Origin of the sequence: Streptomyces kronopolitis, assembly GCF_014646275.1 — a bacterium.
Lineage (GTDB): Bacteria > Actinomycetota > Actinomycetes > Streptomycetales > Streptomycetaceae > Streptomyces > Streptomyces kronopolitis.
This window is the reverse complement of sequence record NZ_BMND01000006.1, coordinates 1-56434: the sequence shown is the minus strand read 5'-3', so window position 1 is coordinate 56434 and position 56434 is coordinate 1. Positions and strand designations below refer to the sequence as shown.

The following is a 56434-nucleotide window of genomic DNA, read 5'->3' as shown; positions in this document are numbered from 1 at the left end:
CGCGCCGAGAACCAGCGCGGACGGTGCCACGTAAAGCAGCCAGGCGGAGTGCGGGTCCCAGAGCCGCAAAGGGCGCGGCTCGCTATTGCCCCCGACGGTCTTTTCGACCGCGATCCCCTCTCCGGCCAGCATCTGCGCATCGTCGGCCTTGAGCATTCCGTGCATCACCCAGCCGTCGTCGGACACCAGCGCCGCCGGGGTGGCACCCGCGGAGAACCGCCCGCCACCGGCGCCGCGCCGGGCGTCCCAGCACAGCCACAGGTGCTGCCCTGTCAGAGAATCGGGGACGTGCTCTTCTGTGACATCGGCCAGGAAATGCGCCGTGCGGGATGACGCGGTGACGATTTTCAGGCACTGCTCTTCAGCGGAGTCCCGCCGCCAGAGATCGGGTCCCAGGCACTTCCCGCGTACGGCCCTGTCGGCAGGCCCCAGCCGGGAGAAGGAACGGAATCCACGGCGCACGGACAGCACGACCACGGAGAGGACGATTCCCGCGGCCCAGGCGACGCCGATGATCCAGACGCGGCCGGTCCCCATCGTGGCTCCGTCCAGCGCGTCACCGAGGCTGCGCTCGTCCCCCGCGACGGCGCCCAGCCCGGGACGCGTCGGGGCGTAGAGGACCGAGGCCTTTCCCCCCGCGTGCGGACGGTCGGGCGTGACCAGTTGGACCGTTGCCGCCACCGGTCGGCCGCCCGCCTTCGGGGCAAGCCGGACGACGGCCGTCGAGGTGTAGTAGTCGTGGCCCTTGCTCGGATCATGCAGCCGGACATCACCGGCCTTCTCGATCGGTACGACCGCGAACTCCGCCCCGGCATCGACGATCCGCTGCATGCGTTCCGGCCGCTGGGGCGCCCCTGTCACCAGGGCGAAAAGGGTCACCAGCACCGTGCAGACCCCTAGGTACCACGCGAGGGAGCGCGCCTGCATGCCCCGACGCGAGGGCAGCACCCGGGGCGGCCCGTCCGGTTCCACGGCGTCAGGTCCGCCCGCCGCCGTTCCCCCCGAGAACTCGGCGACGGAGATCGCGGCGTACGGCCGCCGGCCACCTGCCGCGCGCCGGCACACGGCGATGCCGCCGACGCAGGCCAGTGCGCACCCCAGCGCGACAAGGATCGCCGTCCGGCGCGGCTGGGGATCCGGCCAGAAAAGCCAGAGCGGCAGGACGGAGAGGGCGGCTGCCAGCCCCCATGCGCCGAGCCATGTCCCGGCTCGGCGCGGGCCCGCGCTCACCCGTCGAAGGGCGGGCGCGGCCCTGGTTGCGGTGTGATCAGCCGAAGACATCGCGTACCTCATCGGTTGTGGTCTCGTTCCGGCCCTTGGTGCCCTGCTTGGCCGCCGTCCGGCCTTCCTTGGTGCTCTCGTCCACGTCGCCGAAACCGTCCTTGCCCTCATTGCCCGCGACGCCTCCTGCAACGGGGACGACGGTGCCCCATGCGGTGTCCATGTTCGCCTCATGGTTCGCGGGAGTGGGCCTCTCCATCGCCTCGACGAGGGCCGGGGCCATCACCTGGGGGCCACGTTCGCGCCCTGCATGGCCTCTTGGGTGAGCAGAGGCCATGGATCAGCAGCCCTGGGCAACCCTGCGGATGGAAGGTCGCGGCGAACGTCCGGCGGGCTGGTGGCGGATGCGCAGAGGAGTGTGCGGAGTGAGGGGCGAGTCCTCGGCTCGGTGGCCGAAGAGCTGGATTTGGTGTGTATTTCGCCCTGTTGGTACTGGACGCCAGGCGACGTCCCGCGCTTAGCCCGCCTGCGAGCCGGTGCGGCTCTTCGGTCGCCTTCTTCCGGACCGTGACATGTGTCGGCCTGCACCGGCCCGCGGGGCGTTCAGCGCCCTCGTGCGTCAGGAAGCCAAGTGGCCCGGCCCGAATGCATCCGGCAGCAGCTCAGACAGCGGTCGGATGCCCGCCGCCGTGTCGCAGAGGAGGTCCGGGCCGCCGTGTTCCCAGAGGAGTTGGCGGCAGCGGCCGCAGGGGACTAGGAGGGTGCCGGTGCCGTCGACGCAGGTGAAGGCGGTGAGGCGGCCGCCGCCGGTGGCGAACAGGGCGGAGATCAGGCCGCATTCGGCGCAGAGGGAGAGGCCGTAGGAGGCGTTTTCGACGTTGCAGCCGGTGATGGTGCGGCCGTCGTCGACGAGGGCGGCGGCGCCGACGGGGAAGCCTGAATAAGGGGCGTAGGCCCGGGACATCGCGTCCCGGGCCTGCGCGCGCAGTGCGGTCCAGTCGACCGGCACCGTGGGTGTCATGTGCCTTGTCCTCGGCGGTAGGGCCTGCCGTTCGCCTTCGGGGGCCGCAGTCGCTGGGCGGAGAGGGCGAGGACGAGCAGGGTGGCGATGTACGGGCTCGCCTCGACCAGTTCCAGCGGAACGGTGTCGGCCAGGAAGTACCAGCCTATGAGGACGGCGGCGGCCAGCGCCGACAGCGCGGCCTGGGTGCGCTTGGCGGCGCGCAGCTTCAGCAGCGCGATCACCGCGAGCAGGGCGGCCAGGCCCAGCAGCAGGGCGTGGACGGTCGGGCCGCCGCTGCGCAGCTGCATGGCGTCCATGAAGCCGAACAGGCCCGCGCCCATCGCGACGCCGCCCGGCCGCCAGTTGCCGAAGATCATCGTGGCGAGGCCGATGTAGCCGCGGCCGCCGGTCTGGCCGTCCTGGTAGAAGTGCACCCCGATGGAGAGGAAGGCACCGCCGAGGCCGGCCAGCGCGCCGGAGACCAGGACCGCCGCGTACTTGTACGAGTAGACGTTGACGCCCAGCGACTCGGCCGAGACCGGGGCCTCGCCGCAGGAGCGCAGCCGCAGGCCGAACGAGGAGCGCCACAGCACGTAGAAGGTGCCGACGAACAGGCCGATGGTCAGCAGCGTCAGCCAGGAGACGTTGGTGACGGCCGCGCCGAGGATGCCGGCCAGGTCCGAGACGAGGAACCAGTGGTGGCCCTCGACGGAGTTCAGCCAGTCCGACAGGCCGGGGACGGTGAAGCTCGGCATGTCGGGCATCGGCGGGGACTGCTTGTCGTTGCCGCCGGCCAGCATGGCCGCGCTGCCCTCCTGGCCGAACCACAGGGTGGCCAGGTACTGGGTGGCGCCGAGCGCCAGGATGTTGACCGCGACGCCGGAGACGATGTGGTCGACGCCGAAGGTGACGGTGGCGATCGCGTGGATGAGGCCGCCGAGCGCGCCGCCGATGACGCCGGCCAGCGCCGCGGCCCAGGGGCCGTGCTGCCAGCCGATCCAGCCGGCCGCGAACGAGCCGAGCATCATCATGCCTTCGAGGCCGATGTTGACCACGCCGGCCCGCTCGGACCACAGTCCGCCCAGGCCCGCCAGGCCGATCGGCACGGCGGCGCTGAGTGCGGCGCCGAACTGGCCGGTGGAGGTGAGGTCCGCGGTGCCGGTGACGGCCCGCAGGACGGAGACCGCGACCAGCGCGCCGGCGATGATCAGCAGGATCCAGGGGTAGGTCAGCTTGCGCCGCCCGCTCTTCCCGGGGACCGCGAGCTTCGTCGCGGTCTTGAGGTCCGTACTCACGCCGACACCTCCGGCTTGTTGTCCGACTTGTCGGCGGTGGACAGCGCGGCCAGCTCCTCGCCGACCTTGCGCTGCTGCAGGCGCAGCCCGTAGCGGCGCACGATCTCGTAGGCGATGACGACGCAGAGCACGATGACGCCCTGGATGACGCCGACGATCTCCTGCGCGTAGCCCTCGAACTCCAGGCGGGAGCCGGTGCGGTCGAGGAACGCCCACAGCAGGGCGCCGAAGGCCATCCCGACCGGGTGGTTGCGGCCGAGCAGGGCGATGGCGATGCCGGTGAAGCCGATGCCGGCCGGGAAGTCCGTGCCGTACTGGAAGGACTCGCCGAGCAGGGTGGGCATGCCGACCAGGCCGGCCGCGGCACCCGACAGCAGCATGCTGCTGACGACCATGCGCTTGACGCTGACGCCGCTGGCCTCGGCGGCCGACTCGGAGGCGCCGACGGCGCGCAGGTCGAAGCCGAAGCGGGTGCGGTTGATGCCGAACCAGTACAGCGCGCCGGCCAGCACCGCGATCACCACGAAGCCGTAGACCGGCTTGGGGTGGGTGGGGAAGGAGAAGAAGTGGCTGGATTCCGGGAGGAACTTGGTGTGCAGGAGGTTGCCGTCCTTGATGGCGAGGCGGCCGTCCTGCAGGAAGTAGCCGATGATCGAGGCGGCGATGGCGTTCAGCATGATCGTGGTGATCACTTCGCTGACGCCGCGGGTGGTCTTCAGCAGACCCGCGATGCCCGACCAGAGGGCGCCCACCAGCATCGCGATGACGATGAGCAGGATGATCTGGATCGCGCCGGGGAGGGCGATGGCCCCGCCCACGGCCGCGGCCGCGAAGGCCGCCAGGCGGTACTGGCCGTCGACGCCGATGTTGAAGAGGTTCATGCGGAAGCCGATGGCGACCGCCAGCGCCGAAAGGTAGTACGGCACCGCCTTGTTGATGATCCAGACCTGGCTGTCGCTGTAGTGGCCGTAGTCGGCCATGATCCCGTAGGCCCGGAAGGGGTTCTCGCCGGACGCGAGGAACACCAGCGAGGAGATCACTATCGCGGCGACGATGGCCAGGACGGGCGCGGCGATCGCGAGGATCACCTTGTCGCGGGTGGCGCTCCTGGCGATGGCGTCCACGGCGGGGTTCTTGGCCGGGGTCGTGGTGGAGGTGCTCACTTCTGCTCACCGCCCTGCTCGCCGGCGCCGTCCGACGCACCGTCCTGGGACGTGCGGCCTTCCGCAGCGCCGTCTTCCGTCGCGCCGTCCTCCGGCGCGGTGAGGTGGCCGCTGGCGGCACCGGTCATGGCGGAGCCCAACTCCTCCGGGGTGATGACGGCGGGATCCGCGTCCGCGACCAGCCGGCCCCGGTACATCACCCGCAGGGTGTCGGACAGCCCGATCAGCTCGTCCAGGTCGGCAGAGATCAGCAGCACCGCCAGGCCCTCGCGCCGCGCCTCGCGGATCTGCTCCCAGATCTGCGCCTGCGCGCCGACGTCGACCCCGCGGGTGGGGTGGGCGGCGATCAGCAGCTTGGGCCGGTGGCTCATCTCGCGGCCGACGATCAGCTTCTGCTGGTTGCCGCCGGAGAGCGAGGACGCGGTGACCTCGATGCCGGGCGTGCGCACGTCGTACTCGGCGACGATGCGCGCGGTGTCCTTGCGGGCGCCGGCCAGGTCGAGCAGCTTGCCCTTGCTGTTGGGCCGCTCGGTGACGTGGCCCAGGATGCGGTTCTCCCACAGCGGGGCTTCCAGCAGCAGGCCGTGGCGGTGGCGGTCCTCGGGGATGTAGCCGACGCCGCCCTCGCGCCGGGCGCGGGTGGAGGCGCCGGACAGGTCCGTGCCGTCCAGGACGACGGTGCCGTGGTCGGGGGTGCGGGTGCCCATGACGGCCTCGACCAGCTCGGCCTGGCCGTTGCCCTCGACACCGGCGACGCCCAGCACCTCGCCCTTGTGGATGGTGAAGGAGATGCCGTCCAGGACGGTGCGGACGACGCCGTCGGAGTCGGTCGCGGACAGGTGGAGATCGCGTACCCGCAGCATCTCCTGGTCCGTGACGGTCGACTCGCGGGTCTCCGGCGAGGGGAGTTCGCTGCCGACCATCAGCTCGGCGAGCTGCTTGGGGGTGGTCTCGGACGGCTCGACCGAGGCCACGGTCGTGCCGCGCCGGATGACGGTGATGTCATCGGCGACCGAGAGCACCTCGCCCAGCTTGTGCGAGATGAAGATGACGGTCAGGCCCTCGGACTTGAGCTCGCGCAGGTTGTCGAAGAGCGCGTCGACCTCCTGCGGGACCAGGACCGCGGTCGGCTCGTCGAGGATGAGGGTGCGGGCGCCGCGGTAGAGGACCTTGAGGATCTCCACCCGCTGGCGGTCGGCCACACCGAGGTCCTCGACCAGCACGTCCGGGCGGATGTGCAGCCCGTAGGCGTCGGAGAGCTCCTTTATCCGGGCGCGGGCGCCGGCACCGATGCCGTGCAGCTTCTCCGCGCCGAGGACGGTGTTCTCCAGGACGGTGAGGTTGTCGGCCAGCATGAAGTGCTGGTGGACCATGCCGATGCCGCGGGCGATGGCGTCGCCCGGGGTCTGCAGGGTGACCTGCTCGCCGTCCAGCGCGATGCTGCCCTCGTCCGGCTTCTGCATGCCGTAGAGGATCTTCATCAGGGTGGACTTGCCGGCACCGTTCTCGCCGCAGAGGGCGTGGACGGTACCGCGGCGCACGGTGAGATGGATGTCGTGGTTGGCCACGACGCCGGGGAACCTTTTGGTGATTCCGCGGAGTTCTACAGCGGGGGCGTCCGGGCCGGCCGGGCCACTGCTCGTGGATGCTGCGTTGATGGCGCACTCCCCTCGGGGATGACGGTGCGGAAAGGACGAAGAGCGGGAAAGCGGGACCGGAAGGTCGCAGCGGACGCGGGGGCCTTCCCCCGGGGGCGTCCCGGGGTGGACCGTCGTCCCTGGCTGCGGCGTCTGACTACGGCGTCTCCTTGACCTTCACCTTGCCCTCGATGATCTTCTTCCGGGCCGCGTCGATCTGCGGCTCGATGTCCTTGATGAAGCCGCCCGAGGTGGCGAGCGAGACGCCCTGGTGCTTGAGGTCGTAGGCGTGGATGCCGGTCAGCGGCTTGTGCGCCTCGTAGCTCTTGATCAGGTCGAACACGGCCACATCGACGTTCTTCACGACCGAGGTCAGGATGTGGTCCTTGTACTGGGCCAGACCGGGCTGGCGGTACTGGTCGGAGTCCACGCCGATCGCCCAGACGCCCTTGTGCTTGCTGATCTCCTCGATGGAGCCGGCGCCCGACTGTCCGGCCGCCGTGTAGATCACGTCGATGCCGCTGTCGATCATGCCCGCGGCCTTCGCCTTGGCGGCAGCCGGGTCGTTGAAGCCCTTGTCGTTGTTCGGGTAGAGGTACTGCGAGACGACCTTGGTCTTCGGGTCGGTGTCGCGTACGCCCTGCTCGAAGCCGGCCTGGAACTTCTGGATCAGCGCGTTGTTCACGCCGCCGATGAAGCCCACATTGTGGGTCTTGCTCTTCAGCGCCGCGGCGACGCCGGCCAGGTAGGAGCCCTCGTGCTCGGCGAAGACCATGGCGTCGACGTTCTTGCCCTGGGGCACGGCGTCCACGACACCGAAGGTGGTGGCGGGGAAGTCCTTGGCGACGTTCTGCACGGACTGGCTGTAGGCGAAGCCGACGCCGATGACCGGGTTGTAGCCGGCCTCGGCGAAGGACGACAGCCGCTGCTCGCGGTCCGCCTCGGTCTCGCCGTTCTTGGCGGTGAGCATCTTGACCTTGACGCCCAGCTTCTTCTGGGCGTCCTCGGTACCGCGGGCGGCCGCCTCGTTGAACGAGTGGTCGTCCCGGCCGCCGATGTCGAAGGCCAGTCCGACACCCGCGTGCTTGGCGCGATTGGCCTCGGCGAAGCTCTGTCCGCACGCGGTGGCGGTGAACGCGAGACACGTGGTGGCGGTAGCCGCGGCGGCAATCCTGATGACCCGACGCACGGGGCCTTCCCTTCGCTCTAAGCGCCCCCTTTGGCGCTGGCTTGTGGGAGATTAACGCGCGTAGACCTGGCGCAAAACCCTCCACTGCGCGGACGTTATCGATTCGAGGCGTAGGGGCCCTCGCGCCGCCGGCCGCGGAAGCGGCGCACACCGCCGTCCACGGAAAGCCGGACTTTCACCGGCACGACATATTTGTCCCTACTTGTGCATTTGAAATGCAAGAAGCGGTACCAGATCCCTTGCACGGGACAGCCCCGGCTTGTTTGATCTTCTCTGTTGGGCGTCGTGCCGTTTGCCGACGCCCCGGGCCGGTGAGATCCACCGGCCCTCACGGGGATCCGGCCCCTGGCCTCACCAGGGACCGCGTCAGCAGGGGGAATCATGACCATGGCCACTGAGCCGTGCCGCCGTACGGGCATAGGCGCGGACCGCATCCGCCACGTCCACACACTCGGCCCGCACGGGACGAATCTGGAGACCGCCGCCCACGAGTGGCTGCACCGCCGGGGCATCGACGGGACGGTCGAACTCCACCCGTCGCTGGAGGCCGCCCTGGACGCGGTGCCCGACGACGGGGAGCACGCGCTGGCGGCCTGCGCGGTCTACCCGGCGCTGCACACCCTGACGTTCTCGAACCTGCACCGGCTGCACATGGTCGACAGCTTCCTCATGCCGACCCACAACATGGTCCTGGCCAGCGCGGGAGCAAGTGCCCCGGCCACCGTCTCCACCCACCCCGCCCCGGTCGGACTGGTGCCCGCCGAGGCCGGGTCCCGGCTGGTGCCGAGCAATTCCCAGGCCGCCATCGACTGCGCGGCGGGCCGCAGCGAGGGGTGCATCACGACCATCGTCGCCGCCGAGCGGTACGGGCTGCGCGTCCTGCGGGACTTCGGCCCGGTGCCGATGATCTTCACCATCCACCAGGTGTTCGCGGTGGACGCGCCGGCCGGCCGGCTGGAGACCGCCGGAGCGCAGCTGTGACGACCGCGCCGGCCCATGCCCCGCTCGGCGCCGCCCTGCGGGCCGAGGCCGCGGACCTCGCGGCCTCCCTCATCCCCAAGGTCAACCGCTTCCGGCTGCGCCAGGCCGACAACGGCGCGGTGCCCGAGCCGGGCGCCGCCGACCGGGAACTGCTCACCGCGATCCGGGACGAGGCGACCGCCTGGTACGGCCGCAACGGGCACGCCCGGCAGGCCGACGCGCTGGCCGACGACGTGGACGACTGGCTGGCCGAAGGCCTCGACCGGGCACCGCACTTCGCCCGCTCCCGGGACGCGCTCCGGCCGCCGGAGGACGGGGCGCCGGTGTTCTTCCTGGCTCCCGCGCAGAGCACCAACAGCGTGCCGCCGGTCGGCAAGCGCCTCGACTGCTTCTTCGCGCTGCGCAAGGAGCCCGCCGCGCTGCCGCGACTGGCCGCGGACTTTCCCCACCCCAGGAACAACTGCCAGTCGCTGGTGCTGATCGCGGGCAGCCACGGCTTCGCGCACGGCAACTGCATCGTGTTCTTCCCCGAGAACGTGGCCGCGCGCGACAAGGTCGAAGAGCAGGCGTACGCGATGTTCTTCTACAACAAGATGCGGAAGATCCACGAGACGTACGCCCTGCCCGGTGCCGAGGCGGTGCTCACCGCCGACTCCGTGCCGCGGGCCTCGTCCGGCCTGGCCCCGGAGGTCTGCTTCGAGGCCCGCGCGATCTGGGGCTATCTGCACGACTCCCTGCATTACCAGGGGCGTTGGCCGTTCGATCAGCACATCGCGCTGAAGATGAACTGGTTCGTGGGCCTCCTGGAGGAGACCAAGGTCGACGCCAGGACCGTCCTCGCGTGTGCGGACGGCGGGGTGCCGTTCGCGCAGGAGCAGATCGACATGATCCTGCTGGAGCGCGTCTTCCGCTATCCGCTGGCGGACGACGCGACCCGCAACTTCGACTCCGGCACCGGCGTCTTCCTCTACTCCTGGCTGCGCGAGCACGGCGCGCTGACGGGCTCGCCCGAGGGCGGCGGGCTGCTGCGGCTGGACCGGGACAAGGCGCTCGACGCCCTGCGCCAGTACGTGGCCACCGTCGAGGAGTTGGAGGAGCGGGTCACCACCGACGACGAGTACCGGGCCGCCGCGAAGGCCCTGGTCCGCAGCTATCTGCCGGAGGGCGAGGCCAAGCAGCGCTACCGCTTCACCGAGGACCAGCGCGTCCTGCTGCGGGCCAAGCAGCAGCTGGCCGGGCTGCCGCCGCTGCGCTTCGCCGAGGCGGAGTGGTGAGCCCGGCTGGGCCCCGTGCGGGCCGCGACGACCGCCTGGTGGTGCCCGTCCTGTCGTGCCTGATGGTGCTGCTGCTGGCGACCGGGTGGGTGGTGTCCGGGAAGCTGGTCAGCGACACCCCGCCGCTGGCCGTCGCGGCCGGCCGCACCGCGGCGAGCTTCGTGGCGATCAGCGCGCTCTCCGCGCTGCGGCCCCGGACCTGGCCCGCGATCCGGGCCGGCGCCGGCCGGTGGCGGGCCGTCGCGCTCCTCGCCTTCCTGGGCTTCTTCGCCTACTACACGGGGACGCTGCTCGGCGTCGACCGGATCGGCGCGTCCCGGGTGGGCCTGGTGGTGTCCCTCCTGCCGTGCCTCACCTTCGCCATCGGCATCGTGGCCTTCCGCGAACAGGCGGGGCTCCGCAAGGTCGTGGGAGCCGTCCTCGCGGTCGCCGCGGCGCTCGGCTACGCGCTGGGCGAGGGCCCGGCGGACGGCGGAGCCGGCGGCGGGGTGCTGGTCACCGGCGTCCTGTTCGCCCTCGCCGGCACGTTCGCCTACGCCCTGTACGGCTACGTCTACCGCCAGCACATGTCCGACGTGCCCCCCATCGCCGCGCTCCCCGCGGTCACCGGCGCGGGCACGGCCATGCTGGGGCTGGCCGCCGTCGTCCTCGTACCGCTGGGCACCATCAGCGCCGGTCAGTGGGCGGGCGTCGCGGCGCTCGGCGCGGTGCTCACCGCGCCCGTCTTCCTGCTCTCCCATGAACTGATCCTGCGCAAGGGCCCGTTGTTCACCTCCGCCGTCGCCCTGACCGTGCCGTTCCTGGTGCGGCTGGGCGAGTGGGCGTGGGGCGAGGCGCCCGCGCCGGGCCCGGTGGACTTCCTGTTCCTGGTGCTGTGCGCCGTGGGCGTGTGGATGACGGTCGCCGCGACGCCCCCGGCGCCCGCCGCGACGCCCGCCGCGACGCCCGCCGCGACGCCCGCCGCGGCGGACCACCAGCCCCTGAGCCCGGCCGAACCCGAGAGAAGCACCTCGTGACAGCAGCACACGCACCGCGCCCCACCGTCGTCCTGGTCTACCAGCGCACCTCGCTCCCCTGGGTCTTCGACAGCGCGCGGAAGGCCGGCATCGACCTGGTCCTGGTCCCGCGCCCCGACGAGCCCGTCTCCCCCGACCGGCTGCCGCCCGGCGTGGTGGAGGTGCTCCCCCTGGACGTGGAGGGCGATCCGGCCGCGGCCCTGGCCGCCCTGCGCGCACGGCACAGCAGCAGGCCGTTTGACGGAATCACCACGCTCTACGACCCGGCGGTGCCGTTCGTCGCCGACGCGGCCGAGGTGCTCGGGCTGCCCGGGCTCGGCGGTGGCACCGCGCGGGCCGTGCAGGACAAGCGGCTCATGCGCCGCCGCCTGGCCGAAGCGGGGCTGAACGTCCCCGGTTTCGTCGTCCTGGACGAGCCCGGCGCCTCCGCCGCGGCCGCCCGGCTCGACTTCCCGGTGGTGGTCAAACCGGCCAACGGCTTCTCCAGCCTCGGCGTGACCAAGGCCGACAGCCCCGAGCGGCTCGGCGCCGTGGTGGACGAGGTGTGGCAGGTCTGCCGGAGCAAGTTGCACCAGGTCACGGGACTGGTCGTCGAGGAGTTCCTGGACGGCCCGGAACTCGCCGTGGAGTCCCTCGCCCACCGCGGCACGGTCCAAGTGCTGACCATCGGATACAAGGGCGAGCCGGTCGGCCCGCACTTCGAGGAGGGCGTCTACCGCGCCCCGGCGCCGCTCGCGCCGCAGGTCCAGGACGCCGTGGTGCGCGAGGTCGTCGCGGCCCACGCGGCGCTCGGGGTGACCGACGGCCCGACCCACACCGAGCTGCGGCTGCGCGGCGGTGAGCGCCCCTACCTGCTGGAACTCGGCGCCCGCATCGGCGGTTCGGGCGTCTCCCACTACATCGCCGAGCACGTCACCGGGACCGATCTGGCCGCTGACGCGCTGCGCCTGGCCGCGGGCCTCGCCCCGCGCTCGCTGCCCGACCCGGACCAGCGGCCGGCCCGGGCGAGGGGCGCGGCGGCCAACTACATCGTGCCGTGCGGGGGCGCGGGACGGATCACCGCCCTCCACGGGCTGGCGGAGGTGGCCGCCGACCCCCGGGTGGACCATGTCGTCCAGATGCTGCACCCGGGCGATGTCGTGCGCCCCTACCCCGACTTCACCGGCTATCCGGCGTTCATCCTCTCCCACCACCCGTCCACGAAGGACGCGGAGGAGTTCCACCGGGACCTCGCAGACCTCATCCGTATCGACTACGCACCGGCAGGGGACGCACAGTGAGCATGCCCGCTCTCGACGACCGCGATGGCGTCATCTGGCTCGACGGCGCGTTCGTCCCCTGGCGCGACGCCCGGCTGCACGTCCTCACCCACGGTCTCCACTACGGGGGCGGCGTCTTCGAGGGCGAACGGGTCTACGACGGCCGGGTCTTCAAACTGACCGAGCACACCGAGCGGTTGCACGCGTCGGCGCGGGAACTCGGCTTCGCCATCCCGTTCTCCGTCGCGGAGCTGGACGAGGCGACGCGCGCACTCGTCCAACGGCAGGGCATCGTCAACGGCTATGTCCGGCCGGTGGCCTGGCGGGGCAGCGAGCACATCGGCGTGGCCGGTGCGGGCGCCTTTGTCCATGTCGCCCTCGCCACCTGGGAATGGCCGCATGTCTTCGCGGCCGACGCCAAGGAGCGCGGCATCCGGCTGGGCACCTCGCGCTGGCGGCGTCCCGCGCCGGACACCGCTCCGGTCCGGGCCAAGGCGGCCTCGCTGTACAACATCTGCACCCTGGCCCGCGACGCCGCCGACCGGGACGGCTTCGACGACGCCCTGCTGCTGGACTACCGCGGACACGTCGCGGAGGCCACCGGCGCCAACCTCTTCCTCGTGGCCGGGGGAACGCTGCACACGCCGACGGCCGACTGCTTCCTCGCCGGCATCACCCGGCAGACGGTGCTCGACCTGGCCGGCGACCTCGGCATCCCCGTGGTCGAACGGCACATCGCCCCCGAGGAACTCGGCCGGTTCGACGAGTGCTTCCTCACCGGCACGGCCTACGAGGTCCAACCGGTCCGGTCGATCGACGCGCACGAGTACCGGGTGGGCCGGACGACCACCGCCCTGGCGGAGGCGTACGCCCGGCTGGTCCGCTCGGCGGACCGCGGCGCGGCGGCCCGGGCGGCCGTCAGTCCATGAGGTCCCCGTCGAGGAGGGCGCAGGCGGTGAAGAGCTCGACGCCCACCCCGATCGCCACTTCGTCGACGTCGAAGTCGCCGCGGTGCAGGTCGCGGTGGGTGGTCTCGGCGGGCGGGTGGACGCCGAGGCGGGCCATGGCGCCGGGGACGTGTTCGAGGTACCAGGAGAAGTCCTCGCCGCCGAGGGACTGCTCGGTGTCCTCGACGGCGCCCTCGCCGCGGCGGGCGGCCATCGCGGAGTGCAGCAGCTGGACGGTGACCGGCTCGTTGACCACCGGAGGCACCCCGCGGACGTAGGTGATCTGCGACTTCGCGCCGTGCAGCGTGGCGATCTCGTCGATCGCCGCGTGGACCAGGTCGGGGGCCTGCCGCCAGGCGTCGAGGTCCAGGCAGCGGACCGTGCCGGAGAGTTCGGCGTGCTGCGGGATCACGTTGCAGGCGTGGCCGGAGGCCAGCCGGCCCCAGGTGACCGCGAGCCCGGCGCGGGCGTCGACCCGGCGGGCGAGCAGCGCGGGGACATCGAGGGCGACCCGGGACGCGGCGGTGACCATGTCGGTGGTCAGGTGCGGGCGGGCGGTGTGGCCGCCGGGGCCGTCGAGGCCGACCTCCAGCCGGTCACAGGCGGAGGTGATCGCGCCCACCCGCAGTCCGATCCGGCCGGCGTCGACGCGCGGGTCGCAGTGGACGGCGAGGATCCGGCCGACGCCTTCGAGCACGCCGGACTCGATCGCGTCGGGGGCGCCGCCGGGCAGCACCTCCTCGGCGGGCTGGAAGATCAGGCGGACCGGGCGGGGCAGGGCGCCGGTGCGGGCCAGCTCGGCGAGGACCAGGCCGGCGCCGAGGACGACGGTGGTGTGCACGTCGTGGCCGCAAGCGTGCGCCCGGCCGGAGACCGTCGAGGCGTAGGGGACCTTCTTGGTGTCCGGGATGGGCAGGCCGTCGATGTCCGCGCGCAGGGCCAGCAGGGGGCGGGCCGGGTCCGCGGCGAGGGCCCGGCCGTCGGCGGTGGCGTCCGGGGTGCCGATGTCGCACATCAGGCCGGTGCCGGTGTTCAGTACCCGCGGGCGCAGCCCGGCCCGCTCCAGCCGCTCCTTGATCGCCGCGGTGGTCCGGAACTCCTGGTTGCCCAGCTCGGGATGCATGTGCAAGTCGCGGCGGAACAGGCTGAGTTCGGCGCGCAGTGCGTCGGGGAGCGCGCCGGGGAGCTGGTCCCCGGCGGGGGTACGGGCGGTGCCGGCATCGCGGGACTTCAGATGGTTCACCCGGCGAAGGTTACGGGTCCCGATGGGGCAACTGTCCCTCGATCAACAAAAGTTCAGCCCGTTAGGGGAAGAAAATCTAGGCCGCTCGGCGCATAGACGGTTTATGCGAAGGGTATGCAGTAGGGCTTCATGCGCGGTGCCGACACCCTCGCACCGCTGCCGGACCCGTCCTCGGCCCCGCCTCCGGTCCCGCCCTCAGCCGGTGGCCATCCGCGGGGTGAAGGGCAGCCGCTGGACGTCGCGGGCGGTGCCGGTGACGCCGTCGAGGAAGCCCTGCGCGCGCGGTGAGGCGTGGGCGGTCAGCCACTGCGGGTCGATGTCGCAGACCGCGACCTTGACCTCGGTGCCCCGCAGGGCGAGCGGCAGGGTGTGCACGACGGTGGAGGGGAAGCTGACGATCAGCCGTCCGATCGGGCCGCGCCGGGCGATCAGCTCCAGCGGCAGGTCCGGGCGGACGATCTCCAGACCGGTCTCGGCGGACAGCCGGTGCAGCTTCTCGGTGCTCTCCTTGCGGTGCGCGAAGTAGCGGGTGGCGCCGTGCGTCCGGGCCAGGGCCGCGACCGCGGCCAGATAGCGGTCGGTGTCGACGACGCCGGTCTCCACCAGCGAGGTGCCGACGATGTCGGCGGCGCGGGTGAGCCGGGGCGGGCCGAAGCGGCCGCGGGTCCAGGCGAAGTCGTTGGTGGTGACGTGGACGCCCGGCGGCACCTCGACGGGCATGGAGCTGAACAGCCCGACGGTGCGCCGGCCGCCCTCGGGCTCGGGGGTGAGCCGGCGCCGGGCGGTGGCCGAGAACGGCGCGAAGGCCAGGTCCCGGGCGCCGCGCCCGCTGCCGTTGCGGTGCCAGCGCACCAGCCGTTCGCCGTGGGCGAGTTGGGAGATGAACTCCATGGTGGCGGTGCCGTCGTCGACCACGACCAGGTCGCGCGCCCTGGTGAGGGTGAGCAGCAGCTGGACGTAGCGGGAGAACGGGTCGCCGATGACGACGCGCCGGGCCCGGCGCAGCAGCGGGGTGAGGCCGCCGATGGTGCGCACCGGGGCGGTGGGGCCGCCGCGGGCCTCCTCCCAGCGCACCGCATGGCCTTCGTCGCGGGCGAGTTCGGCCATCCGGCGCAGCTGGCCGCGGGTCATCGGGTCGTGCGGGGAGAGCACGACGACGGTGAGTTCGCCGGCCTGTGCCGTGTGCGCCCATTCCAGGGTGTTCAGCAGCTGCACCGGGCTCTCGACGAAGGCGAGGGTGCCCGTGCCGCGGGCGGTGGGGGTCCGGCCCCCGCCGTCGCCGCGGCGGCGCTGGCGCGGCACCCCCCGGAGACGGCGGGCGGGAGGGACCGCCGTCTCCGGGGGCGGGACCTCGGCGCCGGGCGGGACGGGCTCGGCGCGGGCCCCTTCGGGTGAGCTCACCTTGGCTCCCGTCGGTTCGTCGGTGGTGCTCAGACCGCGGCCGGCTCGGCGGCCTCGGCCTCGGCGACCACACCGGCGACGCGGCGCAGCTTCTTCATCGGGCCGCGCTCGCTGTCGTAGACCTTCTTGACGCCGTCACCGAGGGACTCCTCGATGGTGCGGATGTCGCGGACCAGGCGGGTCAGGCCGCCGGGCTCGACGGAGGCGGCCTGGTCGGAGCCCCACATGGCGCGGTCGAGGGTGATGTGGCGCTCGACGAAGGTGGCGCCGAGGGCGACCGCGGCGAGGGTGGTCTGGAGACCGGTCTCGTGGCCGCTGTAGCCGATCGGGACGTTGGGGTACTCGTCCTGCAGCGTGTTGATCATGCGCAGGTTGAGCTCCTCGGCCTTGGCCGGGTAGGTGCTGGTGGCGTGGCAGAGCAGGATGTTGTCGCTGCCCAGGACCTCGACGGCGTGCCGGATCTGCTTGGGGGTGGACATGCCCGTCGAGAGGATGACGGTGCGGCCGGTGGCGCGCATGGCGCGCAGCAGCTCGTCGTCGGTGAGCGAGGCGGAGGCGACCTTGTAGCAGGGCACGTCGAACTTCTCCAGGAAGGCGACGGACTCGACGTCCCACGGGGAGGCGAACCACGCGATGCCGCGCTTCTTGCAGTACTCGTCGATGGCGCGGTAGCCGTCCTCGTCGAACTCCACGCGGTGGCGGTAGTCGATGTAGGTCATCCGGCCCCAGGGGGTGTCGCGCTCGATGTCCCACTGGTCGCGCGGGGTGCAGATCTCCGGGGTGCGCTTCTGGAACTTGACGGCGTCGCAGCCGGCGTCGGCGGCGGCGTCGATCAGCGCGAAGGCGTTCTCCAGGTCGCCGTTGTGGTTGATGCCGATCTCACCGGTGACGTAGACGGGGCGGCCGGGGCCGGCCTCGCGGGTGCCGAGGGTGCGGAGGCGGGAGGTGCTGGTCATGGGGAGATTCCTTCGTGTTGATCAGGGACGTGCGGGGGGACTCGGTTGGGGACTGAGGGGTGGGTGTCAGAGGGACGGGCCCAGGAGCCAGCCGGCGATCTCGCGGATGGCGCCGCTGCCGCCGGGCGTCGCGGTGACCGCGCGGGCCGCGCCGCGCACCACGTCGTGGGCGCTCGCGACCGCCACGGGCCAGCCGACGAGGTCGAAGCACGGCAGGTCGTTGACGTCGTTGCCGACGTAGAGCACCCGCGCGGGGTCGATGCCGGCTTCCTCGCACCACTGCTTGAGGGCGAGGTCCTTGCGGTCGATGCCGTGCAGGACGGGCACCCGCAGCTTGCGGGCCCGGGCGGCGACGACCGGGTTGGTCTCGGTGGACAGGATCAGCAGCTTCAGCCCGTCCCCGCGCAGGGCCGCGACGCCGAGGCCGTCGCCGCGGTGGACCGCGACGACCTCCCGTCCGTCGGCGTCGATCAGCACCCGGTCGTCGGTCTGGGTGCCGTCGAAGTCGAGGACGACGGCGTCGATGTCGTCCCTGGTCGGCAGGGCGCCGGGGCGGGGGGCGTCCAGCAGCGGGGCCAGCGCGCGGGCGCGGGCCAGCTCGTGCGGGTCGTCGATCTCCAGCACCCGGGCGGGGTCGGTGCGCACGAGTTCGGTGCGGCCGAAGAAGCGGTGGCCGCCGGCGCGGAAGCCGGCCGCGTCCATCGCGTAGGCGGCGCCGGTCTCCAGCAGGTCCTGGGGGCGGTCCTGGCGGCGCGGCCGGAAGGACTTGTCGTGGTTGACGCCGTGGCCGCCGGTGGCGGTGCGGTCGGCGGCGTCGGCCGGCTCGGCGGCCTCGGCGTCGCGCCAGACGAAGCCGTGGAAGGGGGCGACGGTCAGCGCGCTGTCGGCGCCGCCCTCGACGACCGCGGCGGCCACCGAGTCGATGTCCTCGCGGACGAGGAAGGGGCTGGTGCACTGGACCAGCAGCACCGCGTCGACCGTGGTGCGCTGCTCGGCCTCGTAGGCGTCCATGGCGTGCAGGACGGCGGCCTCGCTGGTGGCGGTGTCGCCGGCGATGTCGCCGGGGCGGCGGACGACGAGGGCGCCGGCGCCGCGGGCGGCGGCCGCGATCCCGGCGTCGTCGGTGGAGACCACGACGTCGGTGACCAGGCGGGCGGCGCGGCACTCGCGGACCGCGCGGGCCACCAGCGGCACGCCCCCGACGGCGGCGAGGTTCTTGGCGGGCACGCCCTTGGATCCGCCGCGGGCGGGGATGACGGCCACAACAGTGGGTGGCATTGCGGGCTCCTCGGTTCGGCTGGGGGTGGGCGACGGGCGGGTGTTCACAGCTGCCCCCAGCGGCGGATGGCGGGGGCGACGCGCTGGACGCCGTGGCGGTAGGCGCCGCGGGCGGCCTCGCGGACCGTCTCGCGGGCGACCCGGCGCAGTCCGCGGGTCTCCTCGGGGGCCTCGTCGTATCCGGCGAGCGGCCCGCCGTGCGGGTCGAGGCCGTGCCGGGCGAGGATGCCGGGGAGGTAGCCGGGGGCGGTGCGGGGCGTGTAGTAGGGGGCGAGCGGCGGCAGCGGGCCGGCCTCGCGCAGCGCGGTGACCCGGGCGCGGGCGGCGTCGAAGGCCGTGTCGTAGTCCCCGTCGGCGGCCACGCCCTGCCGGGCCAGCCACCGCGGGTCGGGCACCGGGCGGTGGCCGGCGTCCAGCTCGTCCCAGGAGGCCAGGCAGCCGGAGCCGAGGAAGTGGTGGTTGCCGAGGGCCTCGCGGACGCCGAGGTCGGTGAGGACGGCGGTGGGGATGCCGCGGTGCAGCGACTCCAGGGCGGCGGTCGAGCTGACCGTGACCATCAGGTCGGTGCGGTCCAGGACCTCGCCCATGTTGCCGTACACCAGGCGGCAGTTGGCGGGGAGGCCGCCGGGCACCTTGGCGGCGAGCTTCTGGTAGGGCAGTTCCTCGATGTGCGTGGTGTGCTCGCCCGGCTTGCTGCGGAGCTTGATCAGCACCTCGCGGCCGGGGTGCGTGCGGGCGTGCTCCACCGCCCTGCGGAGCAGGTAGCCGCGGTCCGCGCGGCTCTCCGGGACGGAGGGCTGGGCGGCGAACACCACGGTGTGCGGGCCGCGTTCGCCGGTGTAGCGCGCGCCGCCGAGGAAGGGAAGGGCGCATTCGACGACGCTGTGGTCGTCGGCGCCGACGCCGCGGTAGACCTCGCGGAAGCGGTCCGCGTCGTGCCGGGAGTTGGCGAGCACGACATCGGCGCCGTGCCGCAGCAGCAGCCCGTCGGCGAGCTTCTCGTAGACCACGCCGACGTAGCCGGTGACGACGACGGGGCGGTGCTGTCCGGTGGCGGCGGGCGGTGCCGCGGCGCTCCAGGCGTGGGCCAGGCCGTGCAGCATCGCCTGCACCGCTCCGCCCACGCAGGCCAGCACGATGACGTCGTAGCGCGTACGGTCGAGGGACCGCACGAAGTCGACGCCCCGGATTTCGCGCAGCGCGTCCGCACGGGCGCCGACCTCGTCGAGCTGGCGGACCGTGGGAGTGGCGCGGCCGCGGAGGAGGTACCCGTCGAGTCGAATGTCCGGTTGGAGCCGGTACGCTGTCATAGCGCCCCATTTCCAGCGGGTATCCGAGTCGGCGAGCACGGCCACTCGCGGCGTGGAATCGGTACGTGATGGCACGTCGAAGACGCTAGGAAGGCATTCCGTTTGGCGGGCCAACTGGGCCGCAACAAAGGGTTAACAGCGAGTCGACGAATGACGAACCGGCCCGATAGTCGGCCTGGTTAACCATCCCGCCATTCTTCGTTCACCCGGGTGTCCGCACCCCGTAAAGACGAATGCCGGACTCCCCGCCTAACGTCACCCGGGTGGTTAAGCTCTCCGTCATCGTGCCGTTCTACAACGTGCAGACATACGCGCCCGACACCCTGAAAAGCCTGGCGGCCAATGCCCGCGAGGATTTTGAATTCCTGCTCGTCGACGACTGCTCGCGCGACGAGACCCCGGACATCCTCGCGCGCGCCGAGCGCGAGCTGCCGGGCGCCAGACTGCTGCGGCACGCACAGAACGGCGGCCTGGCCACCGCCCGCAACACCGGCCTGGACGCGGCCCGCGGCGAATACGTCACCTTCCTGGACGGCGACGACTGGCTCGCCCCCGGCTATTACCCGCAGCTGCTCTCCGCCATCGAGGAGTTGGGGTGTGACTTCGTCCGTACGGATCATGTGCAGTGCACCGCCCGGGCGCGCACCGTCCACCGGGTCCCGCACGGCCGGCGCCGGGTGGTGCTGGACCCGCGCGCGGTGATCCTGCCGGCCGACCGCTCCACCTCCGTCGACTACGCCTACGCCTGGGCCGGGATGTACCACCGCCGGCTGCTGGACGACGGGGTGCTGCACTTCACCGACGGCCTGCGCACCGCGGAGGACCGGCCGTGGATCTGGCGGCTGCACCGCGAGGCCTCCTCCATGGCGGTGGTCGGCCTGCTCGGTGTTTTCTACCGGCGCGGCGTGGCGTCCTCGCTGACCCAGATCGGAGATGTGCGGCAATTGGACTTCATCCGCGCCTTCGACCAGGTGATCGAGGAAACCGCCCAGGATCGCGATGCGGAATTCCTGCTGCCCAAGGCGGTGCGCACGTATTGCGCGATCATTTCCCACCACCTCGGTTCGATCGAACGTTTCGAACCGCAGGTCGCCCGTAAATTGCGCGCGATGAGCGCGGCGGCCATGAAACGCATGCCGCAGGACGTACTGAAGGAAGCCCTGGATTCCATGGATGTGCAGCGCGCGTCCCGGCTGCGGCGACTGCGCCGCCGCCCCGTCCCGGCGGAGGTCGCCGCCTGATGTCCACCCGGCCCCGTACCCAGATCTTCCTGGCGTCCACGCTCTACGGCGCGGCGACGCTCGCCGCCGCCCTGGACGCCGACTGCTTCGCCCCGGCCGACCGCCGGCTGCTGCTGGTCAGCAACAACGCGACGACCCCGGAGACCAGCCCCGCGCTGGACACCGTGCCCGGCTTCGAGCGGCTGCGCGGCCGCTTCGACCGGGTGCTGTCCTGGAACGAGACGATCAGCCCCTTCCACCCCGGCGGCTGGTCCCCGCGCCCGGACGACGCCCCGCTGTGGGAGCGGCATCTGCGGCTGCTGTGGGACCTGGGCGACGACCACGTCGAGCTGATCGTGGAGTCCATCCAGGTCAACCCGGCACTGGCCCTCGCCCAGCTGTTCCCGGACGCGCCGCTCGACGTCTACGCCGACGGCCTGATGAGCTACGGCCCCACCCGCAACAAGCTCGACCCGCTGATCGGCACCCGCATCGGCCGGCTGCTGCACCTGGACCTGGTCCCGGGCCTGACGCCGCTGCTGCTGACCGAGTTCGAGGTCGAGGCGCGGACCGTGCCGGCCGACGCCTTCACCAAGGTGCTGGCCGAACTCTCCGACGCGAGCGGGGAGCTGGCCGTCCCGGACGGTGCCGCGCTGCTGCTCGGCCAGTACCTCTCCGCGCTGGGCATCCTCACCCCCGAGGAGGAAGAGGAGCTGCACGTGCGGATGCTGCGCGGCGCGGCCGAGCGCGGCCACCGCGAGATCGTCTTCAAGCCGCACCCGTCCGCCCCGGCCCGCTGGTCGCGGCTGCTGGAGCGGGAGGCGGAGAAGCTGGACCTCGCGCTGACCGTGCTGGAGCACCCGGTGCCGGCCGAGGTGCTCTACCAGCGGATGCGGCCCGCGCTGGTCGTCGGCTGCTTCTCCACCGCGCTGCTGACCGCATCCACCTTCTACGGCCTGCCGACCGCGCGCACCGGCACCGGGCTGCTGCTGGAGCGGCTCACCCCGTACCAGAACAGCAACCGGATCCCGGTCACGCTGGTGGACGCGCTGGTGCCCGACCTGGGCGACCGCAGCCCGCGCCCGCGCGCCTTCACCACCCCGGAGGCCGTCGGCGGCCTGGTCACCGCGGTCGGCTACGCGATGCAGCACCAGATGTACCCGCAGCTGCGGCCGCACGCCGAGCGCTATCTCGCGGGCGGCCTGGACCAGTTCACCTGGCGCTACTTCAAGCGCCGCCGGCTGACCGCGCTGGCCCTGCCCGGCGCGATCCCCTCGCAGCTGTCGTTCATCCCGCGCAACGCCACCGTCCGCCGGGTCGCCCGCCGGGCGCGCGCGGTGCAGCGGCGGCTGAAGAAGCGGGCCGCGTTCGGATGACCGCCTCCCAGCTGACGCCCGGCGCGCCACCCGCCCCGCCGGCCGCCGTCGCCGCCCCGGGGCGCGTCATACCCGGGCGCGGCCGTGGCGGATCGTCGCGGCTGCGCGCCCTGGACGGGCTGCGGCTGCTCGCCGCGCTGATGGTCGCCGGGTACCACTACGCGGGGCGCGGCGGCGAGATATCCCGGGCCTGGGGCGGCTCGCCCGCCCACCAATTCCCCACCCTGGCACCGCTGTTCGCCTACGGCTGCCTGGGCGTGCAGATCTTCTTCGTGATCAGCGGCTTCGTCATCTGCCTCAGCGGCTGGGGCCGGACGCTGCGCGCCTTCCTCGCCTCCCGCATCTCCCGCCTCTATCCGGCGTACTGGGCCGCGATCCTCCTGATCACCGCGGTCTTCGCACTCCCCTGGGTCGCCTACAAGGCGCTGCCGCCCAGCGAGGTGCTCACCAATCTGACGATGCTGCAGCAGCCGCTGGGCGTCGACCGGGTGCTGGGCGTGTGCTGGACCCTCTGGGCGGAGATGCGGTTCTACGCCCTCTTCGCGCTCTGCGTCGTGCTGCCGGGCGCGACCCGCCGCCGGGTGGTGCTCTTCTGCGCCGGCTGGACACTGGCCGCCGCCCTCGCCCAGGCCGCGCACGAGCCCTTCCTCGACACCGTGCTGATGCCCGAGTACGCGCCGTTCTTCATCGGCGGCATCGGCCTGTACCTGCTGCACCGCTACGGCGCCCGCGACCCGATCGCCTGGGCGATCGTGCTGGTCAGCTGGCTGGTCGGGCAGCACTACGCGGTCGCCGGGCTCTGGCACGCGCCATCGGCCACCGCGTTCTCCTACCGCTCGACGGCCGGCATCATCGCCGTCGTCACGCTCGGCTTCGCCCTCGTCGCGGCCGTCGCCCTGGGCCTGCTGCGCCGGGTGGACTGGCGCTGGCTGACCGTGGCCGGCGCGCTGACGTACCCGTTCTACCTCGTCCATGAGCACCTGGGCTGGGTGGTGGTGCGCGCCCTGCACCACACCCTGGGCCTGCCCTCGTACGCCACGCTGCTCCTGACCGTGGGGCTGATGCTGCTGCTGGCGTGGCTGCTGCACCGCTTCCTGGAGCGCCCGCTGACGCCGCTGCTCAAGCGCGCGATCGACCCCCGGCGCCCGGCCGTGTGACATCCGGCCGGGGGCGCGCGGACCGCACCCCCGGCCGCCGGTACGCCTACCGCCCGGTGGTCGCCGCGACGCCGGCCACGATGATCCGCAGCCCCTCCTCGAAGCTGCGCTCCAGGTCGCCGAACATCTCGTCGCCCGCGGCCATCGCCAGCGGGTACTGCTCGCCGATCCGCTCCGAGCGGCTCGCCAGGTCGTAGGCCGGATCGCGGCTCTCCGGGCGCCGGTCCGCCGGATCGCCCGGCTCCGGATAGACCGACTGCTCCTCGATCACCACGCCGACGGTGAAGTTGTAGGCGGTCCACCATGCCCGCGCGGCCTGGTGCGCCGAGAAGCCCGCCGTCGTGAGCAGGCGCAGCAGGGCGTCCAGCGGCATCGCGTAGCTCTCGTCGGTCATCCGGGTGCCGCTGAAGACCTTGCCGCCGTCGCGGTAGCCGAGCAGCCCGCGGCGCATCACCCGGCAGGCGTCGGACAGCGCGTCCTGCCAGGTCTCGCCGGGCCCCCGCTCGCCGGCGTCCGGCCCCAGCAGCGGCGAGGTCATCCGCCGGAGCATCGCGGTGGCCATCTCGTCCAGCAGCTCCTGCTTGTTCTTGAAGTGCCAGTACAGGGCGGGAGCCTGGACGTTCAGCTCCTTGGCGATGCGGCGCAGGGTGAGCCCGTCGAGGCCCACCTCGTTCAGCAGCCGCAGCGCGGTGTCCACCACTTGATTCCGGTCGATGCGAGAAACCATGTTGACAACTTAACACCGTTAAGGCCATGCTCGGCACATGGAACTTAACAGCGTTAAGGACACCGCCGGCGCGGCGAACAACCACCCCTTCGTTCCCGCGACCGTCGACGTACTGATCACCGGAGCGGGCCCGACCGGCATCTCGCTCGGCATCGACCTGGCCCGGCGCGGGGTGCGCGCCCTGATCGTCGAGCGGCAGGACCGCCTCTCCCAGGGCGCCCGCGGCACCGGCCTCCAGCCGCGCAGCCAGGAGGTCTACGAGGACCTCGGCCTGCTGGACGCGATCCGCGAGGTCGGCGGCCACTACCCGCCGACCGCCCTGTGGAAGGACGGCCGGATCACCGAGGTCCACGAGATGATCGAGCGGGTCGACCCCACACCCGCCGTGCCGTGGTCGACCGCGCTGATGGTGCCGCAGTTCCGCACCCTGGAGGTGCTGCACGCCCGGCTGACGGAGGTGGGCGGCAGCGTCCTCTTCGGCACCGAACTCACCGAATTCGCCCAGGACGCGGACGGCGTGACGGCCCGTCTGCAGCGAGCGGACGGCACGGCGCACACCGTGCGGGCCGCCTATCTGGTCGCCGCCGACGGCGGGCGCAGCACCGTGCGCCGGGCCCTGGGCACCGCGATGAGCGGCCCGGACCTGGAGCCCGGCGTCGCCCTCCTCGCCGATATCCGGGTCGACGGCCTCGACCGGGACCACTGGCACCGCTGGATCCTGCCGACCGGCGGCTTCATCGGCATCCTGCCGCTCGCCGGCACCGGCGACCTCTTCCAGACCATGATCGCGGGCCCCGGCGGGTCGCCCGACCCCTCGGCGGAGACCGTCCGCGCGCTGCTCACGGAGCACACCCATCTGACGGCCGAGCAGATCCGCGAGGTGGTGTGGACCTCGCTCTTCCGGCCCCGCGCGGGCATGGCCGACAGCTACCGCGAGGGCCGGGTCTTCCTCGCCGGCGACGCCGCGCACGTGCACTCCCCGGCGGGCGGCCAGGGCCTGAACACCAGCGTGCAGGACGCCTACAACCTCGGCTGGAAGCTCGGCCTGGTGCTGCGGCACGGCGCCCCCGACACCCTGCTCGACAGCTACGGCGCCGAGCGCCGGCCGATCGCCGCCGACATCCTGGAGACCAGCACCCGGCTGCACCGCTCCGGCAGCCTGCGCCGCGGCCGGGACCTGCACCAACTCGGCGTCGGCTACCCCGACAGCCCGCTGTCACGGGAGCTGCGCACGGACCTCGCGGAGGGTGTGCCGGCCGCCGGCGACCGGGCCCCCGACGCCCCCTGCCGCACCGCCGACGGCCGCCCCGCCCGCCTCTTCGACGCCTTCCGGGGCCCGCACTTCACCCTGCTCGTCCTGGGCGGCGCCGCGCTGGACGCGACCGCGCTGCCCACCGACCCCGCCCTGCTGCGGATCGTCCGCGTCGGCGGCCCGGACGCCGATCTGCTGGATGCCGACGGCCATGTCCGCGACGCCTACGGCAGCGCCCCGGCCGTCCTCCTCGTCCGCCCCGACGGCTACCTCGCCCTCGGCGCCCCGGACGAGGACGCCACGGCCGAGGTGGCCACCGCCCTGGCGGACCTCATCGGCACTGCCGCCCTCCAGCCGACCGGATGACCCCCTGCACACGAGGCCGCACCGGCGAATCCCCGCCGGTGCGGCCTCGTGACCGGGGGCGCCTCGAAGGGGGCGCCCCACGGCCCTCGCGCTACAACACCAGCGACAGCAGCAGCACGCAGACGATCCCGACGACCGAGATCAGCGTCTCCATCACCGACCAGGTCTTCAGCGTCTGCCCGACGCTCAACCCGAAGTACTCCTTGACCAGCCAGAATCCGGCGTCGTTGACATGGCTGAAGAACAGCGAGCCGGCGCCGATCGCCAGTACCAGCAGCGCGGTGTGGACGGTGCTCATGTCCGCGGCGAGCGGGGCGGTCAGCCCGGCGGCCGAGATGGTGGCCACCGTCGCGGAGCCGGTCGCGAGCCGGATGGCGACCGCGATCAGCCAGGCCAGCAGCAGCGCGGAGACGTGCCAGCCCTTGGAGAGGTCCAGGATCATCTGCCCCACGCCGGCGTCCACCAGCGTCTGCTTGAAGCCGCCGCCCGCGCCCACGATCAGCATCACACCGGCGATCGGGCCGAGCGACTTCTCCACGGTCGTGGCGATCCGGCCGCGGGTGAAGCCGGCCGCCCGCCCCAGCGTGAACATCGCGACGATGACGGCGGTCAGCAGCGCGATCAGCGGCGAGCCGACCACGTCGAAGATCCGCTGCACCCCGGCCGCGGGGTCGTCGACGACGATGTCCACCAGCGCCTTCGCCAGCATCATCACCACCGGCAGCAGCACGGTCGCCACCGTGATCCCGAAGCCGGGCCGCTTCGCCGGGTCGGCGGTGCCGCGCTCGGGCACCAGGTTCTCAGGCGGGCGGACGTCCACCCAGCGGGCCGCGTAACGGGAGAAGACCGGACCGGCGATGATCGCGGTCGGGACGGCGACGACCACCCCGAGCGCGAGGGTGACACCGAGGTTCGCGCCGACCGCGTCGATCGCCGAGAGCGGACCGGGGTGCGGCGGGATCAGCCCGTGCATGACGGACAGTCCGGCCAGCGCCGGGATGCCGATCCGCATCAGCGAGAAGTTGCCGCGCCGGGCGACCAGCAGCACCACCGGGATCAGCAGCACGATGCCGACCTCGAAGAAGATCGGCAGCCCGACGATCCCGGCGATCAGCACCATCGCCCAGGGCATCGCCCCCCGGCCCGTCTTCGCCAGGATCGTGTCGACGATCTGGTCCGCGCCGCCGGAGTCGGCGAGCAGCCGTCCGAGGACGGCACCCAGCGCGATCAGCACCCCGGTGCCCGCGACCGTCGTCCCGAGCCCCGTGGTGAAGCTGGTGATGGCCTTGTCCAGCGGTGCGCCGGCCACCGCGCCGAGCACCAGCGAGCCGATGATCAGCGACAGGAAGGCATGCAGCTTGAACTTGGTGATGAGCAGGACGATGACGGCTATGCCGGCCAGGACGGCGATGCCCAGCTGCGCGTGACCGGCCGAGGTGATCGGCTCGGCCGCGTCCGCTGCGAGCATCTCGACGCTGAGATGTGTCACGGCGATTCCCTTGGTTGGACGGAGGGGGAAGCAGGGAGACGGTGCTGCGGTGGGGGGTGTTGCGGGTGGTGCGGGTGTGGGGCTACCCGGCCGGTACGGTCCTCGCGCGCAGCGCGGCGACGGCCCGTTCGGCGATCTGCTGCGGGGTGCCGGTCACGTCCACGGCGACGCCCGCCTCGTCCTGCCCGAGCGGTTCGAGCGTGGCGAACTGGGAGTCCAGCAGCGCGGCCGGCATGAAGTGGCCGGTGCGCCCGGCCATCCGCGCCCCGATCAGCGCGCGGTCCCCGGTCAGGTGCAGAAAGACCAGGCCGGGGGCGGCGGCACGCAGCCGGTCGCGGTAGCCGCGCTTGAGCGCGGAGCTGCTGACCACCCCGCCCCGCCCGGCCCGCCCGTGCGCCCAGGCGCCGATGGCGTCCAGCCAGGGGCCGCGGTCGTGATCGTCCAGCGGGATACCGGCCGACATCTTGGCGATGTTCGCCGGCGGATGGAAGTCGTCGCCCTCGGCGTAGGGGACGCCCAGTGCGGCGGCCACCAGCGGGCCGATCGTGGTCTTGCCGGTGCCGGCCACACCCATCACGACGATCACGTCGGGGCTGCTCATCCCGTGGTACCTCGCTGTCCTCATCGACCCCGTGCGGACCCCACTGAAACCCATTAGGTACGACGTATTCAAGAGCCTGTGATGCAAACGTCATACTTAATTGGCCGGGGTGCGGGACCGTAGGCTTGGCCCATGGCAAACGAGGGGAAGGGACTGCACGCCCGTGTACTGGAGTCCCTCGGACCCGCGATCACCGCGGGCGACTACCCTCCGGGCACGGTCTTGCGCACGGACGAGCTGGAGCAGCGCTTCGATGTCTCCCGCACGGTCATCCGCGAGGCGGTCCGGGTACTGGAATCGATGCGACTGGTCGCCTCCCGGCGCCGGGTGGGCGTGACCGTCCGGCCCACCGAGGAGTGGAACGTCTACGACCCGCGGGTGATCGGCTGGCGGCTGGCCGGCCGGGACCGCCCCCGGCAGCTGCGCTCACTGACCGTGCTGCGCTCGGCCGTCGAACCGGTCGCCGCGGGTCTGGCCGCCCGGCACGCCACCCCCGCGCACTGCGCCGAACTCACCGAGCACGCCATGGGGATGGTCGCCACCTCCCGCGGCCAGCAGCTCGACGCCTATCTGGTCCACGACGTGGCCTTCCACCGGATCGTGCTGACCGCCTCCGGCAACGAGATGTTCGCGCGCCTGGGCGACGTGGTCGCCGCCGTGCTGACCGGCCGCACCCAGCACCAGGTGATGTTCACCGACCCCGACCCGGCCGCGGTCACCCTGCACGTCCAGGTCGCGGAGGCGGTACGCACCGGCGACGCGGCCCGCGCCGAGTCCCTCACCCGCGAGATCACCACCGGCGCCCTGGCCGAACTCGACGTCCTCGCCCCCTAGTTGTCCCCGGGCCCGCCTCAGAACAGCGGCTGCTGGCCCGGGATCGGCGGCTCCTCCGGATCGAAGAGCTTCTCCGCCGGCGCCATCATCGGCGCGATCCGGCGCGAGCCCGGACAGGAGATCAACTCCAGCACCGTCCGCCGCCCCGGCGGGTCATGACGGGCGAACCGCCCGCCGACAACGGCGATCTCACGAGTACACACGGGACACGCCCGACGGGGTGACGACATACCCCCAGTCTGACGCAGCCCCCACGGGGGGCCACAGGCTGCCGCCCCGGGCCCCCTTGCCCCTCCCCCTCACCTCCGCCTCAGAACGCATCCGTGGGCACATACGTCCCCCACACCCCGCGCAGTGCCTCGCAGACCTCGCCCACCGTGGCGCGGGCCCGTAGCGCCTCGCGCATCGGGGGGAGGACGTTGTCGGTGCCCTCGGCGGCCTTGCGGAGGGTGTCGAGGGCGGTGGTGACGGTGCGGGTGGCGCGGCGGGCGCGGAGCCGGTCGAGCCGTTCGATCTGGCGGGCCTCGATCTCGGGGTCGACCCGCAGGGGTTCGTAGGGTTCCTCCTCGTCCAGCTGGAAGCGGTTGACGCCGACGACGATCCGCTCGCCGGCGTCGGTCTCCTGGGCGAGGCGGTAGGCGTTGCGCTCGATCTCCTCCTTCTGGAAGCCGCGTTCGATGGCGGCCACCGCGCCGCCCATGTCCTCCACCCTGCGCATCAGCGCGAGGGCCGCCTCCTCCACGTCATCGGTCATCGACTCGACGGCGTAGGAGCCGGCGAACGGGTCGACGGTGGCGGTCACATCGGTCTCGTACGCCAGCACCTGCTGGGTGCGCAGCGCGAGCCGGGCCGCCTTGTCCGTGGGCAGGGCGATGGCCTCGTCGAAGGAGTTGGTGTGCAGCGACTGGGTGCCGCCGAGGACGGCGGCGAGCCCCTGGACGGTGACCCGGGCGAGGTTCACCTCCGGCTGCTGGGCGGTGAGCTGCACGCCCGCGGTCTGGGTGTGGAACCGCAGCATCAGCGACTTGGGGTCGCGCGCGCCGAACTCCTCCCGCATCACCCGGGCCCAGATCCGGCGCGCGGCACGGAACTTGGCGACCTCTTCGAGCAGCGTGGTGCGGGAGACGAAGAAGAACGACAGCCGGGGCGCGAAGTCGTCGACGTCCATGCCGGCGGCCACGGCGGTGCGCACGTAGGCGATGCCGTTGGCGAGGGTGAAGGCGATCTCCTGCGCGGGCGAGGCGCCGGCCTCGGCCATGTGGTAGCCGGAGATGGAGATGGTGTTCCAGCGGGGGATCTCGGCGCGGCAGTAGCGGAAGATGTCCGCGGTCAGCCGCAGCGAGGGCTCCGGCGGGAAGATGTAGGTGCCGCGGGCGATGTACTCCTTGAGCACGTCGTTCTGGACGGTCCCGTTCAGCCGGTCGGCCGGCACCCCTTCCTCCTCCGCCACCAGTTGGTAGAGGAGCAGCAGCAGCGCGGCGGGCGCGTTGATCGTCATCGAGGTCGAGACCTTGTCCAGCGGGATGCCGCCGAACAGCACCCGCATGTCCTCGACGGAGTCGATGGCCACCCCGACCTTGCCGACCTCGCCCGAGGCGATCGGGGTGTCGGAGTCGTGCCCCATCTGCGTCGGCAGGTCGAAGGCGACCGACAGGCCGGTGGTGCCGTGGGCGATCAGCTGCCGGTAGCGGGCGTTGGATTCGCGGGCGGTGCCGAAGCCGGCGTACTGCCGCATCGTCCAGGGCCGCCCGGTGTACATCGACGGGTAGACCCCGCGGGTGAAGGGGTAGCCGCCGGGCTCGCCGAGCCGCCGCTCCGGATCCCAGCCGTCCAGTGCCCGTGGCCCGTACACCGGCTCGATGGGCAGGCCGCTCTCGCCGTACCGGACGGTGTCCGACTCATGCGCCATGGATGCATGCCTCCCGCCGAGTGACGGATATCCGCAGTGGTGGTCTTTTGTCCACAGCATGCCCGCAGGTTCGCCGCGCCGCAGCACTGGGCAGAGTCACCGGTGGCCGGTCGGCCCACCGAGATCGGGGGTGCGCATGCAGCGCGGCAGGGGAAGACGTACGGCGTCCGCGATGGCGGCGGTGCTGGTGGCGGCGGCGCTGGCGGTGGGCTGCCGCCCGGTGACGGTCACCGGCGCACCGGACGGCAAGCTCGCCCGTCACTCCCCCACCACGCCCGCTCCCCCGCCCCTCGGCCGGCACGGTCCCCCCGCTCCCCGGCACTCCGCCCCGTCGCGCGCCCCGCACACGCCTCCGCGCGCCCCGCATCGTGCCCCGCGGGCCGCCGGGCCGCTGCTGGCGCCCGGTTCCCACGGCGCGCGGGTCCGCGAACTCCAGGCGCGACTCGCCCAGCTGGGTCTCTTCGGCCGCACCCCGACGGGTTCCTACGCGGTGGTCACGGCGTCCGCGGTGCGGGGTTTCCAGCGGCGGCAGGGCCTGCCCCGTACGGGTGCCGTGCAGCCCGCGGCCTGGCTCGCCCTGCGCTCGCAGACCCGCCGCCCCACGCGCGGGGAGCTGTATCCGTCCACCACCCGGCCGGTCGGCGCCCTGGATCCGCGCTGCATGAGGGGCCGGGTGATCTGCATCAGCAAGCGGAGCGACACTCTCGCGTGGGTGGTCGACGGCCGGGTCGAATCGGTGATGGATGTCCGCTTCGGCTCGCAGTACACCCCCACCCGCGAGGGCACGTTCGCCCTCACGTTCAAGAGCCGCCACCATGTCTCGACGCTCTACCACACGGCCATGCCGTACGCGATGTTCTTCAGCGGCGGCCAGGCGGTCCACTACTCCGCGGACTTCGCCGCCCGCGGCTACCGCGGCGCCTCACACGGCTGCGTCAACGTCCGCGACAAGCAAAAGGTGGCCGCCCTCTACGCAGCCACCAAAAAAGGCACCAAGGTAGTGATCACCCACTAACCCCAAACCCCCCGCACCCAACCCACAGCCACAGCCACAGTCCCACCCCAGAAGTTCACTGACCGAAGCGAAAATTGAGCAACCCCCACACAGGGATCCACATCCGCGAGAGCGGCGCCGGCTTAGGCGCAAAGAGAAGGGCGCGGGCAGGGCCGGGGGAACGTGCCCCGCCCGCGCCAGATGCGCTGAGCCGTGGGTACGGGGGGAACCCCGGCTCCTCGCGCAGCCGATGACCAGTCGGCTTCACTCACTACTGCGTCACCGGTTCGAAAAACGTCACACCTACGAGCCGGAGGCCGCGCCGGACGTCGCATGTGCGGGGTCCGTGGCGGTCGGCGAGGGGGTGGGAGCGGGCGTGCCGAGGCTCGGGGTGGCGCCGGGTGAGTGGGAGGGGTGGCCTTCGTCGTCCTCGTCGCCGCCGCCGGTCAGGCCGCTGTTGAAGCCGGTGGTGCCGCCGAGGCCGTTGCCGCCGCCGGAGCTGCCGGGGTGCTGATAGCGGGCCAGGTAGGCGCGGCAGAAGGCGAGTACCCGCTCCGCGCCGCCGGCCTTCTGTTCGAGGCGGTGCAGCGCGTCGCGGTCCATGCCGTCGCGCTTGCCGGAGGCGTAGCTCTGGCACAGCGCGAGGAGGAGGTTCTTCTTGTCGCCGTGTCCGGGGTCGGTGCTGCTGCCGCCGTTGCCCTGGTGTCCGGGGGCGGGGCTGGTGCTGGGGGGCGTGGGGTCGCCGGGGCGGCTGGGCGTGGGGGTGTCGCCGGGTCCGGCCGTCTTCCCGTGCGGGGTGGGGTCGGGGGTGCTCTCGGTGGTGCCGTCGGTCTGGGCGCCGGGCTCGGGGGTGTCGAGCGGGCCGGGGGACTCGGCGGCCGAGACGCTGGAGGCGGGCTGGGGCTCGCCCCCGCGGAAGGGGGTGGGCAATACGCCGGTGCCGGCCGCGACGGCGACGCCGCCGATGGCGCAGGCGGCGAGGGCGACCGCGAAGCCGCGCCGGACGGGGCGGCCGAGCCGGGTGCGTTCGGCGACGGCGGTGCCGCGCCCGGCCGGGAAAGCCTCGTCGACGCCGTGGCCGCGGGTGTGGGCCGCGGCGCCGCGGCCGGCGGTCCGGCGGAAGGCGGCGACGGCGGCCTCCTCGCCGGACAGCTCGGCCGTTTCCGGCGCCTTGGCGCCGACCGCGGCGGCGGCCTGGAGAAGCTGTTCGAGTTCGCGTGCGCCGTCGCCGTGCCGGGCACCGACCCGTTCACCGCGCAGCAATCGCTCCGCGGCGTCCTTGTCGAGCCAGTTGTAGCGGTCGTCGGCCATCACATGTCCTTCTGCGTTCGTGCGGCCGTTTCCGTCACACCTGGTACGTACGATTCCGCCACGCCGTCGCGGCGTCTTCGCCCCTGTACGGGCACCCCACTCACCGTCCCGCCCCCTCCCCGCGGCCGCCGTGCGGCCCGGCCGGTGGGGGCACCTCCGTCCTGCTCGGCGCCTTCTTCGCCGCCGTCGTGGCGCTCGTCCCCCGTGCTGTCCTGCGGTGTGTCCCGGCTGCCGTCGGACGCCTCGCCGAGGAGTTCGGCGAGCCGTCGCAGCCCGCGGTGTGCGGCGGTGCGCACCGCGCCGGGCCGTTTGCCGAGCACCTGCGCGGCGCTCTTGGCGTCGAGTCCGACCACCACCCGCAGCACCACGGCCTCGGCCTGGTCCTGCGGGAGGCTGGCTATCAGCCGCATGGTGCGGCCGGTGCCGAGGGCTTCCATCGCCTCGCCCGCGGTGTCGGACGCGGCGGGGGTGTCGGCGAGTTCGCTCTCGTCGCCGCCGGTCGCCGGGCGGCGGCCGCGCATCCGGATGTGGTCCAGGGCGCGGTTGCGGGCGATGCGGGCGGCCCAGCCGCGGAAGCGGTCGGCGTCGCCGCTGAAGCGCGCGAGGTCGCGGGTGATCTGGAGCCAGGCTTCGGAGGTGACGTCCTCCACGTCCGGTTCGCTCACCAAAGTCCGCACATACCCCAGTAGTCGGGGATGTACGGCGCGGTAGACGGTACGGAAAGCCGCCTCGTCGCCGGCCTGCGCCGCCTGCACGGCCACCGTCAGCCGACGGTCGTCCGGCTGAATGTCGTCCCCTCGCACGGGTCCATCCTGTCGCACGCGGAATATCCGCCGCCCGGTCCTTGCTGCATTGTCGCTCCGCCCGGACAACCACCGGGCACCGTGGCTGCACTGCCGGCTGCCTCCGCCGCCGGCCGGGAACCCCCGGTAACCCGGGATGTTCCCGCAGACCGTAACGCGTGCGCCGCCCGGTGCCGAACCCGGGAGGGGCGGCACCGCCCGCCGGACGGAACCGGCCACCGGCAGCCGGCCGACGGCGCGAGCACCGGTCGGAGGCACCGCCGCGCACGCGAGGAACCCCCGGGGCCGACCACCTGCCCACCACCACCGAAAAGCCGCCCGAACACCGCTCTCACCTGCACGGATGGGCAGATTACGGCGCCGCACCGGGCCCCGTCCAGACCACTGGCGGTTCGGTTGCCCACACCCCGTGTGACGCTTTCGGGCCGTCCGGCGCTGTACCGGGTAGGGGCCGTCACGGCCCTCCGCGAACGACGGCCGGGGCCTCTCCTGTGGGGGGTGGCGGCCCCGGCCGTCCTCGTTCGCTTCCAGCGCTCTGGCCTGGGACGTTGCATGGAGTCGGTGGCCAACGTGGCCAACGCGTGACCAACCGGCCACGAGAAGCCGGACGAATTCGACTTCACCCACCGCTTCGACATGACCGCCACATACGGCCGCGCACCTCCGGGCAAGCAGCGCAGGCCATGCGCCAAAATGAGACGACCCGGTCGCGGGAACTCCCATGGACAGGAAGGCGCCACGACCGGGCCGATAGATATTCGGTTGCTCAGGGACGTTGGCGCCCCATCTTCGCCGACTTGCGATTATGCCCCTTGGTGTCCCACCATTCCTCCAGCAATGTACGAACGATGTACACGAGTTGCTGAAGTCGTTCGGGGTCCGGGGAGGGCGAGGTGAGCACTTCCAGAAAAGACTTGTCCTCCCATGGAAGAGTAAACTCCCAATGCTCTTCCTGGAGCCCTTGCCTTTCCACAGTGAGCCAGTACGTCAACGTCACGCTTCGATCCGGCCGGTGATCGACCGAAAATTCAGTGACGTTGAACCTGACTTTCCCATCACCGGTGGTGTAAGAACAGGCCAGAGCCTGCTCGGCTGGCGTTTGAGCCGTCATGCGCGCACCACCCCCCTTTATCGCAAGCGCTCGATAATTTACCGAGCAAATTCTAGCACTTGGCTGCGGCGAATCGAGTGACCCTGTATGCGGTGAGGAGGTCAGTGTTGCCGGCAGGAGTGCCGATGATGGTACGGAATTTCTCATAACTCGGGCACGACCGGGTGTAGGTGGAGTAACCGCCTCGCCCGTTGGGAGCTCCGGACCAGATGGCCGCGCTGATGTACTTGTCCATGGTCGCGTTCCAGCCGTGACCTGCCTTGATGTGCTTCCAGCCCCACGTCTTGGTGCCACAGCGCAGTGTGTAGCGGGCAGGCCCCCGGTAGTAGTTCCGCACGATGTAATTGCGACTGTGGTGCTTGCACGTTGCGTCGATACTGTTGACAGCGACCCCGCTCGCGTGGCTCGAAGGCGTTGCAGCCGTCGCGGAATTCGCCGTCGGAATGACGAGCGCGGACGTGGCAACGGCGCTCGTCACCACGGTTTTCACTATGCGGGACGCGTTGATCCGCATGAGCTCCCCCTAAACTTCCCCGTGATCCTCGATGTTGGCTTTCCCGTGCCCACTCCGAGGTTGTGATGGACACTCCATCACGCCGCTCCGTCCACGTACAACAGGTTTTCGACTTTCGAGCCCCGCGGGTCGACGATCGATGAGGAGTTCGCTGCCGGGAAAATGGAGGGTCATCGCTGATGGCGGCAGGACATCAGTCCCTGCCACGGGGTCCGGACCTGTTCCAGCCTCGTGACCTTGTCTGGGCGTTGACGGCGCTTATCACTGCCTCGTCCCGCATGCCGTACTCCTCGGCCTCCTTCCGGGCTGTCGCACCAGCGAGATATCCGCTTCCGGCGCGACAGCCCGCAAGAACCAGAGCCGATGGTTAGCGCGTGGCCAATGCGCGACCAACAGCGGCCAGGGGCCGTCAGAAGCACCTGGTGGAAGAACGCCCCAGGCAGAAAGCGAGAACCTGCATCCGGACGACCAAATTCCAGTTCAAAGGCTTTACGGCTCCGGACGGCCGGGGTGGCGGCCCCGGCCGTCCTCGTTCGTGGCGTGCGCGCTCAGTGCGGGCGCGGTTCTCTCACCTGATTCACACCCGGTTGGCCAGTGCCTGGAACTGCGTCCAGGACAGTGCGGGCGTGCGCGGGTCCCAGGTCTTCTGGGCCAGTGCGGCCAGCGGCAGCCGGATGCCGCCGGCCACCTGCTGCGGCGTCTGCGCCTGGGACAGGTCGCACCAGATCGCGAAGCGCGCCCCGGGGATCCGGTCCGGGCCGGTCATGCTCGCGGGCACCGCCACCGGCTGGGTGCCGCGGATGACCATCGGGGTCCAGCTCTGGTAGATCCGCTGGCCGGTCGGGTACGTGAACTGGTTGGGCTCGCCGAGGACGTAGTAGAGGTACTCGTCGTTGAAGTTCATGACGTTGCGGCCCTCGCGCAGGAACGCCGCGGGGTCGCGCTTGCCGGCTTCCTTGCCGGTCCAGTAGTCGACCATCCGGTTCTTGTCGGCGGACGCCGCCGGGCTGGAGAAGAAGCCATCGTTCCAGGCCTCGACGCGGTTCTTGCCCTTGGCCTCGACGGTCTTCTGCCGGTCGTTGAGCCAGCCGGTCGTCAGGTCCTCGACGGTGCCGGCCGAGCCGTACTTCTGCCGGGCGGCCCGGGCCAGCTGCGGATACGAGGTGGACGGGGAGGACGACATCAGCGCCTGGTACTCGTCGCCGCCCAGGTGCCAGTAGGCCGGGGCGCCCTTGGGGTTGGTGAACAGCTCGCTCATCTCCGTCAGCAGCGAGTCGATCAGCGGGGCGGCCTTGGGGTTGGAGATGTCGATGGCGCCGGGGATCACCCGGCCCTGGGCGTTGCGCAGCCGCAGATCGGGATAATGGTCCAGCACCGCGCCCAGGTGGCCGGGCGAGTCCAGCTCCGGGACGACGGAGATGTGCAGGCTGCGGGCCAGCGCGATGATCTGCCGGACCTGGGCCTTGGTCAGGTGGTCGGCGGAGACGATCTGGGGGTGGGTGTCGCTCTGGATGCGGAAGCCCTGGTCGTCGGAGAAGTGCAGCTGGAACTGGTTGAGCTTGAGGTCGGCGATCTCCCGCAGCCGCGCGTCGATCCAGTCCTGGCTGAAGGGCTTGCGGGCGTTGTCCAGCGACATGCCGCGCTGCGGGCGGTCGGGCCGGTCCTCGATGGTGCCCTCGGGGAGTCCGCCGGCGGCGCGTGCGGCCTGCTTGACGGTGCGGGTGCCGTAGAAGATGCCGGCGTCGGTGGGGGCCGTGAGGGTGAGCCGGGTCCCGCTGGCGGTGAGGGTGTAGGCCTCGTCGGCGGTGCCGCGGACGGGCACGTTGTCCGGCTGGCCCGCGGTGTTCTTCCCGCTCAGCTTCACCTCGATGTCACCCGGCCGCACCGTCTGGTCGCCGTAGACGACGGGCAGCCCGCCGAGGTCCTTGGCCATCCGCTGCGCCTCGTCGGCGACATTGCTCTTCTCGCCGGCCGGCACCACGACGCGGGCCCCGTCGGACGGGCGCCAGCCGCGTCCGTCGGCCCGGCGGAAGCTGCGGACGGCGGGGATGACCTGCGGGGTTCCGGTGACCGGCGCCCAGGTGGGGGTGGCCGCTGCGGAGGGGTTCATCTTGGCGCTGGTGCTGCCGGGCGGCTCGGTGTCGCCGCCGCCGGAGCAGCCGGCGATCAGCAGCGCGGCGGCGAGCGCGGCGGCCGGCAGGGCGGACCGGGCGGGGCCGCTCCGGGCCGTCCGGGGGCGGCGGGAGGCCGAGGGCCGCGGGGTGCGCGGCGGCCACATCGGGTTCGGCATCGTGCAATCCTCACTTTTCGGGGCGAAGGCATTGCCAGGTGTGCGGAGCCGGTCGTCCACCGAACGCGCGAAAGCTCTCTCATCCGGGTGAAATTCGCGCATCCGTCGGACAGTGGTCGACAAGCGTCGTTAGCGTGGCGACTCCAGTGGTCACCCCCTTCACAGGGCTCTCCAGGAACCGCCGGATACCGCCGGGGTGCCGTGTCCCACGCACCACCGTCACACCCTCCGCCGCTTCGTCCGCGTCCCGACTTCGGTCCGCTTCCCCCAGCTTCCGTCAGCAGCCCGCCCCGCACCCGCCGAAACCCTCCATTCGCACCCGTCCGCATCCGTTCGAGTCGCATCCGTCCGCATCCGTTCGAGGAGCCCACGCTGTCCGGTGACACCCCGGCCGCCCGGCCGCCGACGCTGCCCCCGCCGCACACCCCCTGGGGCGGCATATCGTCGTGGATCCGCGGCACCGCGCTGCCGCGCCCCCGCCCCGAGGCGCTCGGACTCGCCCGGTTCAACGCCCTGCCCCTGGACGACAACCTCGCCCTGCTCCTGCGCTGCTGCGGCAGCCGCCGTTGGGCCGAGCGGGTCGCCGCGCACCGCCCGTACCCGGATGTGGAGTCCCTGCTCGCCGCCTCGGACGAGGCCTGCTACGACCTGAACGGGGCCGAGCTGGGCGAGGCGCTCGCCGAGGAGTCGCTCTCCCCGCAGCCCCTCGTCGGCGCCCGCGGCCCCGGCACGCTCGCCGCCCACACCGCGCTGCGCGCCGCGCACGCCGAATACGAGCGGCGCTTTCGCCATGTCTTCGTCATCTGCCTGGACGGCTACCGCGACGAGGAGCTGCTCGACCAGGTGCTGTCCGCCCTCCGCACCCGGCTGGGCAACGAGGAGGACGAGGAGCGGGCGGTCACCGCGGACGAGCTGCGCCGGCTGGCCCGCGGCCGGCTGTGGCGGCTGCTGGGGACCGTGACGTAGCGGGTCGTCGACTCTGTCCGGGAATGTCCCGGTTCTCGCCTGCGTGGTAGCCCGTTGGGTGCCTGTTTGATCACACCTAAGGACCCCCGCGCGAGGAACCGACAGCTCGTCGATACGATGACGAGCGGCCGGAGGACCGTACCCGGCCGGGCCCGACCGACAGAGAAGCCGGCTGGCGCCCCAATCCCCGCTCCCGGAGGGTTTTTCCGTGCCGGCTGGAACGCTGTACCGCGGCCGGGAAGGCATGTGGTCCTGGGTGGCTCATCGAGTCACCGGCGTCCTCATCTTCTTCTTCCTGTTCGTCCACGTCCTCGACACCGCTCTCGTACGCGTCTCCCCCGAGGCCTACGACAACGTCGTTGCGACATACAAGACGCCGATCGTCAACGTGATGGAGTACGGCCTGGTGGCCGCCATCCTCTTCCACGCACTCAACGGCCTGCGGGTCATCGCGGTGGACTTCTGGTCGAAGGGCCCGAAGTACCAGAAGCAGATGCTGTGGACCGTTGTCGGTGTCTGGGTCGTGCTGATGGCCGGTGCCTTCTACCCCGTGCTGCAGCACACCCTGCGCACGCTGTTCGGGAGCTGACGCGAGATGTCTGCTGAAACCACCTCCGCTGAGGCCACCGCAGCGGGCGCGTCCGACGGCGTCACGCTCTACGACGTGGACAACCCCGCCCCGGTCATCGAGGCGCCGCGCAAGCGCACCAAGAAGACCGGGAGCGCTTCGCGCGGCAACTTCGAGATGCAGGCCTGGCTGTTCATGCGGCTGTCCGGCATCGTGCTGGTCGTCCTGGTCCTGGGCCACCTGCTGATCCAGCTGGTGCTCGACGGCGGCGTCTCCAAGATCGGCTTCGCGTTCGTCGCCGGCCGCTGGGCCTCGCCGTTCTGGCAGGTCTGGGACCTGCTGATGCTGTGGCTGGCCATGCTGCACGGCGCCAACGGCCTGCGTACGGTCATCAACGACTACGCGCAGCGGGACAACACCCGCTTCTGGCTGAAGATGCTGCTGTACACCGCGACGGTGTTCACCGTCCTTCTGGGCACGCTGGTGATCTTCACCTTCGACCCGAACATCTCCTGAAGCCGGGGCTGACTGGAACCATGAAGATCCACAAGTACGACACCGTCATCGTCGGCGCCGGCGGCGCGGGCATGCGTGCGGCCATCGAGTCGACCAAGCGCAGCCGCACCGCGGTCCTGACGAAGCTCTACCCGACCCGCTCCCACACCGGCGCCGCCCAGGGCGGTATGGCCGCCGCCCTCGCGAACGTCGAGGAGGACAACTGGGAGTGGCACACCTTCGACACGATCAAGGGCGGCGACTACCTGGTCGACCAGGACGCCGCCGAGATCCTGGCGAAGGAGGCCATCGACTCGGTCCTCGACCTGGAGAAGATGGGCCTGCCGTTCAACCGCACGCCGGACGGCACGATCGACCAGCGCCGCTTCGGCGGTCACTCCCGCAACCACGGTGAGGCCCCGGTCCGCCGGTCCTGCTACGCCTCGGACCGCACCGGCCACATGATCCTCCAGACGCTGTACCAGAACTGCGTCAAGGAGGGCGTGGAGTTCTTCAACGAGTTCTACGTGCTCGACCTGCTGCTCCAGGACGTCGACGGCGTCAAGAAGTCCGCGGGCGTCGTCGCGTACGAGCTGGCCACCGGCGAGATCCACGTCTTCCAGGCGAAGTCGATCATCTTCGCTTCCGGCGGCACCGGCAAGTTCTTCAAGGTGACCTCCAACGCGCACACCCTGACCGGTGACGGCCAGGCCGCCGCCTACCGCCGCGGGCTGCCGCTGGAGGACATGGAGTTCTTCCAGTTCCACCCGACGGGCATCTGGCGCATGGGCATCCTGCTGACGGAGGGCGCCCGTGGTGAGGGCGGCATCCTCCGCAACAAGGACGGCGAGCGCTTCATGGAGAAGTACGCGCCCGTCATGAAGGACCTCGCCTCGCGTGACGTCGTCTCGCGCTCCATCTACACGGAGATCCGCGAGGGCCGCGGCTGCGGTCCCGACGGCGACCACGTCTACCTGGACCTGACCCACCTGCCGCCCGAGCAGCTGGACGCCAAGCTCCCGGACATCACCGAGTTCGCGCGGACCTACCTCGGCATCGAGCCCTACACGGACCCGATCCCGATCCAGCCGACCGCGCACTACGCCATGGGCGGCATCCCCACCAACGTCGAGGGTGAGGTCCTGGCGGACAACACCACCGTCGTGCCGGGCCTGTACGCGGCCGGCGAGGTGGCCTGTGTCTCCGTGCACGGCGCCAACCGCCTGGGCACCAACTCGCTGCTGGACATCAACGTCTTCGGGCGCCGGGCCGGCATCGCGGCGGCGGAGTACTCGGCCACCGCCGAGTTCGTCGAGCTGCCCGAGAACCCGGCGCAGCAGGTCATCGACCAGGTCGAGCGGCTGCGCAACTCCTCGGGCAGCGAGCGGGTCACCGAGATCCGCAAGGAGCTCCAGGAGTGCATGGACGCCAACGTGATGGTGTTCCGCACCGAGCAGACGATCAAGACCGCGGTCGAGAAGATCGGCGAGCTGCGCGAGCGCTACCTGAACGTGTCCGTCCAGGACAAGGGCAAGCGGTTCAACACCGACCTGCTGGAGGCCATCGAGCTGGGCAACCTCCTCGACCTGGCCGAGGTCATGGCGGTGTCCGCGCTGGCCCGCAAGGAGTCCCGCGGCGGTCACTACCGCGAGGACTTCCCCAACCGCGACGACGTCAACTTCATGCGGCACACCATGGCGTACCGCGAGGTGGGCGCAGACGGCGCAGAGTCGATCCGCCTCGACTACAAGCCGGTCGTGCAGACCCGCTACCAGCCGATGGAGCGTAAGTACTGATGAGCACCCCGACTCTCGACAAGCACTCCGCCGCGCTGGACGCGGCCGAGGACGGTGCCGCGCATCTGGTCACGGTCACCTTCCGGATCCGCCGGTTCAACCCGGAGGTCTCGGAGGACGCCAGCTGGGAGGACTTCCAGCTGGAGATCGACCCGAAGGAGCGCGTCCTGGACGCCCTCCACAAGATCAAGTGGGAGCAGGACGGGACGCTGACCTTCCGGCGTTCCTGCGCCCACGGCATCTGCGGCTCGGACGCCATGCGCATCAACGGCCGCAACCGCCTCGCCTGCAAGACGCTGATCAAGGACATCAACCCGGAGAAGCCGATCACGGTCGAGGCCATCAAGGGCCTCACCGTGATGAAGGACCTTGTCGTCGACATGGAGCCCTTCTTCCAGGCCTACCGCGATGTGATGCCCTTCCTCATCACGACCGGCAACGAGCCGACCCGTGAGCGCCGGCAGTCCGCCGAGGACCGCGAGCGCTTCGACGACACGACGAAGTGCATCCTGTGCGCCGCCTGCACCAGCTCCTGCCCGGTGTTCTGGAACGACGGCCAGTACTTCGGCCCGGCGGCGATCGTCAACGCGCACCGCTTCATCTTCGACTCGCGCGACGAGGGCGGCGAGCAGCGCCTGGAGATCCTCAACGACAAGGACGGCGTCTGGCGCTGCCGGACGACCTTCAACTGCACGGACGCCTGCCCGCGCGGTATCGAGGTCACCAAGGCCATCCAGGAAGTCAAGCGCGCGCTGATCACCCGCCGCTTCTGACGCCGGCGGCGCTCCGGGCCCCGCCCCGGCCGCCGAACAGCGCCGGTACCTCCCGAAGGGCCTCGCCTCCGTACCACCGGGGGCGGGGCCCTTCGGCCTGCCCGTCCGGCTCCGGCTCCCGCGCCGGGTACACGAGCACCGGCGGCAGCGCGTCGTCCACCAGCGTCAGCGGGTGGCCGCACGAGAAGTACGAGGGGACGAGGACCAGGCCCCGCCCCTGGAGACGCAGCTCCCGCTCCACCGGGTAGTCGACCTCCAGCACCGGAGCGCGCCACCGCATCAGCGGGCCGAACGTCTCCAGCATCGCCTCCGCCCCGGACCCGGCCAGGGCGTGCCGGCGCATCTCCCGGTCCCCGCCGACGCGTTGGGCGATCCGCGACCAGGCCGGCGCCAGGGCGAGATGGTGGTAGGTCCGCAGGCCGCGCGCGAGCCGGCGCAGCGCGGCCGGCTCCCCCTCGCCGATGCCGCGGGCCCATCCCGGCAGCGCCCGGTGCCCCGACAGCCGCGTCAGCTCGGTCCGCAGCCGCTGCCGCGGGGTGCTCATCACGGCCTCCAGCCCGGGCTCGACGCCGTAGCGGGACGCGGACGGGGTGAGGAAGTCGGGGAAGTAGCCGTAGGGCGGGACGAGTGCGAACAGCGTCCGCAGCGGCCCCGGCCCGTGCCGCACGGCGTGCCGTCGCCAGGCCGCCAGCGCCGGTTCGGGCCGCCGCAGCCGCAGGCTGTGCAGGCTCAGCACGGTCTCCCACAGCGGGTCGGCCCCGTGGGCCAGGCTCGTACGCGCCAGATCCTGCGCCGTGAAATGCACCCTGAGCACATGTCCCCCTGCTTCTGCCCCGCGTCCCGGACGGCGCCACCACTCCCCGGACGACACCGGGACGAGGATCTGCCGACCGGCCGGGCCCCCGCAACCGGAACCAGCGGGTAGCTTCCGGGCCGCCGAGCCAACTCGGCGCCCTCGCCACGGAGTCGGCCCCGGGACAGCTGTGACCCACGCCCGCCTCGCCACCGCTTGAACGTGTTCAAAAACAGGTCTACAGTTCCTGCTGAACCTACTTTTTGAACACGTTCAAAGGGGGATGGGGCATGGACCTCACCGTCACCGCGTACGTCACGTACCTGGTCATCAGCGTGGGACTCACCGTCTGGGTCGCCCGCACTCTGAGCCGCAACGGACGGGTCTTCCTGGCCGATGTGCTGAAGGGCAACGAACAGCTCGCCGAGGCCGTCAACCACCTGCTGGTGGTGGGCTTCTACCTGGTCAACCTCGGGTTCGTGGCGCTGTATCTGAAGGCCGCGGACGCCGTCGCCGACACCCGCCGGCTCGTCGAGGCGCTGTCGTACAAGCTCGGCGTCGTCCTGCTGGTGCTCGGGGTGCTGCACCTCGCCAACGTCTTCGTGCTGAACAAGATCCGCCGGCGCGGGGCCATGGAGCGCGAGCAGGTGCCGCCGATCGCGCCGCAGGGCTGGACCGAGACCTCGCCCGCGACGGGGGTGTGAGCGAGGTGGCCGGACACCTGGCGGACCGGGGCGGCGCCACCGTCCCGGTCCGCCGGCTGACCGTGCTCTACGACCCCGACTGCCCGCTGTGCACCCGGGTCCACGACTGGCTGGTCCGGCAGCGGCAGCTGATCCCCCTGGAGATGCTGCCGGTGGGCACCGCCGGGACCCGCGCCCGCTTCCCCGCCCTCGACCACGAGGCCACCCTGCGGGAGATCACCGTGATCGGGGACGGCGGGCAGGTCTACGCCGGACACGCGGCCTGGGTGGTGTGCCTGTGGGCGCTGGCCGAATACCGGCCCATGGCCCACCGGTTCACCGGCCCGGCGGGCGCCCCGCTGGCCCGCGCGGCCGTCCTGGCCGCCGCGCGCTACCGGGCCAGGACCCGGGACCCGTACGAGGACCCCGACGACCCCGAGAACCCCGAGGGCCTCGGCGGGTGCACGACGGGCTCCGGCTAGGGTCGTGGCGTGGACGAAGCGACAACGGACGCGACAGGCGCGGAGGGCGCGGCCGAGGGGGCCGGCCCGCCGCGCCGCCCGGCGTCGGGCACCAAGAGCGAGCGGACCCGGACGGCGATCCTGGAGACGGCCCTGCGCCTCTTCCAGGACCGCGGCTACGACAAGACGACCATGCGGGCCATCGCCCAGGAGGCCGGGGTCTCCGTCGGCAACGCCTACTACTACTTCGCGTCCAAGGAGCACCTCGTCCAGGGCTTCTACGACCGCATCGGCGAGCAGCACGCCGAGGCCGTCCGCGAAGTGCTGGCCCAGGAGACGGACCTGGCCCGGCGGATCAGCGGCGTCCTGCTCGCCTGGCTGGACGTGGCCGAGCCGTACCACCGGTTCGCGACCCAGTTCTTCAAGAACGCGGCGGACCCCGAGAGTCCGCTCAGCCCGTTCTCCGCGCAGTCCCGGGTGCCGCGGGAGGCCGCCATCGACCTCCACCGGCAGATCCTGGCGGGCGCGGATGGCAAGTACGCCCCGGAACTCGCCGATCAGCTGCCGCAGTTGCTCTGGATGCAGCAGATGGGCATGGTCCTGTACTGGGTCTACGACCGCTCCCCCGGCTGCACCCGCACCCGCGCCCTGGTCCGCCGCAGCGCCCCCCTCGTCGCCCGCGGCGTGGCCGTCTCCCGCTTCCGCGTCGTACGGCCCTTGGTCCGCGAAATAGCGGAGGTATTGGGGGATTTCCTGCTGCCGGCGGGGGCGGCGGATGAGGGCGGGCCCGAGAAGGGCGGTCGGGGGGATGGCGGGGCGATGCGTGGCGGGGCGGAGGGGGGCGGAGGGGGCGGTCGCGGCTGAAGTGGGCCCGGGGGGCGGCTCCTGGGTGCCGCCTCCTAGGGGCTGGCTCTTGGGGGCTGGCCCCGGCCTACTCGCCCTTACTTCTCTCCCTCGCCCTCCAGCACCTTGTCCAAGAAGGCGTCCAGGTTGCGCACCGTGCGGGCGATCCGCTCCTCCAGCGGCAGGGTCTCCTCGTGCCGGCCGGCGAGCTGGGACCGCTTGCGCCCCCGGACGTAGAGCGAACAGGCGAGGTCGGCGCACAGATACGTGCCGACGGTGTTTCCCTGCCGCCCCAATACACCGGCCCGGCGCGCGGCCAGCAGGCTGACGCCTGATCCCGGGTGCCCGGTCACACAGACCGAACACACCGTCGTCTTGGTGAAGCTCCGCCGCACCCCCTGCGGCACCCGCAACGTCACCCCGACGAGCCCGTCCCCCCGCGGCGCGACCAGATAACTCCGGTCCGGCGCCCCCGGATCACGCCACCCCAGAAAGTCCAGATCCCCCCACGGCAACCCGGCCAGCCCCGGCGGCAGATGCATCCTGCTCGCCTCCCCCTTCGAACAATTGACGAAGGAGGCACGTATTGCTTTTTCACCTACGGGGTCCATGACCGGGGAACTTAGCGGGGCGGCGGGGGTGGCGTCGCGTGATTTTCTCCGGATCACCCACGGCACTCAGAGCACTCAGGCACCCGGCGAGCGCTCAGGCACCCGGCCGCATCATCACCGCGCGCTTCGTCCTGTGCGTGAGCTTCGCCTGTTGTGCCTGCGCGAGGCGCTCGGCGCCGGCCTCCTCCCGCTTCCGCGCGGTCTTGTCCCAGTCCGCCGGCTTCAGGAAGAACATCCCCTTGCCTCCCCGCACCACCATGACCCCGCCGAACGGCAGATCACCGGCGAGCCACACACCCTCCTCGGCACCCTCCGGCCAGCGCCGTCGCCCGGCCGCGTTGACCGCCAGCATCAGCGGCGCCCCGTGCTGCCCGCGCGTCGTCACACGGACCTCGAAGACATTTCCGTACTGGGTCCACCGCTCACGCTTCTTGAGCACCCGAGGGTGGAACTCCAGCGGATAGGTGCGGAGTACGCGCGCGCACTGGGAGACGCGGATTCCGTAGATGAGGCGGTGAACCGTGAGGACAAGCACCCCCACCCCTGCGACGGTGAACACCATCACGAAAGGTGAGTCCAGCTCCAGCAAGCGATCCGCCGCTACCGGGATTGCCACAAGAACAGTGGCAATGAGCAGACGCTTCGCAATCAGCAGCGCCAGAGAAAGGTAATTGGCTCTCAGTATCTGCGCCACGTCCGGAGCCGCAGGGGGTGGCGGTGTCTGCGGGTCGTCCGCATGGCTAGCGGCCCCCATGCCCCGGCTCTCCCTTGCGCTGTCCACTGATTGGCGATGAGTGCCGTGCGGTGAACCGGCTGCGGCAGCCGTCTCAGCCCCAGTTCTGGGCACCGGCGTTCTTGCGGCGGCGGGAGGCCAGGACGATGGCGGCGACGGCCCCGATGACCACCAGGGCACTGACGCCGATGCCGCCGTAGAGCAAGGCCCGGTTCAGCGTCTCTTTGCCGCCCATCGGCGGGTCGGCGTCCTGCGCGCCGGCGTTCAGCTGCGATGACGCCTTGCCCTTCGGCATCGGCAGCGGGCCCTCCTTGGAGCCTGCGGGGATGGCCTTGCGCAGGGCGGGGCCGGGCTGGATGAAGCCGTAGCCGTAGTGGGAGTCCGGGAGCTTGAGGCCCTGCTTGTCCTTGGGCAGGCCGGCGGTCTTCACCAGACGGTTGGCGATCTGGCCGGGCGTGAGGTCGGGGTACTTCTCCTTGAGGAGGGCGGCCGCGGCGGAGACGTAGGCGGTGGCCTGGGAGCTGCCCTGCGAGTTCCGGTAGCCCGTGTCGCTCTTGCCGTCGGCGACCGGGATCTTCACTCCCGGTGCGAGCAGGTCGGTATCGGAGTTGTAGTTGTTGAAGTCGGCCGACTCGCCGTACTGGTCGACCGCACCGACGCCGATCACTCCGGGGCAGCCCACCGGATACTGCTTGTCCGTCGCGGCGTCGTTGCCCACCGAGGCCACGACCACTACGCCCTTCGAGAGGGCGTAGTTGATGGAGTCGCACTGGTCGCCGCCCTCCATCCCGCCGTAGGACATGCTCAGGACGTCGGCACCGTGGTCCACCGCCCAGCGGGTGGCCTGACCGCTCTTGCCGTACACCGGGACCGGAAGGATCTTGGCACCGGGCGCCAGGCCCTTGACGCCTTCGGAGCCGCCCGGACCGTGCCCGTGGGCGGCGACGATCGACGCCATGGCGGTGCCGTGCTCGCGAACGTCCGTCTCCCCCTCCTGGAGGTTCTTCGCGGCCTCAGCCTCTGCTGCCTTGCCGAAGGCCGGTCCGGGAAGGAACTGCCCCTTCATGTCCTGATGGGTCTCGCGGAAACCACTGTCGAGGACCGCCACCGTCACGCCCTTGCCGGTGGCTTCCTTCCAGAGCTGCTGGGCCCCGAACGCCTCCAGCGGCCACAGATCCTTGCGCGTCTGATCTGCGGAGGCGGTACCGCTCGCGGTGATGAGCAGCGCGCCCGTCAGCGCAGCACCCACCGTCGCACGCAGTGTTCGGGTGACCCTCATGCTTGCTCCTTCTCGCTGTGCTGTCCGGGCGGCAGTGTTCCATTCAGAGGAGTGGCCCCGCACCCTCGGGGGCGGGGCCACTCCTTACCAGCAGCCGTATGACGCCGGCGGTGTCCTACTCGATGACGCGGGGCGCCACATTGCGCTGCGGCGTCCACGTCTCTTCGTCCTCGACGAGGTAGTCGGGGCGCTGCCCGGTGGTGCGCTCCTTGCCCTTCTTGTCCTTGCCCTTGGCACCGGCGGCGCCCATGCCCGCCTGGTTGCCGCCGCGGCTGCGGTGCAGACCCGAGCCGCCCTGCTTGGCGCCGCCCGCCGGGCCGCCCGGCTTGCCGACCAGGCCGCCGCGGGTGCGCGCCTGCGGACCGCCGCGCCCGGCCGCACCGGCCTTGCCGCCCTTGGCGCCGCCCGAGCCACCCGCGCCCGGCATGCCGCCACGCGTACCACCGGCAGCGGACGCGCCACGCCCGCCACCGGAGCCCACGGCACCCCCAGGCACGCCGAAGGGGCCCGGCGACATCACGCCGCCCGGGCCGCCGGACACGCCGTGCCCGCCACCGGACGGGCCGCCGGACGAGCCGCCGAAGTGTCCTCCGGAGACCGACGGCGGGGCCGTGGTGCCGCCCTGCACGCTGTCGAGCCCGGTGTGGACCGGGAGTTCCGGACGACTGATCCTGGGACCGTCGAATCCGGGCGGAACCGCGCCGCCGCCCGCTCCATGGGGCTTGTGCGGCGTGACCGACGACGGGTCCGGGTGGTGCCTGTCGTCCGTGTCGGGCATCCGCACCGGAGGCGCGTGCGGGCTGTTCGAGGGCTCCTTCGGCCAGTCGCCGTGCAGACCGTCATCGGCGTCCTCGTCCCAGCCCGTTGACTGGTGCGTGTAGTGACTCGCCAGCTCGTCCATCACCACGACCGCCTCGACCTGGCGCTCCTTGCTCAGGGACAGCTTGTCCCGGTTGAGCTCAAGTGCCTGGCGGGCGTCCATCTTCGGGTTCGCCATGTCCCGGTGGAACTGGGTGTCGTCGCCGCTGTCGTCCTTGAAGCTCTCCCAGTTGCTGGGATTGTGGATCTTCGACATGGCGGTCATGGCCTGACGAAGGTTGTGGGCGAGGCCGATCTGCGGGCCCGACTCACGTGAGCCGATCAACGACGTTTCGGTCTTCCGGGCGTGCCGGTACGTCCTGTCGATCTTGCCGAGCATCTTGAGGGCTTCCTTGCGGAACGCGTCGGCGGCCGCGCCCTCCCAGTGCGCCGTCGCATGATCGACGGCGTCCATGAACTTCTTGCGGATGCCGCCGTGCCCGTCCTGCCCACCGAGCAGATCGGCGGACGTACGCCAGTGATCGCCGGCGGTCTCGATGGTGTCCGGCTTGGCGTTCTCGATCATCTTCCGGAGCGCGTCGATGCCGTGATGATGGAAGTCCGAAGGGGAGTGCGGGGTCAAGCGCTCGTTCTGGAACGACTTCAGCTTGTTGTCCCGCTCATGCGCCTTGCGCTGCTCCTCCTCCTTCTGCTGCCTCTCGCTCGCCTGGGCGCTCTCGCGCTCCCCCATGGCGCTAACCACAACGGCCCCCCTTCATCGTCATCCCGCTCACCCTCATGCCTGCGCCGCCGTACAAGATCAGCCGTTCATCGAGACCTTGGTCTGGTGATCCTGGTCCTCGTAGGCGCCGCGGCTCGCCTCTGTTTTCTCGCCGAACTTGTGGGTGAGGTCCTGCAGCCCCTTGACGACGTCCTTCAGATACGCCTGCATGCGGTCATGAGCACGGGAAACCTCGTCCGCCTCGCCGAAGTTGACCCCGAAGGCCGACTTCGGGATGTTCGTGCCGTACTCGACCTTCTGGCCGGTCTCATCCATGTCGTGCTGCAGACGGCGAAGCTGGCGCACGACGCCGTCCAGCTCGTCCAGGTCAACCTTGAAGTGCTTGCCCATGACCACTCTCCCCGTTACCCGCAACCCCGGTCGGCCCCCGCCGTTCCACTCGCCCCGCCGCCCCGTCCGGCGCCGCCACGGCGAGGGTCGACGGGCAGCGTAAAGTCAATAAAGGTTAAGGAGTTGGCGGCCTGATTGGCAAGATCGAAAGTCATGATCTGTCCGATTTAGCGTAGGATGGCGCCCCACTTTGTAGACCGGTTGTTACCTGTCCAGTGCAACCGAACCGTTCTCTGATCAGTATGGCGATCACGCGTGCAGTGAGGCGAGTTCGACGAGTGTGATGTCCGGTGGGGCGCCGAGGCGGACCGGTGGGCCCCAGGCGCCGGCGCCTCGGGTGACGTAGAGCTGGGTGTCGCCGTAGCGCTGGAGGCCGGCGACGGTGGGGTTGGTGGCGGCGGCGAGGTAGGTGAGGGGCCACATCTGGCCGCCGTGGGTGTGGCCGGAGAGCTGGAGGTCCACGCCGAAGTGGACGGTGTCGTGGATGGTGACCGGTTGATGGGCCATCAGGACGACCGGGCGGGAGGTGTCCCGTCCGCTGAGGGCGCGGTCGTAGTCCGGGCCCGCCTGTTCGGTCTGGCCGGTGATGTCGTTGACGCCGGCGAGGTCGAACCCGGAGAGTTCGGTGCGGGCGTTCTCCAGCGGGTGGATGCCCAGTTCGCGTACGTGGTCGACCCATTGGTCGGCGCCCGCGTAGTACTCGTGGTTGCCGGTGACGAAGTACGCGCCGTGCCGGGAGTGCAGGGCGCGCAGCGGTTCGGCGGCGGGGCCGAGGTCGGCGACGGTGCCGTCGACGAGGTCGCCGACGATGGCCACCAGGTCGGGGTTGGTGCTGTTGACGGCGTCGACGACGCGGCGGGTGTGGGCGCGGCCGAGGATCGGGCCGAGGTGGATGTCGCTGACGACGGCGATGCGGTAGCCGTGGGCGGCGCGCGGCAGTTTGGCCAGCGGGATCGTCACGCGTTTCACGACCGGGCCGCGCAGGGTCGTCGCGGTGCCGTAGCCGACGGCGGCCGTGGCGGCCAGGGAGGCGCCGGCGGCGACCGCCCGGGCGAGGAAGAGCCGGCGCGGCGGGGTCGGAACCGGCGGCAGGGCGGGCGTGCCGGGCGGGAGGAGGGTGGGAGAAGTGGAGGGGGTGCCCTGTGCGGCTGCGGTGGCGGGTGGTGACGGGGTGCTCTGCGCAGAAGCGGTGGTGGGTGGTGAGGGGGTGTCCTGCGCGGCTGCGGAGGTGGCCCCAGGGGCCGGAACCGTGCGTTCGTGGCGGCGGAGGGACCACAGGCCCAGGGCGCGGACGGCCTCGCCGGCCAGCAGGGCGAGTGTGAGATAGAGCACCATGGCCAGCCACAGGTAGCCGGGCCAGGCCAGGGCCTGCTGGACGGGGAAGGGGGCGCCGGCGCGGCCGGAGAGCAGGGCGGCGAGGGCGATCAGCGGGAGGGCGAAGGCGGCGGCGGTGCCCGCGCGGCGGGGGCGGCCGCCCGGTTTCGTGGTGTCACGGACCAGGCGGCACCACAGGTAGCGGTGCACGCCGAAGAACAGTCCGAGCACCGGGACCACGATCAGCGCGAAGATCACGGCGGCTCCCGTCGCGGTGGCTCAGGAGGTGGAGGGGGAAGGGGGGACGGGCTGGTCAGCGGCGTGGTCGGGGGTCTCGCGGCGCAGCGCGCGGACTCCGCGGAACCCGATCACTCCAATCACCGTCCCCAAGAGAAAGGACACCACCGCGAGCAGCAGATGGACCCAGAAGTAGGCGGTCGGGTCACCCGCGTCGTCGAAGGCGAGACCGCTCCCGTCCTGCCAGAGGTTTTTGACGAAAGTGATCCAGATGAACCAGCTCCACACCCCGAAGGCGAGCAGGAACCAGGACACGGGGCGAGAGAGCTTCATAGATCCCAGTATGGGCAGCGGCTCCATCCGGCGGTCGGCAGGGGCACTCTTCCGTGGGGCGCTGTCCGCGTCGCGGGCAAAGCCGGGTACGTTCACCGACGTGCCGATGACCTTCTCTGCTTCCACGGCTTCCACCGCCCCCACCGCCCTGCCTCCTTCGGCCGCTGCGTCCGGCGGGACGGGGCGCACGGCGCGTCGCGGCTTCCCCCTGCGTACCGCCGCCGCGCTGGCCGTCTCCGGGCTGGTGGCCTCGCCGCTGCTGGCCGGCACCGCGTACGCGGATCCGAAGGTGCCCGCGCCGCCGGCGAAGATGTCGAAGATCGGCGGGGACCGGATGGGGACGGCCGGCGTCCAGGTGGCGCCGAAGCCCGGTGCCCCCGGGCTGCCGGGGCCGGACACCCTGACGGCCCGCTCCTGGATCGTCTCCGACGCGGAGACCGGCAAGGTGCTGGCCGCCAAGAACCCGCACTGGCGGCTCGCGCCGGCCAGCACGCTGAAGATGCTGTTCGCCGACACGGTGCTGCCGAAGTTCCCCAAGGACGAGAAGCACACGGTCAAGCCGGCCGACCTGGCGGGCATGGGCGTCGGCAGCAGCCTGGTGGGGATAAAGGAGAACCTGAGCTACACGGTCCACGACCTGTGGCTGGGCGTCTTCCTGCGGTCCGGCAACGACGCGGTGCACACCCTGTCGGCGATGAACGGCGGGACGAAGACCACCGTCGCGCAGATGCAGCAGCGGGCGAAGGAGCTGAACGCCACCGACACGCACGTGGTGACGCCGGACGGCTATGACGCGCCGGGCCAGGTCTCCAGCGCGTACGACCTGAGCCTGTTCGCCCGGGCGGGTCTGCAGAACGCCGATTTCCGCGAGTACTGCTCGACGGCCAGCGCGCAGTTCCCCGGCGACAAGGGGAAGAACGGCAAGCGGGCCTCGTTCGGCATCCAGAACACCAACCGGCTGCTCAGCGGCGACTTCGACATCAAGCCGTACCCGGGCATCGCGGGGGTGAAGAACGGCTCCACGACCAACGCGGGATCCACCTTCACGGGCGTCGCCCAGCGGGGTGACCGCAAGCTGCTCGTCACGGTCATGCACCCGGAGAAGCGCGAGCACAACGAGGGCTACCGGGAGGCCGCCAAGCTGCTCGACTGGGGCTTCGCGGCGGCCGACAAGGTGGAGCCGGTCGGCCGGCTGGTCGGCCCCCGCAGCGAGGACGACGGCACGGGCGCCGTGGGCCCCAAGGACAAGAAGAAGGGTGCGGACAACAGCACCCAGGCCGCGCTGAACACCTCCGACGGGACGGGCGGCGCCTGGACCGCGGTGGGCATCGCCGGCGGGGCCCTGGCGCTGGTGGGCGCGGTGGCGTTCCTCGTGCACCGCCGCCGTCCGCTGCCGGACGGGACCCGGGGGCGCCGGCCCCGCAGGTGAACGGGCGCCGGGCCGGGTGACGGGATCCCGGGACGGGTCAGGCCGCCCGGGGGCCCTGCTCGTCCTCCGGCTCCGGCCCGTCCGGGCGTTCGCGCCCCGGGGGCCCGTCCGGCCCCTCCGGCACCTTGAGTTCCTCGCCCACCGTGTGCCTCGCCGCCTCGGTGGCCGTCCAGGAGGCGCAGTACACCAGCAGCTTCGCGGTGAAGTTGATCCACAGCAGCAGCGCGATCGGGGTGCCGAAGGCGCCGTACATGCTGCGCGCGGCGACGCCCTGGAGATAGCCGCTGAGCAGCAGCTTGAGCACCTCGAAGCCGATCGCGCCGAGGAGTCCGGCGACGACGACGGAGCGCCTGGGCGGATGGACGCCGGCGAGCCTGGTCAGTATGTAGGCCAGCAGCAGGAAGTCGGCGAGGACGGCGATGACGAAGCCGGCGGCCGAGAGCAGGATGCTGCCGACCCCGCCCTCCGGCAGGCCGATCACCTCGGCCACCTTGCCCACCGCGGCGGTCGCGAAGGTGGAGCAGGCGAGGGAGAGCACGGCCACGCCGCCGACCCCGAGCAGCAGCGCGCCGTCCCGGAGCTTGCCGAGGAAGAAGTTGGTCTGCTCGTCGGGCTTCTCCCAGACGGCGCGCAGGCAGTCGCGCAGCGAGTCGACCCAGCCGATGCCGGTGAGCAGCAGCGCGGCACCGGCGACCAGGCCGATGGTGGTGGCGTTGGCGACGAGTCCGGCGATGTCGAGCCGGTCGGCGAGGCCGGGTAGCTGTGCGGCGAGCCTGCCTTCGAGGGTGTGCAGCTGGCCGTCGCTGAGCAGGGCGGCGCCGATCGCGGCGGCGACGGTGAGCAGCGGGAACAGCGCGACGAAGCTGGTGAAGGTGATCGCGGCGGCGAGCCGGGTCCAGTGCACCCGGAGCATCCGCGTCCAGGCGTGCCAGAGGTGAGTGGTCATCAGGCGGTCGATGACCGGGCCGATCATCGGCAGTGTGCGCAACCAGTCCATGGCGGTCCCCTCGTGCCCCTGCGCCCGCCGGCCCGGGCTGGATCTTCCGGCCGGTGCCCCGGCCGGCCGGAACACCAGGGCCTGTCGTTCGGATCAGGCCGGGCTCGCGGGGTCCGGCCTGATCCGAACGACAGACCCTAGCCTCCGGGTACCCCGGAAGTGCCGTGACGCTACGTCCCGGCGGGCCCCGATCGCGGCACCGCCCGTCCGGCCGGGGCGGGCGGCGGATCGCCGCGAAACCGCAGATACCCGGCACCGGTGTCGCTGCCGTGCTGTCCTGTCCCGCAGCGGATCCCGCCCCCGGACCCGCCCGGCGCCCGCCACCCGGCCGGTACCCCGCCGCCTCGGCCCGTAAAGGAACCCGCCCGTGAAAGACGCCTCCGGCCTTCCGCAGTCCCTGCTCGTCCTCGGCGGCACCTCCGACATCGCCCTGGCCACCGCGGCCCGCTTCGCCGTCCACCGCACCCGCACGGTCTGGCTGGCCGGCCGCCCGACCCCGGCGCTGGAGGAGTCCGCCGACCGGCTGCGCGCGCTGGGCACCCAGGTCCGCACGGTGCCCTTCGACGCGCTGGACACCGGCCGCCACGAGGAGACCCTCGGCAAGATCTTCGCCGAGGGCGATCTCGACATGGTGCTGCTGGCCTTCGGCGTCCGCGGCGATCAGCGGCGCGACGAGCAGACCGCGGCCCAGGCGCTCCGGGTGGCCCAGACCAACTACACCGGCGCCGTCTCCGCCGCGCTGCTCTGCGGCCAGGCGCTGCGCCGGCAGGGCCACGGCTCGCTGGTGGTGCTGTCCGCGGTGGCCGGCGAGCGCGCCCGCCGCTCGGACTACCTCTACGGGTCGAGCAAGGCCGGTCTGGACACCTTCGCCCAGGGGCTGGGGGACGCCCTGCACGGCACCGGGGTCCATGTCATGGTCGTCCGGCCCGGCTTCGTCCGCACCAAGATGACCGCGGGGCTGCCCGCCGCGCCGCTGGCGACCAGCCCGGAGGCGGTCGCCGAGGCGATCGAGAACGGGCTGCGGCGCCGCGCCGAACTGGTGTGGGTGCCGGGCGTGCTGCGCTGGGTGATGGCGGTGGTGCGGCTGCTGCCGCGGGCGGTGTTCCGCCGGCTGACGCGCTGAGCGCGGGCGTCAGCAGGACGGCGCGGGCGGCCGGGAGAGATCGGCGGCCTGGCGCGGCACCCCGGCCGTCTGCGGCGGGAAGGGGAACTCCCGCTCCAGGCGCCACACCGCGTCCGCGCCCTGCTCGTAGAGCGCGAAGCCGCCGATGGTCCAGGTCGCGGAGAAGTCCGCGAGGCCGCTCTGGGCGCGGTCCATGGCCTCGTCGGCGATGCCGTGGGCGATGGTGACGTGCGGGTGGTAGGGGAACTGCAGCTCGCGGGCGCACGGGCCGGAGGCGGCGCGGATGCGGGCCTGCAGCGCGGTGCAGCCCGCCTCGCCCTCGGCGACCTTGACGTAGACGACCGGGGAGAGCGGGCGGAAGGTGCCGGTGCCCTCCAGGCGGAGCGGGAAGGGGCGGAAGCCGGCCGCGACCTCGGCGAGGTGGCGTTCGATGCCGGGCAGCGCCTCGGCGGCGGCCTGGGTCGGCGGGAGGAGGGTGATGTGCGTGGGGATTCCCGGTGCGGCGGAGTCCCCGAAGCCCTCGCGCTGCCTCTGGAGGAAGCTGCCGTAGGGCTCCGGGACCGCGATCGAAACGCCCAGCGTTACGGTCCCCACTGCGTTCTCCCTCCTGGCGGGTGTGCGGCGCGCTCGCGCACCCTCTCAGTGTGCCGGGTGCGCGGCCTTCCCGGGGAGCGTCCCCGGCTCCTGTGACAAGCGGGCTCCGGTGCCCGCGGGGGTGGGTTCACGGGGCTCCGGCCGGCCCGCGCGGCCGGAGCCCGCCCGGCTCGCGGACGGTCGGCTCAGTGCTTGGCCGGCAGCAGTCCGAGCCGGTCATAGGTGGTGGCGAGGGTCTCGGCGGCGACCGAACGGGCCTTCTCCGCACCCTTGGCCAGGATGGCGTCCAGGGTCTCGGGGTCGTCGAGGTATTCCTGCGTGCGGTCGCGGAACGGTGTGACGAAATCGACCATCACCTCGGCCAGATCCGTCTTGAGCGCGCCGTACATCTTGCCCTCGTAGGACCGCTCCAGGTCCGGCACGGAGGTGCCGGTGAGGGTGGAGAGGATCGTCAGGAGGTTGCTGACGCCCGGCTTGGCCTCGCGGTCGAAGCGGATGACCGTGTCGGTGTCGGTCACCGCGCTCTTGACCTTCTTCGCGGTGACCTTGGGGTCGTCGAGGAGGTCGACGATGCCCTTGGGCGAGGAGGCGGACTTGCTCATCTTGATCGACGGGTCCTGAAGATCGAAGATCTTCGCCGTCTCCTTGACGATGTACGGGTTGGGGATCGTGAAGGTGTCGCCGTAGCGGGTGTTGAAGCGGTCCGCGAGGTCGCGGGTCAGCTCCAGGTGCTGGCGCTGGTCCTCGCCGACCGGGACCTGGTCGGCCTGGTAGAGGAGGATGTCGGCGACCATCAGCACGGGGTAGGTGAACAGGCCCACCGTCGTACGGTCCGCGCCCTGCTTGGCGGACTTGTCCTTGAACTGGGTCATCCGCGAGGCCTCACCGAAGCCGGTGACGCAGTTCATGACCCAGCCGAGCTGGGCGTGCTCGGGCACATGGCTCTGGACGAAGAGGGTGCAGCGCTCCGGGTCGAGGCCGGCGGCCAGCAGCTGGGCGGCGGCGACGCGGGTGTTGCGGCGCAGCTCCGCCGGGTCCTGCGGGACGGTGATCGCGTGCAGGTCGACGACCATGTAGAAGGCGTCGTGGGACTCCTGCAGGGCGACCCACTGGCGTACCGCACCGAGGTAGTTACCGAGGTGGAAGGAGCCGGCGGTGGGCTGGATGCCGGAGAGCACACGCGGACGATGCTGCATGGCGGAGTCATTCCCCCTGAGAGCGGTGGTGGGCGGGCGGCCGATCGAGAGCCATGCCATCGATTGTCTCAGGTCCGCGAGGGCGCCGGGGCGCACGGTGGCGCAGGCCGGCGGTGAGGCCGCGGCGCCGCCCGCGAGGGCCGGCCGGCGGCA

At 71.8% G+C, this 56434-nt stretch carries 54 protein-coding genes (1 of these 54 cut by a window edge); 21 read left to right on the top strand and 33 right to left on the bottom strand.

What is annotated here, in order from left to right; all coding sequences use genetic code 11:
- The 7 genes from IEY78_RS09550 to IEY78_RS09520 form a co-directional block, all read right to left on the bottom strand.
- Positions 1-1281, bottom strand: the 5' portion of a protein-coding gene (locus IEY78_RS09550) for a hypothetical protein (RefSeq protein WP_189097198.1). It extends 174 nt beyond the left edge of the window; the window shows 1281 of its 1455 coding nt (coding positions 1-1281); the start codon lies at positions 1279-1281; its stop codon lies beyond the left edge, outside the window.
- The gene (locus IEY78_RS09545) at positions 1268-1444 is read right to left on the bottom strand and encodes a hypothetical protein (RefSeq protein ID WP_189097197.1); all 177 of its coding nucleotides are present in this window, start codon (positions 1442-1444) and stop codon (positions 1268-1270) included. The genes IEY78_RS09550 and IEY78_RS09545 overlap by 14 nt, the downstream gene beginning before the upstream one ends.
- Positions 1445-1840: 396 nt before the next feature.
- Complete coding sequence (locus tag IEY78_RS09540; protein WP_189097196.1) at positions 1841-2242, bottom strand: cytidine deaminase; 402 nt, start codon at positions 2240-2242, stop codon at positions 1841-1843.
- A complete protein-coding gene (locus IEY78_RS09535) occupies positions 2239-3519 on the bottom strand; it encodes an ABC transporter permease (protein ID WP_189097195.1) in 1281 nt (426 codons plus the stop codon). Before IEY78_RS09535 ends, IEY78_RS09540 begins: the two co-directional genes overlap by 4 nt.
- Positions 3516-4682 (bottom strand): ABC transporter permease, encoded by a 1167-nt coding sequence (locus tag IEY78_RS09530; protein WP_229699817.1) that lies wholly within the window; start codon positions 4680-4682, stop codon positions 3516-3518. The genes IEY78_RS09535 and IEY78_RS09530 overlap by 4 nt, the downstream gene beginning before the upstream one ends.
- Positions 4679-6250: an ABC transporter ATP-binding protein gene (locus tag IEY78_RS09525; RefSeq protein WP_189097194.1), complete on the bottom strand. Its 1572-nt coding sequence runs from the start codon at positions 6248-6250 to the stop codon at positions 4679-4681. Before IEY78_RS09525 ends, IEY78_RS09530 begins: the two co-directional genes overlap by 4 nt.
- 226 nt (positions 6251-6476) lie before the next feature.
- Positions 6477-7508 carry a BMP family lipoprotein gene (locus IEY78_RS09520; protein WP_189097193.1) on the bottom strand — a complete coding sequence of 344 codons (1032 nt, stop codon included), beginning with the start codon at positions 7506-7508 and terminating at the stop codon, positions 6477-6479.
- A gap of 381 nt (positions 7509-7889) precedes the next feature.
- Here IEY78_RS09520 and IEY78_RS09515 point away from each other — a divergent pair, with 381 nt between their 5' ends.
- Genes IEY78_RS09515 through IEY78_RS09500 form a run of 5 tightly spaced genes read left to right on the top strand, consistent with a single transcriptional unit; the run spans position 7890 to position 12967 of the window.
- Positions 7890-8489: a bacilysin biosynthesis protein BacA gene (locus tag IEY78_RS09515; protein ID WP_229699816.1), complete on the top strand. Its 600-nt coding sequence runs from the start codon at positions 7890-7892 to the stop codon at positions 8487-8489.
- Complete coding sequence (locus IEY78_RS09510) at positions 8486-9763, top strand: DUF6421 family protein (protein WP_189097192.1); 1278 nt, start codon at positions 8486-8488, stop codon at positions 9761-9763. Before IEY78_RS09515 ends, IEY78_RS09510 begins: the two co-directional genes overlap by 4 nt.
- The gene (locus tag IEY78_RS34270) at positions 9760-10779 is read left to right on the top strand and encodes a DMT family transporter (RefSeq protein WP_229699815.1); all 1020 of its coding nucleotides are present in this window, start codon (positions 9760-9762) and stop codon (positions 10777-10779) included. The genes IEY78_RS09510 and IEY78_RS34270 overlap by 4 nt, the downstream gene beginning before the upstream one ends.
- A complete protein-coding gene (locus tag IEY78_RS09505) occupies positions 10776-12059 on the top strand; it encodes an ATP-grasp domain-containing protein (RefSeq protein ID WP_229699814.1) in 1284 nt (427 codons plus the stop codon). The genes IEY78_RS34270 and IEY78_RS09505 overlap by 4 nt, the downstream gene beginning before the upstream one ends.
- Before the next feature lie 2 nt (positions 12060-12061).
- Positions 12062-12967, top strand: a complete 906-nt coding sequence (locus IEY78_RS09500) for a branched-chain amino acid aminotransferase (RefSeq protein ID WP_229699813.1) — start codon at positions 12062-12064, stop codon at positions 12965-12967.
- Here the strand turns inward: IEY78_RS09500 and IEY78_RS09495 are convergent.
- The 5 genes from IEY78_RS09495 to IEY78_RS09475 all read right to left on the bottom strand — a co-directional run bounded on the left by IEY78_RS09495 (position 12957) and on the right by IEY78_RS09475 (position 19212).
- Positions 12957-14228, bottom strand: a complete 1272-nt coding sequence (locus IEY78_RS09495) for an amidohydrolase (RefSeq protein WP_189097189.1) — start codon at positions 14226-14228, stop codon at positions 12957-12959. The two genes, IEY78_RS09500 and IEY78_RS09495, sit on opposite strands and share 11 nt — an antisense overlap.
- Before the next feature lie 195 nt (positions 14229-14423).
- On the bottom strand, positions 14424-15629 hold the full coding sequence (locus IEY78_RS09490) for a hypothetical protein (protein WP_373294102.1): 1206 nt from the start codon (positions 15627-15629) through the stop codon (positions 14424-14426).
- Between the two features lie 29 nt (positions 15630-15658).
- Entirely contained in the window at positions 15659-16585 is a 927-nt protein-coding gene (locus IEY78_RS09485) for an N-acetylneuraminate synthase family protein (RefSeq protein ID WP_189097188.1), read from the bottom strand.
- A gap of 66 nt (positions 16586-16651) precedes the next feature.
- A complete protein-coding gene (locus IEY78_RS09480; RefSeq protein ID WP_189097187.1) occupies positions 16652-17863 on the bottom strand; it encodes an acylneuraminate cytidylyltransferase in 1212 nt (403 codons plus the stop codon).
- Positions 17864-17907: 44 nt separating this feature from the next.
- Positions 17908-19212 carry a DUF6716 putative glycosyltransferase gene (locus tag IEY78_RS09475; RefSeq protein WP_189097369.1) on the bottom strand — a complete coding sequence of 435 codons (1305 nt, stop codon included), beginning with the start codon at positions 19210-19212 and terminating at the stop codon, positions 17908-17910.
- Between the two features lie 224 nt (positions 19213-19436).
- Here IEY78_RS09475 and IEY78_RS09470 point away from each other — a divergent pair, with 224 nt between their 5' ends.
- The 3 genes from IEY78_RS09470 to IEY78_RS09460 are packed head-to-tail and all read left to right on the top strand — an operon-like array spanning position 19437 to position 22926.
- Positions 19437-20414 (top strand): glycosyltransferase family 2 protein, encoded by a 978-nt coding sequence (locus IEY78_RS09470; RefSeq protein ID WP_189097186.1) that lies wholly within the window; start codon positions 19437-19439, stop codon positions 20412-20414.
- Positions 20414-21769: an alpha-2,8-polysialyltransferase family protein gene (locus IEY78_RS09465; protein WP_189097185.1), complete on the top strand. Its 1356-nt coding sequence runs from the start codon at positions 20414-20416 to the stop codon at positions 21767-21769. The genes IEY78_RS09470 and IEY78_RS09465 overlap by 1 nt, the downstream gene beginning before the upstream one ends.
- On the top strand, positions 21766-22926 hold the full coding sequence (locus IEY78_RS09460) for an acyltransferase family protein (protein ID WP_189097184.1): 1161 nt from the start codon (positions 21766-21768) through the stop codon (positions 22924-22926). The genes IEY78_RS09465 and IEY78_RS09460 overlap by 4 nt, the downstream gene beginning before the upstream one ends.
- A gap of 46 nt (positions 22927-22972) precedes the next feature.
- Here the strand turns inward: IEY78_RS09460 and IEY78_RS09455 are convergent, their stop codons facing one another.
- Positions 22973-23653 (bottom strand): TetR/AcrR family transcriptional regulator C-terminal domain-containing protein, encoded by a 681-nt coding sequence (locus tag IEY78_RS09455; protein ID WP_189097183.1) that lies wholly within the window; start codon positions 23651-23653, stop codon positions 22973-22975.
- 37 nt (positions 23654-23690) lie between these two features.
- Here IEY78_RS09455 and IEY78_RS09450 point away from each other — a divergent pair, with 37 nt between their 5' ends.
- Positions 23691-25271: an FAD-dependent monooxygenase gene (locus tag IEY78_RS09450; RefSeq protein ID WP_189097182.1), complete on the top strand. Its 1581-nt coding sequence runs from the start codon at positions 23691-23693 to the stop codon at positions 25269-25271.
- Between the two features lie 91 nt (positions 25272-25362).
- Here IEY78_RS09450 and IEY78_RS09445 read toward each other — a convergent pair whose 3' ends face one another.
- Both IEY78_RS09445 and IEY78_RS09440 read right to left on the bottom strand, forming a co-directional pair.
- Positions 25363-26760, bottom strand: a complete 1398-nt coding sequence (locus IEY78_RS09445) for a GntT/GntP/DsdX family permease (protein WP_189097181.1) — start codon at positions 26758-26760, stop codon at positions 25363-25365.
- Between the two features lie 82 nt (positions 26761-26842).
- Complete coding sequence (locus tag IEY78_RS09440; RefSeq protein WP_189097180.1) at positions 26843-27361, bottom strand: gluconokinase; 519 nt, start codon at positions 27359-27361, stop codon at positions 26843-26845.
- A 132-nt stretch (positions 27362-27493) separates the two neighbouring features.
- On the opposite strand from IEY78_RS09440, the gene IEY78_RS09435 reads away from it, so the two are divergent.
- Positions 27494-28195, top strand: a complete 702-nt coding sequence (locus IEY78_RS09435; protein ID WP_189097179.1) for a FadR/GntR family transcriptional regulator — start codon at positions 27494-27496, stop codon at positions 28193-28195.
- Between the two features lie 17 nt (positions 28196-28212).
- Here the strand turns inward: IEY78_RS09435 and IEY78_RS09430 are convergent, their stop codons facing one another.
- Positions 28213-28425, bottom strand: coding sequence for a hypothetical protein (locus IEY78_RS09430; RefSeq protein WP_030981280.1), 213 nt, complete (start codon positions 28423-28425; stop codon positions 28213-28215).
- An 80-nt stretch (positions 28426-28505) separates the two neighbouring features.
- Positions 28506-30104 (bottom strand): acyl-CoA mutase large subunit family protein, encoded by a 1599-nt coding sequence (locus IEY78_RS09425; RefSeq protein ID WP_189097178.1) that lies wholly within the window; start codon positions 30102-30104, stop codon positions 28506-28508.
- 172 nt (positions 30105-30276) lie between these two features.
- On the opposite strand from IEY78_RS09425, the gene IEY78_RS09420 reads away from it, so the two are divergent.
- Complete coding sequence (locus tag IEY78_RS09420; RefSeq protein WP_189097177.1) at positions 30277-31119, top strand: L,D-transpeptidase family protein; 843 nt, start codon at positions 30277-30279, stop codon at positions 31117-31119.
- Positions 31120-31401: 282 nt separating this feature from the next.
- On the opposite strand, the gene IEY78_RS09415 is transcribed toward IEY78_RS09420, so the two are convergent.
- From IEY78_RS09415 to IEY78_RS09395, 5 genes are all read right to left on the bottom strand, one after another.
- Positions 31402-32409: a hypothetical protein gene (locus IEY78_RS09415; protein ID WP_189097176.1), complete on the bottom strand. Its 1008-nt coding sequence runs from the start codon at positions 32407-32409 to the stop codon at positions 31402-31404.
- Positions 32409-33212 (bottom strand): RNA polymerase sigma factor, encoded by an 804-nt coding sequence (locus IEY78_RS09410; RefSeq protein ID WP_229699811.1) that lies wholly within the window; start codon positions 33210-33212, stop codon positions 32409-32411. The genes IEY78_RS09415 and IEY78_RS09410 overlap by 1 nt, the downstream gene beginning before the upstream one ends.
- Before the next feature lie 766 nt (positions 33213-33978).
- The gene (locus tag IEY78_RS09405) at positions 33979-34323 is read right to left on the bottom strand and encodes a hypothetical protein (RefSeq protein ID WP_189097175.1); all 345 of its coding nucleotides are present in this window, start codon (positions 34321-34323) and stop codon (positions 33979-33981) included.
- A gap of 52 nt (positions 34324-34375) precedes the next feature.
- Positions 34376-34837, bottom strand: coding sequence for a hypothetical protein (locus tag IEY78_RS34265; protein WP_229699810.1), 462 nt, complete (start codon positions 34835-34837; stop codon positions 34376-34378).
- A 577-nt stretch (positions 34838-35414) separates the two neighbouring features.
- Positions 35415-37127, bottom strand: a complete 1713-nt coding sequence (locus tag IEY78_RS09395) for a beta-N-acetylhexosaminidase (RefSeq protein WP_189097174.1) — start codon at positions 37125-37127, stop codon at positions 35415-35417.
- A gap of 465 nt (positions 37128-37592) precedes the next feature.
- Here IEY78_RS09395 and IEY78_RS09390 point away from each other — a divergent pair, with 465 nt between their 5' ends.
- From IEY78_RS09390 to IEY78_RS09370, 5 genes are all read left to right on the top strand, one after another.
- Positions 37593-38093: a 2-oxo-4-hydroxy-4-carboxy-5-ureidoimidazoline decarboxylase gene (locus IEY78_RS09390; protein WP_189097366.1), complete on the top strand. Its 501-nt coding sequence runs from the start codon at positions 37593-37595 to the stop codon at positions 38091-38093.
- 208 nt (positions 38094-38301) lie between these two features.
- On the top strand, positions 38302-38682 hold the full coding sequence (sdhC, locus tag IEY78_RS09385) for a succinate dehydrogenase, cytochrome b556 subunit (RefSeq protein WP_030066793.1): 381 nt from the start codon (positions 38302-38304) through the stop codon (positions 38680-38682).
- Between the two features lie 6 nt (positions 38683-38688).
- Complete coding sequence (locus IEY78_RS09380; protein ID WP_189097173.1) at positions 38689-39177, top strand: succinate dehydrogenase hydrophobic membrane anchor subunit; 489 nt, start codon at positions 38689-38691, stop codon at positions 39175-39177.
- A 20-nt stretch (positions 39178-39197) separates the two neighbouring features.
- Entirely contained in the window at positions 39198-40952 is a 1755-nt protein-coding gene (sdhA, locus tag IEY78_RS09375) for a succinate dehydrogenase flavoprotein subunit (RefSeq protein WP_189097172.1), read from the top strand.
- Entirely contained in the window at positions 40952-41725 is a 774-nt protein-coding gene (locus tag IEY78_RS09370; protein WP_189097171.1) for a succinate dehydrogenase iron-sulfur subunit, read from the top strand. Before sdhA ends, IEY78_RS09370 begins: the two co-directional genes overlap by 1 nt.
- Here IEY78_RS09370 and IEY78_RS09365 read toward each other — a convergent pair.
- Positions 41709-42539 carry a DUF5937 family protein gene (locus IEY78_RS09365; protein WP_229699809.1) on the bottom strand — a complete coding sequence of 277 codons (831 nt, stop codon included), beginning with the start codon at positions 42537-42539 and terminating at the stop codon, positions 41709-41711. The two genes, IEY78_RS09370 and IEY78_RS09365, sit on opposite strands and share 17 nt — an antisense overlap.
- Before the next feature lie 269 nt (positions 42540-42808).
- Between IEY78_RS09365 and IEY78_RS09360 the strand changes: the two genes are divergently transcribed.
- From IEY78_RS09360 to IEY78_RS09350, 3 genes are read left to right on the top strand one after another with little or no spacing between them, the layout of a single operon-like run.
- Entirely contained in the window at positions 42809-43222 is a 414-nt protein-coding gene (locus tag IEY78_RS09360; RefSeq protein ID WP_189097170.1) for a hypothetical protein, read from the top strand.
- 5 nt (positions 43223-43227) lie between these two features.
- Positions 43228-43683 carry a thiol-disulfide oxidoreductase DCC family protein gene (locus IEY78_RS09355; RefSeq protein ID WP_189097169.1) on the top strand — a complete coding sequence of 152 codons (456 nt, stop codon included), beginning with the start codon at positions 43228-43230 and terminating at the stop codon, positions 43681-43683.
- Positions 43684-43692: 9 nt separating this feature from the next.
- Positions 43693-44526 (top strand): TetR/AcrR family transcriptional regulator, encoded by an 834-nt coding sequence (locus tag IEY78_RS09350; protein ID WP_189097168.1) that lies wholly within the window; start codon positions 43693-43695, stop codon positions 44524-44526.
- Positions 44527-44603: 77 nt separating this feature from the next.
- Here the strand turns inward: IEY78_RS09350 and IEY78_RS09345 are convergent, their stop codons facing one another.
- From IEY78_RS09345 to IEY78_RS09315, 7 genes are all read right to left on the bottom strand, one after another.
- A complete protein-coding gene (locus IEY78_RS09345) occupies positions 44604-45116 on the bottom strand; it encodes an FBP domain-containing protein (RefSeq protein WP_189097167.1) in 513 nt (170 codons plus the stop codon).
- A 94-nt stretch (positions 45117-45210) separates the two neighbouring features.
- Positions 45211-45810: a hypothetical protein gene (locus IEY78_RS09340; RefSeq protein ID WP_189097166.1), complete on the bottom strand. Its 600-nt coding sequence runs from the start codon at positions 45808-45810 to the stop codon at positions 45211-45213.
- A gap of 133 nt (positions 45811-45943) precedes the next feature.
- On the bottom strand, positions 45944-47128 hold the full coding sequence (locus IEY78_RS09335; protein ID WP_189097165.1) for a S8 family peptidase: 1185 nt from the start codon (positions 47126-47128) through the stop codon (positions 45944-45946).
- 115 nt (positions 47129-47243) lie between these two features.
- Positions 47244-48677: a hypothetical protein gene (locus IEY78_RS09330; protein WP_189097164.1), complete on the bottom strand. Its 1434-nt coding sequence runs from the start codon at positions 48675-48677 to the stop codon at positions 47244-47246.
- A 69-nt stretch (positions 48678-48746) separates the two neighbouring features.
- On the bottom strand, positions 48747-49058 hold the full coding sequence (locus tag IEY78_RS09325; RefSeq protein ID WP_189097163.1) for a hypothetical protein: 312 nt from the start codon (positions 49056-49058) through the stop codon (positions 48747-48749).
- A gap of 249 nt (positions 49059-49307) precedes the next feature.
- On the bottom strand, positions 49308-50630 hold the full coding sequence (locus IEY78_RS09320) for a metallophosphoesterase (RefSeq protein WP_189097162.1): 1323 nt from the start codon (positions 50628-50630) through the stop codon (positions 49308-49310).
- Positions 50631-50651: 21 nt separating this feature from the next.
- Positions 50652-50942 (bottom strand): SCO4848 family membrane protein, encoded by a 291-nt coding sequence (locus IEY78_RS09315; RefSeq protein WP_189097161.1) that lies wholly within the window; start codon positions 50940-50942, stop codon positions 50652-50654.
- 106 nt (positions 50943-51048) lie between these two features.
- Here IEY78_RS09315 and IEY78_RS09310 point away from each other — a divergent pair, with 106 nt between their 5' ends.
- Positions 51049-52371, top strand: a complete 1323-nt coding sequence (locus tag IEY78_RS09310) for a D-alanyl-D-alanine carboxypeptidase family protein (protein WP_373294101.1) — start codon at positions 51049-51051, stop codon at positions 52369-52371.
- 37 nt (positions 52372-52408) lie between these two features.
- On the opposite strand, the gene IEY78_RS09305 is transcribed toward IEY78_RS09310, so the two are convergent.
- Positions 52409-53368, bottom strand: coding sequence for a YihY/virulence factor BrkB family protein (locus IEY78_RS09305; protein ID WP_189097159.1), 960 nt, complete (start codon positions 53366-53368; stop codon positions 52409-52411).
- Between the two features lie 367 nt (positions 53369-53735).
- On the opposite strand from IEY78_RS09305, the gene dprE2 reads away from it, so the two are divergent.
- Positions 53736-54491, top strand: a complete 756-nt coding sequence (gene dprE2, locus IEY78_RS09300) for a decaprenylphospho-beta-D-erythro-pentofuranosid-2-ulose 2-reductase (RefSeq protein ID WP_189097158.1) — start codon at positions 53736-53738, stop codon at positions 54489-54491.
- A 9-nt stretch (positions 54492-54500) separates the two neighbouring features.
- Here the strand turns inward: dprE2 and IEY78_RS09295 are convergent, their stop codons facing one another.
- Entirely contained in the window at positions 54501-55085 is a 585-nt protein-coding gene (locus IEY78_RS09295; protein WP_189097157.1) for a 2'-5' RNA ligase family protein, read from the bottom strand.
- A 185-nt stretch (positions 55086-55270) separates the two neighbouring features.
- Positions 55271-56281 (bottom strand): tryptophan--tRNA ligase, encoded by a 1011-nt coding sequence (gene trpS, locus IEY78_RS09290; protein WP_189097156.1) that lies wholly within the window; start codon positions 56279-56281, stop codon positions 55271-55273.
- Between the last annotated feature and the right edge of the window lie 153 nt (positions 56282-56434).

Excerpts from the sequence above, each read along its gene's own strand:
- IEY78_RS09545 (WP_189097197.1), bottom strand. The coding sequence starts at position 1,444 with ATGGACACCGCATGGGGCACCGTCGTCCCCGTTGCAGGAGGCGTCGCG.
- IEY78_RS09540 (WP_189097196.1), bottom strand. The coding sequence starts at position 2,242 with ATGACACCCACGGTGCCGGTCGACTGGACCGCACTGCGCGCGCAGGCC.
- IEY78_RS09515 (WP_229699816.1), top strand. The coding sequence starts at position 7,890 with ATGACCATGGCCACTGAGCCGTGCCGCCGTACGGGCATAGGCGCGGAC.
- IEY78_RS09500 (WP_229699813.1), top strand. The coding sequence starts at position 12,062 with ATGCCCGCTCTCGACGACCGCGATGGCGTCATCTGGCTCGACGGCGCG.
- IEY78_RS09485 (WP_189097188.1), bottom strand. The coding sequence starts at position 16,585 with ATGACCAGCACCTCCCGCCTCCGCACCCTCGGCACCCGCGAGGCCGGC.
- IEY78_RS09480 (WP_189097187.1), bottom strand. The coding sequence starts at position 17,863 with ATGCCACCCACTGTTGTGGCCGTCATCCCCGCCCGCGGCGGATCCAAG.
- IEY78_RS09465 (WP_189097185.1), top strand. The coding sequence starts at position 20,414 with ATGTCCACCCGGCCCCGTACCCAGATCTTCCTGGCGTCCACGCTCTAC.
- IEY78_RS09460 (WP_189097184.1), top strand. The coding sequence starts at position 21,766 with ATGACCGCCTCCCAGCTGACGCCCGGCGCGCCACCCGCCCCGCCGGCC.
- IEY78_RS09455 (WP_189097183.1), bottom strand. The coding sequence starts at position 23,653 with ATGGTTTCTCGCATCGACCGGAATCAAGTGGTGGACACCGCGCTGCGG.
- IEY78_RS09450 (WP_189097182.1), top strand. The coding sequence starts at position 23,691 with ATGGAACTTAACAGCGTTAAGGACACCGCCGGCGCGGCGAACAACCAC.
- IEY78_RS09440 (WP_189097180.1), bottom strand. The coding sequence starts at position 27,361 with ATGAGCAGCCCCGACGTGATCGTCGTGATGGGTGTGGCCGGCACCGGC.
- IEY78_RS09435 (WP_189097179.1), top strand. The coding sequence starts at position 27,494 with ATGGCAAACGAGGGGAAGGGACTGCACGCCCGTGTACTGGAGTCCCTC.
- IEY78_RS09430 (WP_030981280.1), bottom strand. The coding sequence starts at position 28,425 with ATGTCGTCACCCCGTCGGGCGTGTCCCGTGTGTACTCGTGAGATCGCC.
- IEY78_RS09425 (WP_189097178.1), bottom strand. The coding sequence starts at position 30,104 with ATGGCGCATGAGTCGGACACCGTCCGGTACGGCGAGAGCGGCCTGCCC.
- IEY78_RS09420 (WP_189097177.1), top strand. The coding sequence starts at position 30,277 with ATGGCGGCGGTGCTGGTGGCGGCGGCGCTGGCGGTGGGCTGCCGCCCG.
- IEY78_RS09415 (WP_189097176.1), bottom strand. The coding sequence starts at position 32,409 with ATGGCCGACGACCGCTACAACTGGCTCGACAAGGACGCCGCGGAGCGA.
- IEY78_RS09405 (WP_189097175.1), bottom strand. The coding sequence starts at position 34,323 with ATGACGGCTCAAACGCCAGCCGAGCAGGCTCTGGCCTGTTCTTACACC.
- IEY78_RS34265 (WP_229699810.1), bottom strand. The coding sequence starts at position 34,837 with ATGCGGATCAACGCGTCCCGCATAGTGAAAACCGTGGTGACGAGCGCC.
- IEY78_RS09395 (WP_189097174.1), bottom strand. The coding sequence starts at position 37,127 with ATGCCGAACCCGATGTGGCCGCCGCGCACCCCGCGGCCCTCGGCCTCC.
- IEY78_RS09380 (WP_189097173.1), top strand. The coding sequence starts at position 38,689 with ATGTCTGCTGAAACCACCTCCGCTGAGGCCACCGCAGCGGGCGCGTCC.
- sdhA (WP_189097172.1), top strand. The coding sequence starts at position 39,198 with ATGAAGATCCACAAGTACGACACCGTCATCGTCGGCGCCGGCGGCGCG.
- IEY78_RS09370 (WP_189097171.1), top strand. The coding sequence starts at position 40,952 with ATGAGCACCCCGACTCTCGACAAGCACTCCGCCGCGCTGGACGCGGCC.
- IEY78_RS09360 (WP_189097170.1), top strand. The coding sequence starts at position 42,809 with ATGGACCTCACCGTCACCGCGTACGTCACGTACCTGGTCATCAGCGTG.
- IEY78_RS09345 (WP_189097167.1), bottom strand. The coding sequence starts at position 45,116 with ATGGACCCCGTAGGTGAAAAAGCAATACGTGCCTCCTTCGTCAATTGT.
- IEY78_RS09335 (WP_189097165.1), bottom strand. The coding sequence starts at position 47,128 with ATGAGGGTCACCCGAACACTGCGTGCGACGGTGGGTGCTGCGCTGACG.
- IEY78_RS09330 (WP_189097164.1), bottom strand. The coding sequence starts at position 48,677 with ATGGGGGAGCGCGAGAGCGCCCAGGCGAGCGAGAGGCAGCAGAAGGAG.
- IEY78_RS09325 (WP_189097163.1), bottom strand. The coding sequence starts at position 49,058 with ATGGGCAAGCACTTCAAGGTTGACCTGGACGAGCTGGACGGCGTCGTG.
- IEY78_RS09315 (WP_189097161.1), bottom strand. The coding sequence starts at position 50,942 with ATGAAGCTCTCTCGCCCCGTGTCCTGGTTCCTGCTCGCCTTCGGGGTG.
- IEY78_RS09310 (WP_373294101.1), top strand. The coding sequence starts at position 51,049 with ATGACCTTCTCTGCTTCCACGGCTTCCACCGCCCCCACCGCCCTGCCT.
- IEY78_RS09305 (WP_189097159.1), bottom strand. The coding sequence starts at position 53,368 with ATGGACTGGTTGCGCACACTGCCGATGATCGGCCCGGTCATCGACCGC.
- trpS (WP_189097156.1), bottom strand. The coding sequence starts at position 56,281 with ATGCAGCATCGTCCGCGTGTGCTCTCCGGCATCCAGCCCACCGCCGGC.